Below are 57671 nucleotides of genomic sequence, written 5' to 3'. Positions count from 1 at the left end.
AGTCTGACATCGCCTTCAAGAGGATGACTTGCGGTTGGGGTCTGCCCCAGGATCGGTTGACCTGAGGCAGGTCATGACCGGGTCGGTCGCACTGGCTGCCCAGCCGGGGCGCGAATTGCAGTTACTCGAGGACAAGCGTGTGCACGGCCTAGCCATCGCGAGGTTGACCGATTTGGGAGCGAGCGGGCCCTGCGGGAGCGGCGGCCGTGGTTCAGTCTGCGCGCTTGAAGTCGTGTTGCCGTGCCCCGCTGCGGCGCGTCTGGTGTTTGAGAGCGCGCTCCCAGGTGTGGTTCGGCGGCATCTGCTCCGCACGCCCCGGCGATTGCCAAAGTCGAGCGGCGACTTTGCTGAACTAGGGTCAGATTGCCAAGTTGGAGCGACAACTGACAGTCCTACAGCTCGCCGTGGCGCTCCAGGTACTTCATGGCGAAGTACCCGAGGGGGATCCTGAGCCAGTAGGTGAGGAGTCGGTAGACCAGCACCGCCGACAGCGCGACCGCGTAGGGCAGCCCCGCACCGGTGAGGCCGGTGGTGAGCGCGATCTCGACCGCACCCAGACCGCCGGGGGTCGGCACGGCGGCACCCACCGCGTTGCCGACGAAGAACAGCACGGCGACGTCGATGATCGCGAGGTTCTGCCCGAACGCGAGCAGCGAGGACTGGAACGCGCCGACGAAGCCGACGGTGAGGAGCAGGTTGCCCGCGAGGCCGAGCGCGAGGCGCCACGGCTGGCCCAGCACCTGCGCGAGGCGCGGCCAGGTCTGGCGCAGCGTCGGCAGCACCCGCTTGATGGCCCAGGTGCGCACGCGCGGCACCAGCATGGCCGCGGCGATGACGAGCACGACCACGCCGAACGCGATCACCACGGCAGTCGACGGCAGCGCCGCCAGCGCGCCCTTCGAGCCGGACGCGAGCGTCAGCCCGACGAGGCCGAGCACGGTCACGACGACGGAGCTCACCTGGACGAGCGCGACGGTCGCGACGGCCAGCGGGGTGGGGACCTTGCGCTTGGTGAGGAGCCGCAGGTTGAGCGCGGCCGGGCCCACGCCGGCCGGCACCGCGACGGAGATGTACGCGGCCGCCACCTGGGTGAGCAGCACCCGGGTGAACGGCAGCTTGACCGGGCTGAAGGCCGCGAGGGCGAGCGCCGCGCCGACGAACGTCAGCAGCGCCCACCCGAAGCCGACGACCAGCCACCAGGGGTTCGCCTCCTGGACGGCGTCGAGGAACTGCTGGGTGTTGAAGCTCGCGAGGATCACCACCGCGGCGACGAGCCCGAGCGCGATCGTGATGATGGTGCGCCCGCCGAAGCGGACGATGTTCTCGCTCGCGACCTCGGCCTCGGGGGAGCGGGCGAGGATCTCCTCGCGCACCGCCTCGAGCACCTTCTCGTGCTCGCTCTCCTTGAGGGACGCGCGGGTGGGCGGCGGCAGCGCGATCGACTGCAGCAGCGGCGCGGCCTGCTCGACCTGCGGCGCCCCGAGCGATCGGAAGGCGGAGTCGACCGCGCGCTGCGGGCCCACGCGCGCGGCGGTGAGCGCGAGCACCTGGGCGACGTCGATGCGCTGCGCGAACGCGCTGGTCGCGGCCTCGCCCATCTCCCAGGAGGTCAGCCACACGGCCGGGTCGGTGTCGACGTCGTCGCCCACGAGGATCGTGTCCGCCTCGAGCCGACGGTGCGAGATCCCCGCGCGGTGCGCGGAGGCCACCTCGGCCCACAGCGCGTCGAGCAGCGCGTCCGTCATGTCCTCGGCCGGCACGTCCGTGAGGGGACGCGAGACGGGCGGGCGCTGGTAGACGAGCAGCATCGTGTCGCGGATCTGCCCCATGCCGAGCACGCGGCCGGTGCGCACGCCCGCCACGCGTGCCGCGTGCGAGACGAGCGCGGTCGCCTCGGCGCTCTGGCGCAGCGAGACGTCCGGCCGGGTGTCGATGCCGCGCAGCCGCAGCGAGGTCCACAGCTTCGACACGAAGCCCGCGGCCTGCTGGTCGCCGTCGAGCGCGACCACGAGGAGGTGATGCCCCTCGAGCGTCGTCATCGCGTAGACGCGCCCCTGCCGGGTCCGGGCGAGGGCGTCGGTGACGGCGTCGAGCTCGGGCAGGTCCTCGTCGTGCTCGAGGTCGGCCCGGATGAGCGAGCGCGGATGGAAGCCCGCGCGGCGGAGCCCCTCGACGAGGGTGTCGCCGTACGCGCGGTCCGCGGTCGAACCGACCCAGTAGCGCAGCCCGAGACCGGCGGCGCGGCCGAGCAGCACGGTGAGGAGCGTCGACGGGATGGTGACGACGCCGAAGATCACGGCGATCGCGAGCCCGAACCACAGCATGTTCCACGACAGCGACAGGCTGCGCCGTGTCGACCTCCGGCCCGCGGCGGTGAGCAGCGCGGACAGGGCCGCGACGTACGCGGGGAGCTGCATCGTGTCGGCGCCGCGCGGCGTGAGGCTCGCCTGGATCTCGTCGGTGCCCCACGCGAGCAGCATGGCCGCCGCGATGAGGACGACGATGACGCCGAGGATGCCCGCGCCGAGCGCCTCGACGATGCGCCGGGGCTCGCGGCGCACGAGCATGTCCACGATCATCAGGGCCGGGATGATCACCGCGAGGATCGCCGTGAAGAGGTTGACCGGCGCGACGAGGAGGCGCTGCAGGAACGGCGAGATCGAGGAGATGTCCTGCGTGAGGCCTTCGGTGGTGCCGAGCGCGAACTCGCCGATGAACAGCACCGCGACGATGCCGAGCACCGTGCCGAGGAGGCCCAGGACGTCCGTGAAGCGGCGCACCCGGATCTCGGGCTCGTCGAGGATGCGCACGGCCGGCAGCTCCTCGCGCGTCACGGATGGGTCGGCGGCCATGGCGCGAGTCTACGGCTGAGGCGCGGATGCGGGCATTAGGAGGGCGATCACGCCACGCCGAGGGCCTCGAGCCACGCGTGGGGGACCACCTCGGGCCCGATGAACGCGACCGCGTCGAGCGTCCAATGCGCCAGCACGAGCGGCGCCAGCCGGCCCCGTCTCACGTAGACCCAGCCGAACACGAGCCCCATCACCACGTTGCCGAGCGCCATCGGCCAGCCCTGGTAGAGGTGGTACGCGCCGCGCAGCAGCGCCGCGAGCACGATCGCGGTCCACGGCGACCGTCCCATGTCGCGCAGGCGAGTCAGCACGAAGCCGACGACGACGAACTCCTCGAGCACACCCGCGGCCGCCGCGGACAGCAGCAGGATGGTCGCCGACCACCACATGTCCGGCAGCCCGGACGTGTCGATGCGCACGGTCTGGCCCAGCGCCCGCGAGATCGCGTACAGCGCGAGCCCGGGCAGGCCGATGCTCGCCGCGAGGATGACGCCCCAGCCCACGTCGCCCCACCACCGGCGCGCGGGACCCACGAGCCCGAGGCGCACGCGGGACGATGCGCCGTGCTGGCTGAGCAGGTACAGCGCGAGGGCGACCGGGACGAGCGCGAATCCGATGCCCAGCACCTGGCGGATCAGGTCGATCCAGTCGATGCTCGACCGGCTCGGGTTGAGCGTGGTCGACTGCGACGCGATCGGCGCCGTGTCCACGTACCGCTCGATGAGCCGGATCGCCGCGTAGATCGCCGTCTGGCCCAGCGACAGGCCCAGCACGATGAGCACCTCCGCACGCATGCGGGAGCGCGAGGGCAGGGTGACCGGTGCGGGGGCCGCGGCGGGCGCGGGGGCTGCGATGTCCATCGTCACGTCACTCTAACGACCGGGGGTTCCCCGCCCTACGCTGGCGACATGGCGCGCGTGACGGCGATCCGGCGGTACCCGGTCAAGGCGATGGAGGGCGAGTCGCTCGCGTCCGTCGCCGTCGACCGGCGCGGCCTCGTCGGCGACCGCGGCCTCGCGGTGCTCGATGCGGACGGCATGTTCGCGGCGGGCAAGCGCGGCAGCCGCTGGATGCCGCACGAGGAGGTCCTCGCGTACGCGGCCCGCACGGTGGACGATGCGGTGGTGGTCTCGCGCGGGGACCGCGCCTGGAGCGCGGGCGACCCCGCGCTCGACGCGGAGCTCTCCGCCGCGGCGGGGGAGCCGCTGCGGGTGGTGGCCGAGCCCGCGGACGCGGAGCGGCCGTTCTTCGACTCGTCGCCCGTGTCCGTGGTGGGGACGGCGACCCTCGACTGGTGCCGCACCGAGCTGGGCGTCGACGCGGACCCGCGCCGCCTGCGCGTCAACCTCGTGATCGAGACCGACGAGCCGTTCGTCGAGGAGACGTGGATCGGCTCCGCGCTGGTCGCGGGCGCCGCGCGGCTGCGCGCGACCAAGCGCAACGCGCGCTGCCGGGTGATCGACCTGGCCCAGAACGGCGTGACGGAGACCGCCCGGTTCCTCAAGCCGCTGGGCGAGCGGCGCGACGCGTGCGTGGCGGTCTACTGCGAGGTCGTCGAGCCGGGCGAGATCCGCCTCGGGGACCCGGTCCTGCCGCCGCGACGGCCCGTGCGGGGCTGAGCGCGACCCGCCGAGGCGCGCCGCGCCTCGTGCCCCGAGAGAGGCGCGTCGTCCCGAGCACCGTGCGCGCGGTCACGGCTGGCGGGGGCGGGCCCGGCAGAGCGCCTGCGGCTGCGCCCACACCGCCGCGCCGCTCCGCGTGCCCGGGACCTCCGGGTACGAGGCCTCGAGGCCCAGCTCCGCGGCTCCCGTCGTCTTGAGCGCCACCACCGCCGACGAGCCGGCCGCCACCGAGGCGCCGGTGAGCACCTCCTCGCCGTCGAGCGACATCGCGAACTCGGCGACGAAGCCCGGGTCGGACGCATCGGCCACGCCGATGACGACGACGATGCCGTCGCACCGGCCCGTGAGGGCGAGCGTGCCCCGGTCCGGGCGGCCGCCGTCGACGCCCCGGGCGCGGAGCACGCGGTCGTGGTGCAGCCCCGCGACGTTGGCTCCGCCGACCGTGAGGTTGCCGCCGGTCACGTACGGCACCAGGGAGATCCATCTCCAGACGGTGACCTCGCGGATCCTCCGCGACGGCGCCTTGGAGGAGGTGCCCGAGAAGCGCACGCGGTAGCGCGCGTCGCCCATGCCGCGGGCGGTGAACCGGATCCGGTAGGTGCCGTCCGCGCGGACCTTGGCGCCGGCACCCGTGCCGACCCACCGGCCGCCCTTCTCGCGTTGGAGGACGAGCCTCTCGCCCGCGAGGTTGGCGGAGGTCGTGCCCCTCACCACGGCGGTCTCGCCGGCCACCAGCAGGTCGCCGGACGCCGGGCGGACCGAGGCGATCCTCACGGTGGTCGACGCGCGGGCGGCGGCGTCCGCACCCGGCGCGGCGGCGACCACCACGGCGCAGGCCAGCGCGAGGATCGCCGCCACCGCGGTGAGGCGGGCGATCGCGGGCCGCGCGGGTCCGGCATCGGTCATGAGACCCCCTCAGGTGCTCCCGTCGAACCTAGCAATACCGGATGAACCGGACAACGAGGCGCGGCGTGCCATCGCTTGCTCCGGCGCCCCGCGAGGTGCTGGGTGCCCAGAATCGGCCGGCGTTCTCGAGCACTCACCACCTCCCGGGGCGACGGGAGGCGTCGCGACGGGGGCGTCGCGGAAGGGGTGGAGCTCAGGCGAGGAAGTCGTCGACCAGCTTCTCCGCGAGGCCCACGTAGGTGCCGGGGGTGAGCGAGGCCAGCCGCGACGCGGTCTCCGCGGGCAGCTCGAGGCCGCCGACGAACTCCTGGATCGCGGTCGCGTCGATCTGCTGGCCGCGCGTGAGGTCCTTGAGGCGCTCGTAGGGGTTGTCCATGCCGGGCACGCCGGCGACGGCGGCCGCGCGCATCGCCGACTGGATCGGCTCCGCGAGCACCTCCCACGACGCGTCGAGGTCCGCGGCCAGCGCCGCCTCGTTCACCGAGAGGGTCTTCAAGCCTCGGCGGACGTTGTCGATCGCGAGCATCGAGTGGCCGAAGGCGACGCCGATGTTGCGCTGGGAGCTCGAGTCCGTGAGGTCGCGCTGGAGGCGCGAGGTCACGAGCGTCGCGCCCAGCGTGTCGAACAGCGCGGCCGAGATCTCGAGGTTCGCCTCGGCGTTCTCGAAGCGGATCGGGTTGATCTTGTGCGGCATCGCCGACGAGCCGATCGAGCCCTTCGTGGTGGCCTGCGCGAAGTAGCCGAGCGACACGTAGGTCCACACGTCGGTCGCGAGGTTGTGCAGGATGCGGCCGAAGCGGGCCACGTCGGCGTAGAGCTCGGCCTGCCAGTCGTGCGACTCGATCTGCGTGGTGAGCGGGTTCCAGGTGAGCCCCAGGCCCTCGACGAAGGTGCGCGACACCTCGATCCAGTCCGTCGCGGGCACCGCGGCGGTGTGCGCCCCGTACGTGCCGGTCGCGCCGTTGATCTTGCCCAGGTACTCCTGGTGCTCGATGCGGCGCAGCTGACGGCCCAGGCGGTGCGCGAGCACCGCGAACTCCTTGCCCAGCGTCGTGGGCGTCGCGGTCTGGCCGTGGGTGCGGGACAGCATCGGCGTCGCCTTGGCGGCACGCGCGAGGTCCGCGACCTGCTCCACGAGCGACGATGCAGCCGGCAGCCACACGTCCTGGACGGCGCCCTTGACCATGAGCGCGTACGAGAGGTTGTTGATGTCCTCGGACGTGCACGCGAAGTGCACGAGCTCGGCCAGCGGCTCGAGGCTCGTGCCCTTGATGCGGGCCTTGATGACGTACTCGACGGCCTTGACGTCGTGGACGGTCACCTTCTCGAAGTCGGCGTGCTCGCGGATGCCGTCCGCGTCGAAGCCGGCGGGGATGCCGCGCAGCAGCGCCACCTCGTCGGCGGTGAGCGCGCGGGCGCCGGGCACGGCGCCGGTCTCGCACAGGTGGATGAACCACTCGACCTCGACGTGGAGGCGCATGCGGTTGAGCGCGGGCTCGGACAGGTGGTCCACGAGCGGGGCGACGGCGCCGCGGTAGCGGCCGTCGAGGGGGCCGAGGGCGATCGCGGGCTCGAGGGAGGCGAGGGAGGTCCAGTCGGTCACGCGCGCCATTCTCCCACGCACGGGCGGGACGGGCCGCGGTCCCCGGACGGAGGGACGATGCGGGCCCTCCCCAGCGTGGGCGCGTGGGCCCCGGCGGGGCGCGGGGTGCCGCCTACCGTCGCCGCATGGACGACGTCACGGCGCTGGTCGAGCGCGCGCGGTTCGCGGTGGACGTCGCGCACGCCCGGCTCGAGGCGGCCCGGCGCGCCCGGTGGGAGGGCGTGAACGGCCGCGCGTACGCGGCGCGGCTCGAGGAGGCCGCGGCGCGCGTGCGGGGCCTCGCGGGCGAGGTGTCGGCCGCGGCGCCCCCGGTGCCGCCGTGGCCGGCGCCGTGACGGAGCCGATCTGGTCCTCCGGCGGCGCGGGCGGGGTGCGCGCCGTCCTCGACGACCTCGAGGAGGCCGCCGGCTCCCTCGCGGCCGCGGCGGGCGAGCTCGACGATGCGGCCCGGTCGCTCGGCGTCGCGGCGCAGGTGGCGGCGTGGGACCCGGCCCGGGCGCCGCGGGCGGCGGCGCTGCTCGACGCGGCCGCCGCATCGTCCGCCGAGGCCTCCCGGCTGCGCGCGCTGGGGGACGCGCTGCGCAGCGCCGCGCTCGCGTACCTCGAGGCCGAGTCCGAGGCCCGCCGGTCGATCACCCTGGCGGGGCGGCTGGGGGAGGCCGCGGCGGACTGGTGGGGCTCGGTCGCATGGGTTCACCGGACGGCCGCGCTCGCGATCGGCGGGCGCGCCGCGATGCGGCTCCTCGGGGGGCCGGGCCTGCCGCCGACGACGGGCCTCGTGGGCCGCGACGAGGCGTCCGGCCTGCTCGCGCTCGCGGGGGAGGACTACGCGCGGATCGTGGCCGTGCTCGCGCTCGTCGTGCACCAGGCGGAGGCGGGGGAGCCCGCCTACCGGACGGTCGAGCCGCTGCCGGAGCTGGTCGACGGCTCGCCGGGCAGCCTCGAGGACCTCGTGGGGCGGCTCGCGTGGGTGCATGCCGAGGGGGAGGGGACGGTCGCCGTCGAGACGGTGCGGGGCGACGGCGGCGCGCGGCACCTCGTCTACGTGCCGGGCACCGAGGACTGGTGGGTGACGTCGGGCAACCCGGCCGACGTGGAGGCGGACCTGGTCTCGGTGCTGGGGGCGATGTCGGACGCGGCGCGCGCCGTCGTCGACGCGGTGGCCGCGCACGGCATCGGCCCCGACGAGCCGATCCTGCTCGCGGGCCACAGCCAGGGCGGCATGGTCGCGATGATCGCCGCGGCCGCCCTCGCGGACCGCTACCGGGTCGAGCGGGTGGTGACGGCGGGGGCGCCCACGGGGCGGATCCGGCTGCCGCCCACGGTCGCGGCGCTGCATCTCGAGAACACGCGCGACCTCGTGCCGGGCCTGGACGGGCGGGCGAACCCGGACACCCCGCGCCGGGTGACGGTGTCGCACGACCGGCGACGCTCGCATCGTGCCGACGCGCCCGACGGGTCCCGCACGATCGCGGAGGCGCACGGCTTCGCGGGCTACGCCGCGACGGCGCGGCTGGTCGACGAGGGCGTGTCCGCGTCGACGCAGGCGTGGCTCGACGGCGCGCGGCCGCTGCTCACCGAGGCGCGCTCGACCGTGACGGCCTACCGGCCGGTGACGGGATGAGGATCAGCGCTTCGAGGCGCCGGGCACCACCGCGGTGAGGATCGCGGTGATGAGGCTGATGAGCAGCGCGGCGAGGAGGGTCTCCCAGAAGGCGCCGATGGTGAGCTCGGCCCACGGCACGAGCGTGGTGAGCCACGCGGTCAGCCACAGCATGAACCACGCGGTGACCAGCGCGAACAGGCCGAGCGTGAGGATCTTGATGGGCAGCGACAGCACGTCGACGATGGGCTTGATGAGCAGGTTCGCGGCCGCCATCACGGCGCCGACGAGCAGGAAGACGCCGATGCGGGCCCACGTCCCGCCGTCGCCCCCCTCGACCTGCACATCCAGGGGGAGCAGGGTCACGAGCCACACCGCGACAGCCGTGATCGCGGACACGAGGACGAAGCGCATGGCCGCCATTGTTCCACGGGCGTGACAGCGGGTGTCATCCTTGTGTGCATGCCCGACGCGCACACCACCGACCTGCCCCAGCCCCGCCCGGCCATCGGCAAGCTGCCGCCGTACGTGCCCGGCGCGCGCGGCGCCGCCGACGCCCCGCCGCCCGTCAAGCTCTCCTCGAACGAGAGCCCGCACGGCCCGCTGCCGTCGGTCGTCGACGTGCTCGAGACCGCCGCCACGGGCGTCCACCGGTACCCCGACATGGCCGCGACCGGGCTCACCGAGCGCATCGCGCAGGAGATCGGCCGCGACGCGTCCGAGGTGGTCGTGGGCGGCGGCTCGGTCGCGGTGCTCGCGCACATCCTGCAGGCCTACACCGGCCCGGGCGACGAGGTGATGTTCGCGTGGCGCAGCTTCGAGGCCTACCCGATCCTCGCGCGCATCGCGGGCGCCGAGCCCGTCATGGTCCCGCTCACCGACGAGGCGCGTCACGACCTCCCCGCGATGATCGCGGCGGTCACGGACAGCACCCGCGTGGTGATGCTGTGCTCGCCCAACAACCCCACCGGCCCGATCCTCACGCAGGCCGAGGTCGACGCGTTCATGGCTGCCGTGCCGTCGCGCGTCCTCGTCGTGCTGGACGAGGCGTACCTCGAGTACGTGCGCGACCCCGAGGTCGCGGACGGCCCCGCGTCGCTCGACCGCTACCCGAACCTGCTGCTCCTGCGCACCTTCTCGAAGGCCTACGGCCTCGCGGGCCTGCGCGTGGGCTACGCAGTCGGTCCCGCCGCGCTGCTCGCGCCGGTGCGCGCGTGCGTCACCCCGTTCTCCGTCTCGGGCCCGGCGCAGGCCGCCGCGATCGCGTCGCTCGACGCGCGCGACGAGCTGCTCGAGCGCGCCGCCGGCGTGGTCGCCGAGCGCGACCGCGTGCTGACGGCGCTGCGGGCCGACGGCTGGTCGATCCCCGAGTCCCAGGGCAACTTCGTGTGGCTCGGCGTGGGCGACGCGACCGCGGACCTCGTGGCGCACCTCGGCGCCGTGCAGCCCGCGATCCTCGTGCGCCCGTTCATGGGCGAGGGCGTGCGCGTCACCATCGGCGCGCCCGACGAGAACGACGCGCTGCTCGCGCGCCTCGCGACCTGGGACGGCCCGCGCTGAACGGGAACGAGAAGAGCGACGCGCCGCTGCGCGCGTCGTTCGTCATGCCCGTCCTCAACGAGGAGCACTACATCGCGGCCGCGGTCGCGAGCGTGCTCGCCCAGGACGGCCTCGACGAGCGGGAGATCCTCCTCGTGCTGGGCGCGTCGACCGACCGCACCGACGAGGTGGTCGCGGGGCTCGCGGCGCTGCACCCCGAGATCCGCGTACTGCACAACCCCCACAACGCGATCAGCCAGTCGATGAACATCGGCATCGCGGAGGCGCGCTTCCCCGTGGTGGTCCGCGTGGACGCCCACTCGGTGCTGCCCGACGGCTACGCCGCGACCGCGCTGCGCTCGCTGCGCGCGGCCGGGGCCGTCAACCTCGGCGGGCGCATGCACGCCGAGGGCCGCACGCCGTACGAGCAGGCCGTCGCGTGGGGCTACAACTCGCCCGGCGGGCTCGGCGGCGCCGTCTACCACACGGGTGGTGAGGCCGGCCCGGCCGAGTCCGCGTACCTGGGCGTGTTCGACCGTGCCGCGGTGCTCGCGATCGGCGGCTTCGACGAGTCTCTCTCGCGCGGCGAGGACTGGGACCTCAACCGCCGGCTCATGGCGCGCGGCGGCCTCGTGTGGTTCGAGCCCGCGCTCGACGTGGTCTACCGCCCGCGCTCGTCGGTGAAGGCGCTCGCGAAGCAGTTCCACGCCTCCGGGCGCTGGCGCGGCGAGATCATCCGCCGCCTGGGCGGACGAGTGCCGCTCCGCTACTACGTGCCGCCCGCGCTCGTCGTCGCGCTCGCGGCCGGCCTGCTGCTCGCGCTCGCGGGCGCCGTCGTGCAGGGCGGCGCGGGAGCCGCGATGGCCGTCGCCGGCGCGCTCCCGTACGCCGTCTATCTCGCATGGGTGGGGCTCACCGCCGCGCGTGCCGACGTCCCCGCGGGCGTCAAGCTGCGCCTCCTGGGGGTGCTGCCCACCATGCACCTGCCTTGGGGCGTCGGATGCCTCTTCGGTATCCTCATCCCCAGCAGGGGGCACAACGCCTTCGCAGGACGTTGACGCACCCACCCCGAGGAGACGAGTGACCGAGATCGACTACGGCGCCATCGCGCGCGACGCGGGCCTCGCGCGCGTCGGTGCGCGTCCGCCGCTCCCGAGCTACATCAAGGAGATGTGGCAGCGCCGTCACTTCGCCGTGAAGATGGCCCGGTACCGCATCGAGGCGAGCCTCGCGCAGAACCGCCTGGGCCTCGCGTGGGTGGTGCTCAACCCGCTGCTCCAGGCCGCCGTGTACGGCTTCGTCTTCGGGCTGATCATGGACCGCGGCTCGCGCGCGGGCCTCAACTTCATCCCGTTCCTCGTCACCGGCTTCTTCGTCTTCCAGTTCTTCGCCCAGTCGTTCAGCCAGGGCGCGAAGTCGATCACCGGCAACACGTCGCTCGTGCGCAGCCTCGGCTTCCCCCGCATGCTGCTGCCCGTGTCCGCGGTCATCCGCCAGATCTACGAGCTCGTCCCCATGATGATCGTGCTCGCGTTCATCCTGGTCGGCTTCGGCGAGATGCCGTCGTGGAAGTGGCTGCTGGTGCCGCCGATCCTCGCGCTCATGACGCTGTTCAACACCGGCGTCGCGCTCATCGCGGCGCGGCTCACGGTGCACCTGCGCGACATGACGCAGATCATCCCCGTGATCACGCGCCTCATCATGTACATGACCGGCATCTTCTACTCGCTCGAGGAGGTGCTGGCCGACAACCCGCCGTGGATGCTCACCGTCGCGCAGCTCAACCCCGTGCACGACTACATCCAGATGGTGCGCGCGTGCGTCCTCGAGGGCCAGGAGGTCAACACGCTGATCCTGGTGACGGCGTTCGTCGCCGCCTTCGGCTTCTTCGGTGCGGGCATCTACTTCTTCTGGAGTGCCGAGGAGAGGTACGGCCGTGACTGACGAGCGCAAGCCCACGGTGGTGGTCGACAACCTCCACGTCGAGTACAAGACGTTCGCCTCCGGCAAGGCCGCGGCCGACCGCCGCTCGCTGCTGAGCAAGCAGCGCGGCGTGCGCGTGGTCCACGCGCTCAAGGGCGTGTCCTTCGTCGCGCACGAGGGCGAGTCGATCGGCGTCATCGGCCACAACGGCTCCGGCAAGTCCACGCTCATGCGGACCATCGCCGGCCTGCTGCAGCCCGCCAAGGGCGCGGTCTACGGCGCCTCGCGCCCCGCGCTGCTCGGCGTCAACGCGGCCCTCATCAACGACCTCACCGGCGAGAAGAACGTGATGCTCGGCGGCCTCGCGCTCGGCATGTCGCCGGCGGAGGTCGAGCAGCGCCGTGAGCAGATCATCGACTTCTCGGGCGTCCGGGAGTTCATGGACCTGCCCATGAAGGCGTACTCGTCCGGCATGGCCGCGCGCCTGCGCTTCTCGATCGCCATCTCGCGCGACCACCAGATCCTGCTGGTCGACGAGGCCCTCGCGGTCGGCGACAAGGCGTTCCGCGAGAAGAGCGAGCAGCGCATCCGCGACCTGCGTGAGCAGGCCGGAACCGTGTTCCTAGTGAGCCACTCGATGCGCTCGATCATGGACACGTGCACGCGCGTGCTGTGGATCGACCACGGCACGCTCAAGATGGACGGCGACCCCAAGACGGTGGTCTCCGCGTACAAGAAGTCGAAGTGAGCCCCGCCGCCCGCCGCGTCGGCTGGGTCGAGTCGCCGCTGCAGCTCATCAACGCGGTCGAGGCGGCGACCCACCTCGACGAGCCGTCGCTGCTGCTCCTGCGGACCGGCGTCGCGCAGCTCGCGGACACGGCGCGCTGGCTCGAGCCGCACCTGCCCGCGGGGGTCGAGCTTGCCGAGGCGGCCTCCGCCACGGACCCGCGCTTCCGCGGGGCCGCCCGCCGGCTCGTGGGCGACGCGTTCTCGGGCCAGTTCCGGGCCGTGGTCGCCGCCACCGGCGTGCGCGACCTGGTCGTGGTCGACGACGGCTCCGCCGCGCTCCACCTCGCCGCGGTCCTCGCCGGCACCGAGCAGTTCTCCCGCATGGGCCAGCGCGAGCCGCTCGCGCAGCGGACGCTGGGCCGGGTGACCGGCTCGCGCCTGCGCGCGGCCTCGGCCGCGGGACGCGTCACGCTCTTCACCGCGTACGCCGACCACCGCGCGATGCCCGTCGTGCCCGGCGCCAGCATCGTCCCCAACCGCTACGGGTGGCTGCGCGCCCTCGACGGCGGGTCGCCCGTCGCCCTGCGCCCGGTCGTCGTGCTCGGCTCGGCGCTCGCCGTCGACGGCTACATCGCGACCGAGGACTACGAGGCGTGGGCCGCCGCCCACGGTCCGGCCACCTACCTGCCGCACCGCCGCGAGGACCGCGCGTCGCTCGAGCGGCTGCGCGCCGCGGGCCTCGACGTGGTCGAGCCGGGGCTGCCCGCCGAGATCGTGCTCGGCAGCGCCCGCGGCCTCGAGGAGGTCCGCTCGCTGCCGTCCAGCACCGGCGCGACCCTCGCCCGCGTACTTCCGGTGGGCGCGGTGCTCGACGTCACCGCCGTGCCCGACGCGTGGTGGACCGACCGCGCCGACGAGACGTTCCGCGCCACGCTCGCGTACCTTGCGAGTGCGGACGATGCTGCAACCGAGGAGGACTGACATGCGTGCCGTCGCGATCATCCCCGCCCGAGGCGGGTCCAAGGGGGTGCCCGGCAAGAACGTCGCGCGCGTGGGCGGCGTCCCGCTCGTCGCGCGTGCCGTGCGGGCCGCCCTCGCCGCCCCGTCGATCGACGGCGTCTTCGTGTCGACGGACGATGCGACGATCGCCGCCGCCGCCCGCGAGGCCGGCGCCGAGATCATCGACCGCCCCGCGGACATCGCGGGCGACCTCGCGACCTCCGAGGCGGCGCTCCTGCACGGCCTCGACTCGCTCGCCGCGCGCGGCATCGAGCCCCAGGTCCTCGCGTTCCTCCAGGCGACGTCGCCGTTCATCCACGCCGAGGCGCTCGACGGCGCGGTCGCGTCGGTGCTGGCCGGCGAGCACGACTCGATGCTCGCGGCCTTCGAGACCTATGCGTTCCTGTGGCAGCGCGGCGAGGCCGGTGCCACGGGCGTGAACCACGACCACTCGTTCCGCCCCCGCCGCCAGGACCGCGAGCCTCACTACCAGGAGTCCGGCGCGTTCTACGTCATGGATGTCGCGGGCTTCCGCGCCTCCGGCTTCCGCTTCTTCGGCCGGGTCGGCGTCGCCGAGGTGCCCGCCGCGACCGGCATCGAGATCGACGACGTGCACGAGCTCGAGTCGGCGCGCGCGCTCGCGTCGCTCCTCGACACCCCCGCCCCGGTCGACGTCGATGCGCTCGTCATGGACTTCGACGGCGTCCACACCGAGGACACCGCGATCGTCGACCAGAACGGGGTCGAGTCGGTCACCGTGAGCCGCTCCGACGGCATGGGCATCTCGATGCTGCGCAAGGCGGGCCTGCCGATGATGATCCTGTCGCGCGAGGAGAACCCCGTGGTCGCCGCCCGCGCACGCAAGCTCGGCATCGAGGTCTCGCACGACGTCCAGGACAAGCTGCCCTACCTCGAGCAGTGGTGCGCGGAGAAGGGCGTCCCGCTCGACCGCGTCGCGTACGTGGGCAACGACCTCCCCGACCTCCCGTGCCTCGAGGCCGTCGGCTGGCCCGTCGTGCCCGCGGACGCGCACCCCCGCGCGGCCGCCGTCGCGCGCGTCGTGCTCACCCGCCCCGGCGGTCGCGGCGCGGTGCGCGAGCTCGCCGAGGCGATCATCGCGGCGCGTGGCTGAGCCGACCGCGACCCCGCGTCCGCGCGCCCTCGTGGTCGCGGACTCCGACTCCTACCTCAAGTGGGCCGTCCGGCGCGCGGAGGACCTGCGGGACGCGTACGACGTCGAGGTCGTCGTCGTGCGCAACGCGGTGACGCCCAGCACCGCCCAGCGTGCCGCGGCGATCGACGGCCGTCTCGACACCGATCCGGGCGAGATCGGCCTGCGGGCGCTCGCCGCGCGCCTGCGCGCCGAGCGCCCCGCCCTGCTCCTGCTCGCGTGCCGCGGACCCCTCATCGAGCTGCTGCTCCTCGAGGAGCTGCGCGGCGAGCGCGCGGCCGACGTGGTGGTCGCAGGCATCCCCGGGATCTGGTTCCCGCCGACGGCGCTGGGCCTCCGGCTCCGGGCCGCGTGCGACGTCATGGTGGTCCACTCGGAGCGGGAGCGCGAGGCCGTCACGGCGATGCTCGCGGACCTGCCGGCCGACGCCCGCCTCGCGCACCTCGGGCTCGCCTCGCTGCTCGAGGACCAGGAGGTGGGAGGCGCGGACCGCCCGCGCATCGTGTTCGCGCCGCAGGCGCTCGTGCCGGCCCGTCGGGAGGACCGCGTCGCGCTGCTCGACGCCCTGGTCGACGTGGCGCGCGCGCATCCCGAGCTCGACGTGGTGATCAAGCTGCGGGGCACCGCCGGCGAGGCGCAGACCCACGAGGAGGCGGACGGCTTCGAGCAGCTCGCCGCGGGCCGCGAGGTCCCGGGCAACCTCGTGTTCGCGCACGGCGCGCTGCGCGAGTACCTGGGGGACTGCGCCGGCTTCGTCACGGTGAGCTCCACCGCCGCGCTCGAGGCGATCGCCGCGGACGTGCCCGTGCTCGTCGTGGACGAGTTCGGCGTCAGCGCGCAGATGATCAACCTGGTGTTCGAGGGCTCCGGCCTCTTCGGCGGCCTCGACGACCTCCGGGCGCTGCGCTTCCGCGCGCCCGCGACGGCGTGGATGGACGCGAACTACTTCCAGGCCGAGGGCGACTGGGTGGCGGTGGCTCAGGAGGCGGCGGGCGCCTCGGCCCCCGGCGCGACGATGCGCGACCCGCACGCCGGCCTCATGCGCTCGCCGCAGCGCCTCAGGCGTCGCAGCGTCGCGCTGGGCGCGGGCGACGACTCGTGGCACGGCCCCGCGCTCGCGCCCCTGCGTGCCGCGCTCGCGGCGTACGACCGCCTGCAGAGGCGCCGGCGCGGCAGTCAGGGCAATCGCGGTTAGACTTTCGGGGACAGTGGGCGGAGACGCCCGGCCTGGCTTTGGCAGTACCACTACGAATCAGAGGTGTTGAAGTGACGGATGCGGTGCAGATCGGCGACATTCTCGTCGGTGACGGTCACCCGACCTACGTGATCGCGGAGATCGGCCTGAACCACAACGGTTCGGTCGAGATCGCGAAAAAGCTCATCGACGTCGCCGTCGAGGCGGGCGCCCAGGCGGTGAAGTTCCAGAAGCGCACGCCGGACATCGCGACGCCGGAGCACATGAAGTCGACCCCGCGCGAGACGCCCTGGGGCACGATGACGTACCTCGAGTACCGCTACAAGGTGGAGTTCGAGCAGGCCGAGTACGCCGAGATCGACGCGTACTGCAAGGAGAAGGGCGTCGTCTGGTACGCCTCCCCGTGGGACGAGCCCAGCGTCGACTTCCTCGAGTCCATGGACACCGTCGCGTACAAGATCGCCTCGGCGTCCGTGACGGACCTCGGCATGCTGCGCAAGATCAAGGAGACCGGCAAGCCCGTCATCCTGTCGACCGGCATGTCGACCATCGAGCAGATCGACACCGCGGTGGAGACCCTGGGCAAGGACAAGCTCATCATCCTCCACGCCACCTCGACCTACCCGCTGCCCCCGGAGGAGGCCAACCTCCGCATGATCCAGACCCTCAAGGACCGCTACGGCGTGCCGGTGGGCTACTCGGGTCACGAGCCGGGCCTGCAGATCTCGATCGCCGCCGTCGCGCTCGGCGCCGTGGCCGTGGAGCGTCACATCACGCTCGACCGCACCATGTGGGGCTCGGACCACGCCGCGTCGCTGGAGCCCAAGGGCTTCATCAACCTGTGCCGCGACATCCGCATCATCGAGCAGGCCATGGGCGACGGCGTCAAGAAGGTGTTCCCGGGCGAGCTCGCCCCGCTGAGCAAGCTCCGCCGCGTCGACGGCTGACAACCGAAAGGACCGCGCGCGCATGACGAGCGGACCGCGCTCGCTCGTCAAGAGCGCGCTGTCACGCATCCGGCCTGCCCGGGTGCAGGAGGACCAGGAGGTCGGCGGCCGCCACCGCGAGGACAACTCGCAGTGGTGGGCCGCCGCCTCGCTCGCCTCCGACGTGGCCGCCGAGCACACGTACTCGCGCGGGCTGGCCTCACGCCGGCTCGTGCGCTCGGCCAACGCCTTCGCGGGGGCCCTCGCGAGCCGCATGGACAGCGCGGCGGTCGTCGCCGGCGACGCGCCCCTCGTGCGCACGGGAGGCGCGCGCGAGAAGCGCGCCGCCCTCGACCTCGTCCGCGACGCCCGCGTCGCCCGCGAGCCCGACCTCGCGCTCGCGCTCGCCGAGCGCGTCACCGCCGCGGACCCCGGCTCCCGGCTCGCATGGATGTACCTCGCCGGCGTGCAGCGCTCGCGCGACGAGCTCGTCGCCGCCGCCCGCGCGGAGGAGCGCGGCACCGGTCGGGACGGCCTCGCCGCCGCCACCGCCGCCGGCCTCGACTCGCTGGCCGCCGCGATCGGCGCGGCCGGCGTGCCGGTCGACGACCACGCCTCCGAGGGTGCCGTGGTGCGCCTCGCGGAGACCCTCGAGCGGCGCGCCCTCGTGACCGGCGGCCTCCCCGCCGCCGGCGCGCTGGACGTGGCGCGCGCGCATCGTGACCTCGCCCAGGCGTCGTGGGACAGCCGGTGGACCGCCGCGCAGGTGCTCGCGGTGCGACCCGCCGAGCTCCCCGAGCTGCGCGAGCTGGCCACCGGCCGACGCCTTCTCGTCGTGCTCGACGGCGCCGATCCGGCCGCCGTCGCCGACGCGCTGCCCGCCGCCGGCATCGTCGTGCGCTTCCGCGACGTGGAGCCCGCCGCCGACGTCGCGGTGATCCACGTGGCCGAGCCCGGGGACGAGACCGGCTGGGACGTGCCCGTCGAGGTCCGCTGGGTCGTCTCAGCCGACGAGGACGCGTGGCACGACGCCCTCATCCACCGCATCGATCCGGCCGCGCAGCCCACCCTCGTGGGTGCGGGCCTGCGCGACCCCCTCGCCACCGTCGCCGGGCGCCGCCACGGCGCCTCGACGCCCGCCGCCATCGTCCGCACGCTCGACGCGCTCGGGCTGGGCGCCGGCCTCGACGTGCTGCTCCCGGCGGCCATCGACACGCTTCCCGAGGACCTGGCGGCATGGCTCGCCGAGCGGGGCATCACCCCGGCACCGGGCCTCGTCCGCCTCGGAGGAGGGGCATGACGGGCACGACCATCGTCCTCATCGGCAGCCGTGAGTACCGTGAGGGCCTCGAGGTCGCGCTCGCGTCCCTCGCGCGCTCCAACCCGGGCCTCGACGCCGACGTCCTCGTCCTGCACGAGGACCTCGAGCCGGGCGACGCCGACCGGCTCGCCCTGTGGCACCCGCGCGTGACCGCGCGGACGCTGCCCGCCGAGGACCTCACCAGGCTCGCGCGCCACGCCTCGACGCCTCACCGTGCGGCGCACGTCATGGGTGCGCTGCGCGCCGCGGATCTCGAGGGCTCGGAGCGCGTGATCGTGCTCGACGCGGACGTCGTCGTGCTCGGCGGGCTCGGCGCGCTGCTCGAGACCACCGCGCCCTACGCGACGGTGATGCGTCCGAAGGCGCCGGGACGCCCGCTCCGCGGCGTCGCGGTGCTGCGCCCGGACCTCATCGACGCCGCCGAGCGCGCGAGGCTGCAGGAGGTCCGCGCGAACGGCGACTACGTCCATCAGGACGAGGAGGCCGGCGTGCTCGCCGCGGTGCTCGGGACCCCCGACGCGCCGCTGCCGGAGATCTACAACCTCGACAAGCGGCGCGCCGCCGGCCTCGACCTCGCGGCCGACGACGTGCGGATCCTCCACTTCTCGGGGCGGTTCAAGCCGTGGCACGGCGGCGAGCACGGCTTCGAGGCCGTCGAGGACCTGTGGTCGCGCGAGGTGTGGCATCCGATCGCGCACTGGCGGGCCCTGGCCGCTGATGCGCGCGCGTCCGACGAGATGCTCGCGTTCGCGGAGGACCACGCGGCGCCGTACGCGCTGCTCGCCGACGCGGACCTCGAGGACCTCGAGGGCGCGCTGCGCACCGCACGCGCGGACGGCGACTTCGAGCGGGCCTATCAGGCCGCACGCGCCCGCGCGCTCGAGGCCGGGACGGTCGTGGGCCAGGTCGCGCTCGACCTCGGCACCACCGCGGTCGCGACGTCGCGCGCGGACGATGCGCGGGTCGCGCTCGCCCTGGCGGCGGCGGACCCCGAGCTCGCGCCGCGGGCGTGGACCGTCCTCGCGCAGCTCGAGTGGACGTATCGCGACTACGACGCGGCCGCCGCGGCCGCCGTCGCGGCGATGCGCCTGCGTCCTGCCGACCTGCACGCCCGCCGCCGCCTCGAGCGCGTCGAGCGCACCCGCGCCGAGGACGGGGTGGTCCCCGCCGGCGACGGGCCCGCGATCGGGCACGTGGCCTTCTACGTGGACGGCGACGGCAACTACGGCGACGTGCTCCTGCCCGTCGCCGTGCGCGCCAGCCTCGCGCACGAGCTCGGCGACGTGCGGTGGACCACGATGCACGCGCACCAGGTGTTCGACGTCGAGCGCGCGCGGTGGGCCAACGAGCACCTCGACGCGATCGTCGTCGGCGGCGGCGGACTGTTCCTGCCCGACACGTCGCCCAACGGCAACAGCGGCTGGCAGTGGAACGTCACCGACGAGGCGCTCGAGGCGCTCGAGATCCCGCTGGTCGTCTACACGGTGGGCTACAACATCTTCCCCGGCCAGCGCTTCCACGGCACGCGCTTCGCGGAGTCCGTGCGCACGCTCGTGTCCGCGGCCGCGTTCGTCGGCCTGCGCAACCACGGCTCCGTCAACGCTGTGCGCGAGATCGTGGGTCCCGAGCTGGCGGACAAGGTCACGTTCCTGCCCTGCGTCACCACGGTGTACGGCCAGCTCGCCGGGCCCGCCCCGGCCGCACCCCGCAGCGAGCCGCTGCCGATCGTGCTGCTCAACATCGCCTACGACCGTCAGTCGCGCCGCTTCGGCGAGGGCTACGGCAGGTTCGTCGCCGAGCTCGCGGCCTTCATCCGCGCGCTCGAGGGGCGCGCCGAGGTGCGCTGCCTCGCCCACACGCGCGAGGACGAGCGGATCGTCGGCGACCTGCGCCGCTCGCACGGCGTCGAGATCGCGACCGACGCGGTCTACGGGCCCGGCAGCGAGGACGCCCTCGCGACCATCGGCCGCGCGACCGTCGTCGTCGGCATGCGCGGCCACGCCTCGATGATCCCGTTCGGGATCGGCGTGCCGATCGTCAGCCTCATCTCCCACGCGAAGCTCCGCTACTTCCTCGAGGACATCGGCCACCTGGAGTGGGGCGTCGAGGTCGACGACGAGCGCCTGGGCGACCGCCTCACCGAGGTGGTCGGGGCGATCCTCGACGAGCCCGCGCGCTACCGCGCCGAGGTCGCGGACGCCCAGGAGCGTCTGCGCGAGGTGGTCGACGGCGCCAACGGCCGGATCGCCGCGGCGATCGACGCGAAGCGGGTCGCGGAGTGACCGCGGTGCAGCCGCGCGTCGTCATCGGGCGCTTCCACGACGGTTCGGCGACGCCCAACTGGGGCGGCCGTGCGACCAGCATGGCGCTCGCCGGCCTCGTGGCGCGCGCGGCCGGCGCGGGGGAGGTCCGCCCGCTCAACGGCACGTTCAACACGCAGCCCTTCGAGCACGGCGCGGTCCCCGAGGGCGCGGCCACGGACGATCCGTCGATCCGCTTCCGCGTGATCCGCGAGACGGCGGCGGCGATCATCGCCGACCCGCAGCCCGGCGAGCAGTCCGCGCTCCTCGAGACGCTGACCGGCGCCGACGAGCTCTGGATGAACGGCGAGGGGGACCCGATCCTCGCGCGCAAGCGCACCACGCTCGCCCGCACGCTGCTCATCATGGAGGTCGCGCTCCAGCTCGGGCTCACCGTCCGGATGGTCAACTCGATCCTCAGCATCCCGCCGGGCGTCGAGCGCGTCCACCCGGTCGTGACGCGCGCGCTCGGCGACGTCCTCCGGCGCTGCAGCTCGGTCGTCTACCGCGACCCGGAGAGCCTCGAGCTCCACGGCACGATGTTCCCCGACGTCGACGCGGACTGGGTGCCGGACGCGCTGTTCGCGTGGGCGGACCTGCCGATCCACCGCTCGGGCGACTTCGGGCCCTTCTCCGAGGGGCTGGCGCCGGCGACCGCGCAGTTCCTCGCGGACCGCACGCCGTACGTCGCCATCTCCGGCGCGTCCGGGCCGCGTGCGTCCGAGGACGACAGGGTCGCGGCGCTCCGCGAGCTCGTGAGCGGCCTGCGCGAGGCCGGCTACCGGGTCCTCCTCGTCGCGACGGACCGCGGCGACGCGTGGCTGCGCGCCGCGCTCGACATCGAGGGGACCGCGTACATGGGACCGGGGAACCCGCTCGCCACGGGGCGCGCCGCGCTCGCCGGCGCCGCGGCCTTCGTGTCCGGCCGCTACCACCCGTCGATCCTCGCGTACGGCGTCGGGGTGCCCTGCGTGCTGATGAGCTCCAACTCGCACAAGACCCGGAGCCTCCAGCGCGTCATGGGCGTCGACGCGCGCGAGCACCCCGGCTTCGGCCAGGGCGACACGGCGGAGCTCCTCGCGGACGCGCTCGCGGCGGCGCGGGTCTCGACACGGGCCCGGAAGGCGCTCCAGCGGCGGGCGCGCCGAAACGCGGCCGGCGTCACCGCACGCTTCGCCGCGCTCGGACGGGATGCCGAGCTCGCCGCCCTCGCCGGTCGGCGCGAGGATGTGGCGCCGCTCACCCTGCACGACACACCGGTCTGACGGCGGCGGCGCGAGGGGCGGCCGCCCTTACGCTTGTCCGGTGCCGACCCCCCGCATCCCCGCCCTCGCGACCGTGGTGATCACCGTCGCGGGCGCGCTCACGCTCGCCGCCTGCACGGGCTCCGACGACGTGACGCCCACGCCCTCGACGTCCGCGGTCGCCACCGCGACGCCGACGGCCTCCCCGACCTCCTCGCCGACCGCGACCGCGACCGCGGACGCCACGCCCGAGCCGACCGCGACCGCCACCGAGCCCGACGTCATCGAGACCATCACGGTCGACGACCTCGACATGGTGGTCGGATCGACGGCCAACTCCTTCGGCACCACCGACCCCGAGTCCGTGTTCGAGGCCACCTACGGCGGGCTCGGCGAGGGCGACGGCGTCACGGTCACGCACTCGACCGGCACCACGTCCTCGGGGGCGCCCCTCCTCATCGTCGAGATGAGCCCCGCGGAGGGCAACGGCGGCGACGTCACCCTGACCTTCTACGCGCTCTGGGACGATGCGGTGGTCGAGGGCTCGTACTCGAGCCCGGACAGCATCGGCGACGAGGCGCGCGTGGCCTTCGAGGCCCGCGCCGCCGCGGCGGTGCACCCGTGACCGCCGCCCGGACCGTTCGCGCGGGCCTCGTGCTCGCGATCGGCCTGCTCGTCGCGGCCGTCTCCCTCGTGGCCGCGCCGCGCGCCGAGGCGCTGTCGGGCGACGAGTTCACGCCCGGCATGATCATCACGGACTCGCTGTTCTTCGACGGCAGCGCGCTCAGCGCCTCCGCCATCGACGAGTTCATCGCGAAGAAGAACCCCGGCTGCGCCGTGGGACGCACGTGCCTCGAGAACTACGTCGAGGACATCACGTCCCGCGCGGCCGACGCGCGCTGCTCGGCCATCGCCGCCAAGAAGAACCAGACCGCGGGCGAGATCATCGCCGCCGTCGGCAAGGCCTGCGGCATCTCGCCCAAGGCCATCCTCGTGATCCTCCAGAAGGAGCAGTCGCTCGTCACGTCGACGGCCCCCTCGTCGCACGCCTTCGCCTACGCGATGGGTGCGGGCTGCCCGGACACCCCGCAGGGATGCGACACCCCCTACCAGGGCCTCTTCGCGCAGGTCTATTACGGCGCGTGGCTGCTCAAGGGCTACACGATCCCCGGCTCGTGGGTCTACAACCACTATCCCGCGGGCGCGACCTCCGCCATCCAGTACCACCCGAGCTCGAGCTGCGGCACGCTCGACGTCTACGTCGAGAACCAGGCGACCCACGCGCTGTACGTGTACACCCCGTACACGCCCAACCAGGCGGCGCTCGACAACCTCTACGGCACGGGCAACTCCTGCTCGGCCTACGGCAACCGCAACTTCTGGCGCATGTACAACGACTGGTTCGGGTCGACGCGCGCCGGCCAGTCGCTCGTCCGCGCCGCGGGCTCGAGCAACGTGTACCTGCTCACACCGGAGGGCCGCTGGGCCTTCGACGGCGATGTCGCGGTCTCCGAGTACTCCGACCTGGGCAAGGTCGGCGTCGTGAGCTCGAGCTACGTGAAGTCGTTCCCGCTGCGCGGCACCGTCTCGAACTACTTCTACGACACCGGCGTCGACGAGGTGTGGGCGATCTACGGGGGCGAGCGCCACCGCATCGGCGGGTGCGCGAGCGACCTCGTCACGAGCCTGCAGGTCGACTGCGACGCGATCCCGCACATGGACCGCGCGGAGGCCCTGCGCATCGACCGCGGCGACCGCATCCGCCCGCTGGTCTCCACCGAGTCCGGCGCGATGTACTACCTCGAGCGCGCCGGCAGGCATGCGGTCTCCGGCCCGGACGCCCCCGCCGACAGCGGCACCGGCTACACCGGCGACGTCACCGCGATCCCCGCGAAGCTGATCGCGGACACCCCGGTGCTCGAGGTGATGGTCGCGGACGGCGAGGCCGTCACCAACGGCGCCCACGTGCTCTACCGCGGCGGCGACGCGCTCGGCCGCGTCGGCATGCGCCTGTGGGAGCAGGCGCACCTGTCCACCTACATCGCCGAGCCCGTCGGCATCGCGGTCGCCGACTGGGTGGTCCCCGAGGGCTACGAGCAGGTGTCCGGCTTCTTCCGCGCGGCCGACGCCGGCACCACCTACATGTTCCGGCTCTACGGCCTCACCGAGGTCGGCGATGCCGCCCCCGAGGACAAGGTCTCGGTGATCTCCGACAGCCTCGTGCCGGAGGCCCCGATCAACGTCGGCATGCCGCTGTTCATCGCCGCGGTGGACGATGACGACACCTACATGGTGGACGCGTACGGCGCACGCCTGATCCCGCCGAGCGCCAAGCGCTACGAGGTCGCCAACGCGCTCGGCGTCGACGTCACGGCGGCGACCGTGCCGACGGTCGTGTTCCAGAGCCTCGGCCGCGGGCCCGACATGCTCGACTTCGGCGTCGTCGTGAGCATCGACGGCACCAACGAGAAGTGGTTCATCGACGGCGGCGCCACGCGCTGGCGCGTGTACAGCCGTCAGGCGGCGGAGCTCTCGGGCGGCACGATCACCCCGGTCGACGCCGCGGTGGTGGAGCCGTACGAGGTGGCGGACGGCTACGCGACGATGGGTCTGCGCTGCCTCCGCTCGGCGTGGCTGGTCGCCGGCGGCGAGCGCTACGAGCTCACCGACGAGGAGGCCGCGCACCTCGAGGCGGCGTTCCCGTTCCGGACCGTGCAGTGGGCGTCCTGCCGCGCGCTGCCCGAGGCGGACCAGGACGGCGGCCGGGTGCTCGAGAAGCCCGCTGGCGCGCAGTTCCTCGTCACGGACGGCGTCGCGAGCCGCGTCACCCGCGGCCAGGACGTGTCCGAGTTCGGCGAGCCCGTGCCCGTGCTGCGGTCGACGGTCAACCTCTTCGGAAGCTGACCGGGACCGCGGCCGGGCCGTGGCCCCTGGTGCGGCCGCGGGACCCGGTCGGGATCAGCCGGCGACCTGCTTCTCGCGGCGCTTGGCGGCCGCCCGCGCGGCGAGGATGATGCCGCGCGCCGCCGCCACCGCATCGGTCGCGGACACCGTATCGGCGTCATCCGGGTCCTGGGTCTCGGCGGTGGTGCCGGCGGCGCCACCGAAGGTCTCGTCCGCGGCGGTCCCGAGGTGTGCCAGCAGCGCTCGCGTGCGCTCGTCGTAGCGCTCCGCGGACTCCTGGAGGTGCTCCGGGAGGGGCAGCGCGGACGCGTGGCGGTCACCGGTGGCCAGGAGCGACGACACGAGCCCGTGGCGCACGAGCCGCTCGTAGTGGACGCCGCGGGTCGGGCGCCACGTGCGCTCGTTGAAGGCGCGCAGGAGCGCCAGCTGGGCGGGCGACAGCAGCGCGGCCTCGGGATCGAGCAGCGCGGGCGCGGCGAGCGTGCCGTCCGGTGCGTCGATCGAGGACTCGAGGCGAGCGCAGGCGGACGCGAGCGAGGCGTCGTCCTCCACGGTGACGACCTCGACGCCGCGTGCGCCCTCCGCCCACGCGAGGAGCGTGCGGTCGGAGCGCTGCCATGCCGCCTCGTCCGCCAGCGCGTCGAGGTCGATGCCCGCCGCGAACTCGTGCCACGTGTCCTTGCCGCCGGCGACGAGATGCGCCTGGTACAGCCGCTGCAGCAGGAGCGCGGCGGACGTCGCCTCGACCACGAGGCCGCCGTCGGACGCGAGATCCTGTCCGGGCTCGCCGAGCAGCTCGACCGCGGTCAGCGCCGCGCCGGTCGGCTCCTCGCCCGGGGCGGTCACGCCCGCGCGGGCGAGGCGGCCGGAGGCGCCGGCGATCGCGGCCGCGAGGGCGGAGCCGCCGTGGGGCGCGAGGGCCGCCACGGTCACGTCGCCGGAGGCGGGGGTCACGGGGCGGTCCAGGGGGGCCGGACGGTCGACGTCGCGCCCGGCGTCGTCGACATCGAACGGGGCCTGCCGTGCGCGGTCGAACGCGCCGCCGAGGGCGTCGGTCACCATGCTGATCGGGAAGGACGTGGGCGCCTCGTAGCGCGTGTCCGAGCTCGTGCGGCCCGTCAGCTCGAGGTCCGCGAGGTCGCCGATCACGGTGACGCCGGCCTTGGTGATCGCTCCCGCGAGGGCGCGTGCCGCGCGCTGCGACGCGTCGACGGCCCAGTCGGGCAGCGACGCCGGCGTGCCGCGGTCGCCCGAGCCGCGCTTCATGCCGTTGCCCATGCCGAGCTGGATGAGCTGGACCCGCGTGAAGCTCGTGAGGCGGTCCTTGGTCGCGTCCCCCGTGAGGCGGGTGAGCTCGCTCTGGGTGAAGGACAGCGACGTGTTGCTCGAGAACTGCGGCAGCGTGCCCGGCGCGATGCCCAGCAGCGTCTCGGCCTCGACGAACACGCTGGTGCGGTCCGCCGGGTCCGGGATGAGGATGGTGATGTTGCGCGCACCGACGAGCGAGGCCCAGCGCGTGATGAGGTTGTGGCCGTCGTCGCCGCGCATCGACTGCAGCGGCCGCAGGTCGAGGCGCTCGGGTGCGCGCAGCACCTCGTGGAGCCAGTCCTCGAACGGGATCTGCGATCCCGCGGACGCGCCCTGCTGCCACGACGAGGGCAGCAGCTGGGGGATCGAGCGCAGCGTGATGAGCACGTGGACGTCGCGGCCGAGCTGCGAGAGCACGCGGCGCGCGTCGCGGTGGTCGCCCTCGGCGAGGAGCTCCGAGCTCAGCACCACGCGCTCGATGCCGGGCGCCGAGGCCTCCTCGATGAGGCGGTCGAGATGCTCGCGGGACTCCCCGGAGGGGTTCCACGCGGCGTGGCGCCGGCCGAGCAGCTGCATCGCCAGCTGGTGATGGTTGATACGGCCGTCGAGGTCGGGGTACAGGATCCCGGCCTCCTGCAGCTGCTCGCGGGCGCCGGCGAGGCCGTTCTGGAGCGCGGTCGTGGCCGACTTCGGGATGCCGATGTGGAGCAGCACGGGGACGGGGAAGTCCTCGGTCCTCCCGCGGCCCCGGACGCGGTCCAGGAGGCGCCTCACGACTGGGCCTTGCCGCGCCCGCCGCGGATCTTCCGGAGGTAGGTGTACGTGGGCTGCGAGACCTGGGGCGGCACGCGGTCGAGCGCGGCCTTCGCGGCGCGCACGGCCGCCGGCGGCACCGCGGCGCCCGGCAGCGCGAGCTTGTTGAGGCGGCCCTGCGTGAAGTAGCGCGAGCGGATCGCGGCGGGCGCCTGCTCGAGGTACGCGACCGCGTCGTCGCGCCGGTGCGCCAGCGACTCGGGCTGCATCGTGTACGCGACGGCGACGGTCAGGCGTCGCAGCTCCGCCACGGCGTCCCCGTTGCCGCGGTTGCGGTCGAGGAGGTCGATGATCGTCAGCGGGATGCGGTTGCTGTTCTGGTAGGGCGTGAGCGCCTTGAACATGAGGTCCGTCCCGACGCAGCGGGTCGGCAGGCCGAAGATGCGCTGCGCGGTAGCGAGCGCGGTCGAGAACCCGGCGACGACGCCGACGAGGTCGTGCGTGACCATCATCGCCTCGGCGGACAGGCGCGGGTCGACGAGCTCGATCGCGAGGCCGGCCTTCGCGGCGGCCTCGACGAGCGCGGCGGTGTTGGTGGACGGCGCAGAGGGGTGCGGCTTGAACAGCACCTTCTCGGCGCCGAGGCTCTTCGCGGCCTCGAGCATCCGCACCTGCATGGCGGACTCCTCGGCCGGCGTGATGAGCCGCAGCGCCGCGAGGTACTGGCCCAGCACGAGCGCGGCCGGGGCCTCGTCGGTGACGCGCGGGAGGCCCGCGCCGTCGCACACCTCCTCCATGAGGCCGCGGAAGTGCTCGGGCGCGACCGGGTGGTAGGTGATGCCGTGCTCGGACAGCAGCAGCGGGTCGAGGCCCTCGACCAGGTCGAGGTAGACCATCCCGTCGAGACGCTGGCCGAAGGAGTGGGGCTGCGGGTCGCGCGTGGGCCCGTAGCTCATCAGCCCCTCGGACAGGATGCGGATGCGCGCGTTCGCGAACACCCGGGCGATGGTCGCCGCGGGCGGGACGTGCACGGACTCGAGCACCAGCTCGACGGGCTCGTCGCCGAGATCCCAGTACTGCCGGAGCAGCTTCTCCTGCATCGGCACGTCGATAGCGAAGACCTTCCAGCGCGACGGCTGCTGCGGGCTCAGCAGCTCGCCGAGGTCGACCACGCGGTCGAAGCGCGACAGGATCGCCTGGGCGCCCGGCGTCTCCGCGAGCGACGGCACCACCTCGGGGATGGGCGCGTTGTTGGAGATGACGAGCACGCGCTCGTCCGGCTCCCCCATGAGCCCCGCGTCGATCGCGGCGGCGGCGGAGGCGGCGCCGAAGAGGGTCGTGACGGCGGTGAGCTGGATCATGCGGAGGCCTTCTCCTTGAGCGCGGGCAGGATGGCGGAGCCGAGCTGGGCGCGGCGCGTCATGCCGATCGCCTCCCACTGGTCGCGCAAAGGCTCGACGTCGAGCGTCCTCGCGAAGTCGGTGATGGCGCTCCGGAGCTGCCGGCGGGTGGCGATGTGCATGCCGTGCTGGCGCGAGACGTGGTGCGCGGCGATCGCGAGGAACTGCCGGATCATCTTGGGCTCGAACAGGAGGCGGTCGTCGTCGGCGCGAACGAGGTCGCGGACGAGGCCGAAGCCCGCGATGAACGCGAGCTGGCGGTCGTCGAACACCTGCGTGAGGGAGGTGGTCACCTCGCGGCGGTAGACGATCCACGGGGCGTCCACGACCGCGAACGTCGAGTCCGTCAGCGCGAGGCGCCAGATCGCGACGCGGTCCTCGAAGCTGTGGAGGCCCTCGTCGTACGCGAGCCTGCCGTCGTCGACGAGGCGGCGGTGGAAGATGCCGGCCCACGGGAACGGGTAGTCGACCATGGACGCCGAGCTTGCGGGCAGGATCGCGTCGCGGGTGCGGATGGGCATGTCGCGGCGCCCGTCCGGCGCGCGGTGCAGCTCGCGCGGCTGGCCGTTCTCGAACGCGCGCACGTGGTCCGTGCGCAGGAAGTCGACGTCGAGCTCCTCGCAGCGGCGCATGAGGTGCTCGAGGCGGCCCGGGGCCATCCAGTCGTCCGCGTCGAGGAAGGCGATGTAGTCGCGGTTCGCCGCCTCGAGCCCCTGGATGCGAGCCGAGCCGACGCTCCGCGCGTCCTCGTTGCGCACCACCGTCAGCTCGCCCAGCCGGTCGGCGTGCTCGCGGACGATGTCGCCCGTGCCGTCGGTCGAGCCGTCGTCGATGACGACGACCTGCATCCGCTCGCGGTCCTCGACCTGGCGCTCGAGCGACTGCAGGGCGGTGCCGATGAAGTCGGCGCCGTTGTGGACAGGGATGATGACCGAAACTGACCGGTCCTGCGACATGGGTCCTCCTGGGGTGGGCGACAAGGTCGATCGGCCCGGAACCTCCGGCAGGTGGTGACCGAGCCGTGCGACCGCTGCATCGGCGCGCCCCCGTGGCGCCGCGGCCCGCGGCCACGAGGGCGCGGGCGGGTCGCCCCAACTCTAACGCACGGGCCCCGTGCGCACGGCGAGGCGGCGGCGCGCCTTTACCATGGTCCGGATGACGAGCACCGTGACCCGAGCCCCGGAGGTCGAGCCCGCCGCCCCCAGGCGTGCGCGCGGGATGCGCGCCGACATCCAGGGGCTGCGCGCGATCGCGGTCGCGCTCGTGGTGCTCTACCACCTGTGGCCCTGGCACATCGGCGGCGGCTTCATCGGCGTCGACGTCTTCTTCGTCATCTCGGGCTTCCTCATCACGTCCCACCTGCTGCGCGAGGTCGACCTCACCGGCACCGTGAGCCTGCCGAGGTTCTGGGCGCGGCGCGCCCGGCGCCTGCTGCCGGCCTCGCTGCTCGTGCTCGCCGCCGTCCTCGTCGCGATCGCGTGGTGGGTGCCGCGCGCGCTGTGGGGGCAGTTCGCGCGCGAGGTCATCGGGGCGGCGGCCTACGTGGAGAACCTGCTGCTGGCCGCCGACTCCGTCGACTACCTCGCGGCCTCCAACGCGGCCTCGCCGGTGCAGCACTACTGGTCGCTGTCCGCGGAGGAGCAGTTCTACCTGCTGTGGCCGCTGCTCGTCGTGCTGGCGGTGTGGCTGGGCCGGCGCTGGGGCGCCCGCCGCCGCGCGATCGCGGCCATGCTCGCCCTCGTCACCGCGGGCTCCTTCGCGACGTCCATCGCGTGGACCGCATCGTCGCCCGCGCAGGCGTACTTCGTCACCCCCACGCGCGCGTGGGAGTTCGGCGCGGGCGCGCTGCTCGCGGTGCTGCCCGCCGTCGTCGGGCGGGCGCGGCTCCGCGCCGTCGCGGCCTGGGCCGGCCTCGCGCTCATCGGCCTGAGCGCCTGGGTGATCGACGGCGCGACGCCGTTCCCCGGCGCCTGGGCGCTGCTGCCCGTGGCGGGCACCGTGCTCGTGCTCTGGGCGGACGGCGACCACGTGCGCGGCGCGCCGTCGGGCCTGCTGCGGCTGTCCCCGGTCCAGACGGTCGGCGAGCTGTCCTACTCCATCTACCTCTGGCACTGGGCGGCGATCGTGATCGCGCCCTACGCGCTCCACCGCGACCTGCAGGCGACCGACAAGCTCCTCCTGCTCGTCGGCATCGGCCTCGCCTCGTACGCGACCTGGCGGTGGGTCGAGAACCCCGCGCGCGGCGCGCGCGTCCTCATCGAGGGGAGGCCCCGGCTCACGTTCGCGTTCGCGGGGGCCGGCATGGCCGTCGTGATCGGCGCCGCGGCATGGATGTCGAGCACGGTCGAGCGCGAGGTCGAGTCGAGCCTCGAGCTGTCGCAGCGGCTCGCGCAGGCGGCCAGCGACATCGCCCCCGGCTCGGCGGTGCAGCCGCCCATCACGGCCGACCCGTCCGGCGTCGGCAGCTCGGTGGAGGCCCCGGCGATCCAGGTGGTGTGCATCGGCGCCGCGACCGTGGACCCGGCCGGAGGCTGCACCTCGACGCTCGCCGCGGGCGAGGTGGTGCCGGTGCCGGCCGCCGCGAAGCTCGACTCGCCCGAGGACTGCCTCGGCAGCAAGGGCAGCCGGGACTTCGACGTCTGCGAGTTCGGCGTGCCGCGCGCCGACTCGCGCGGGACGGTGGCGCTCGTGGGCGACTCGCACGCCTACCACTGGCTGCCGGCGATGGACGACCTCGCCAAGGCGCACGGCTGGCACGGCGTGGTGATGGCGCGCGCCTCGTGCCCGTTCACGCCCGCCGACCGCACCCTCGACCGCCGCGTGGTCGAGACGTGCGCGACGTTCAACGAGCGCGTCGCGGAGGAGATCGCGCGCCGGGACGACATCACCATGGTGGTGATGGGGGCGTACCAGGAGACCCGGTTCGCGGCCCCCGCGGGCGCGGACGAGCGCGCCTACGCGCAGGACTCGTTCCGCGCCGCGATCGACGCCCTGCCGGCCCGCGTCTCCGACGTCTACGTGATCCGGGACGCGCCCGTGCCGCTCGCGGACAACGTCGAGTGCGTCGAGCGCGAGCTGCGCGGCGGCTCGACCGATCCGGGCGCCGGCTGCGCCGTCCCGCGCGGGGAGGGCCTCCAGCTCGACGTGCTCGCGGCGGCCGCGGAGCAGGTGCAGCGCGCAACCGCGATCGACCTGTCCGACCTGTACTGCGACGCGGATGCGTGCGTGCCCGTCGTGGGCAACGTCATGGTCTACGCCGACCAGGGCCACCTCACGCGCACCTGGGTGCACAGCGCGGTGCCGCAGCTCGAGCGGCTCATGCCCGCCTTCTCGGCGCGGACGTGACGCAGGCGGGCGGGCGGCCCGTCAGATGACGTAGCTGGACTCGGGCTGGATCGCGGCCCGGAGGATCGCCTCGGCCGCGTCCTCGACGGACTCGTCGCTGTCGCCGACCACGACGTCCGCGTCGAGCGGCGTCTCGTACGGGTCGGAGATGCCGGTGAACTCCTTGATCTCGCCGGCGCGGGCCTTCGCGTAGAGGCCCTTGCGGTCGCGCGCCTCGCACACCTCGAGGGGGGTGGCGACGTGGACCAGCATGAAGCGGCCGTGCTCCTCGGCCATCGCGCGCATCTCGGCGCGTATGGACGTGTACGGCGCGATCGGGGCGCACACGGCGATGCCGCCGTGCGCGGCGAGCTGGGCGGCGACCCAGCCGATGCGGCGCACGTTGAGCTCGCGGTCGGCGCGGGAGAAGCCCAGACCCGAGGACAGCATCGCGCGGACCTCGTCGCCGTCGAGCAGCGTGACGCGCTGGTGGCTCTCGGCCCGCAGGCGGCGGGTGAGCTGGCGGGCGATGGTCGACTTGCCCGAGCCGGACAGGCCCGACAGCAGGATCACCATGCCGGCGCCGCGGGCGCGGCCGGCGTGGCGGCGCGTGGCGACGGTGGAGGCGAAGACGACCTCGGTGAGGTGGGTGAGGAGCTCGTCCGTCGCGGCGGCGTCCAGGTGGGCGGCCGCGGGGCGGGGCAGGACGCGGACCTCGCGGTCGGCTCGGCGGGCGGCCGTGACGGCGCGGCTGAGCGCCTCGACGTCGCCGTGGTCGACGAGGACGATGTCGTCGTCGCGGTCGGAGACGTCGTTGCCCAGGGCGAGGGTCGCGTGGTCGAGCATCGGCAGCGAGGCGCGCGGGCGGATCTCCGCGAACGCGGCGGACGCGGGCTCGCGCAGCATCGTGACGTCTCCCGCGACCCAGGTGCCGGCGCCGGTGGTGTGGGAGCCGGCGACGTCGACGCGGGCGACGGGGGTGGCCTCGGTGTCGAGGAGCTCGATCGCGGCCGGGACGGCGATGTCGCCCACGAGGAGTGTCGCGACGTGGGCGTCGCCCGTCGGCAGCTCGTAGCGCAGCTCCGCTCCGTACGCGCCGGCGCGCATGAGCTCGAGCTCGTTCAGCTGGCGGGGGGTGAGGCGGAGCTCGAGCACGTCAGCTCTCCTTGTCGTGGGCGGGGTCCTTGGGGGGTGCGACCTGGGGGGACTCCTTCGCGGCCTGCGCGGCGGCCTTGGCGCGCTTGTCCTGCCAGATGAAGAAGCGGAAGCCGAGCTGGTGGCGGATGAGGCCCCAGGCGAGGGTGCCGCCGATGAGGGCGGCGCCGAGGGCGGCGAGGGTGAGCTCGTTGGACACGCCGAGCATCTTGAGGCCGGAGATGAGCAGCACCATCGCGAGGGCGCGGCGGACGAGCCCGCCGGACACGCGCGAGGAGAGGTGGGCGCCGAGGTAGGTGCCGGGGATGGAGCCGATGATGACGGGGATGGTGACGGTCCAGTCGACGTCGCCGAACATGAGGTGGGCGATGGCGGCGGACACGACGAGGGGGACGGCCTGGACGAGGTCGGTGCCGACGAGCTGGGAGGCCTTGAGCGCCGGGTAGAGGGCCATCAGGGCGATGATGATGAGCGAGCCCGAGCCCACCGAGGTGAGGCCGACCATGACGCCGCCGATGACGCCGACGATGATGGTGGGGACGGGGCGGGGGACGACGTCGGGGCGTTCCTTGGGCAGGGGCGGGGCGGAGCCGTCGCGGGAGCGGGCGCGTTCGCGCAGGCGCAGGTAGGCGCGCAGCAGCAGGCCGGCGGAGGCGATGATGAGGGCCACGCCCAGGGCGCCCTTGGTGAACTTCTCGATGGTCTCGACATCGCCGATGGCGTGCTGGACGAGGACGCCGAGGAAGGCGGCGGGGACCGAGCCGTAGACCAGCAGGCGGACGAGCTGCCAGTTGACGGTCTTGTTGCGGATGTGGACCCAGGAGCCGAAGGGCTTCATCGCGGCCGCCGCGACGATGTCGGATGACACCGCGACGGGGGCGGGGATGCCGAAGAACAGCACGAGGGTGGGCGTCATGAGGGCGCCGCCGCCCATGCCGGTCAGGCCGACCACCACGCCGATGGCAGCGGCGGCCGCGATGAGTCCTACGTCCATCTAGTGCTCGCGGACCACGCCTGCGCCGACGGTGCGGTTGGTCGCCTCGTCGATGAGGATGAACGATCCGGTGGTGCGGTTGTCGGCGTAGTCGTCGACCAGCAGGGGGCTGGTGACGCGCAGCTTGACCCGGCCCAGGGAGTTCAGGTTCAGCTCGGTGGCGTCGGTGTTGCGGTGCAGCGTGTTGACGTCGAGCTCGTAGGCGATGTCCTTGACCATGGCGCGGGCCATGCGGGTGGTGTGCAGGATCCCGAGCTTGCGGCCGATGGTCAGCGCGTCGGAGTCCATCCAGCAGATGGTCGCGTCGAGGTCCTGGGTGGGCTCGGGGTGGTTGCCCACGCGGCAGATCACGTCGCCGCGGGAGACGTCGATCTCGTCCTCGAGGCGCAGCGTGACCGACATCGGCGGCATGGCCTGCTCGAGGGGGCCGCCCGGGCCGTCGATCGCGGCGACCTTGGACGTCATGCCCGAGGGCAGCGCCATGACCTCGTCGCCGACCTTGATGATGCCCGAGGCGACCTGTCCGGCGAAGCCGCGGTAGTCGTGGACCTCGTTGCGCATGGGACGGATGACGTACTGGACGGGGAAGCGCACGTCCTGAAGGTTGCGGTCCGAGGCGATGTGGACGTGCTCGAGGTGGTGCATCAGGGAGGCGCCGCCGTACCAGGGCATGTTCACGGACCGCTCGACGACGTTGTCGCCCAGCAGCGCCGACAGCGGGATCGCGGTCAGGTCGGGCACGTCGAGCTTGGCCGAGAACGTGGTGAACTCGTCGTAGATCTCGTTGAAGCGCTCCTCGGACCAGCCCACCAGGTCCATCTTGTTGACCGCGAGGACCACGTGGGGCACCCGCAGCAGCGACGCGATGGTGGCGTGACGACGCGACTGCTCCGTCATGCCCTTGCGGGCGTCGACCAGGATGATCGCGAGGTCCGCGGTGGAGGCACCGGTGACCATGTTGCGCGTGTACTGCTGGTGGCCGGGCGTGTCCGCGATGATGAACTTGCGCTTGGGGGTCGCGAAGTAGCGGTAGGCGACATCGATGGTGATGCCCTGCTCACGCTCGGCACGAAGACCATCGGTCAGCAGCGCCAGGTCGGTGTACTCGGTGCCGCGCGCCTTGGAGGCCATCTCGACCGCGTCGAGCTGGTCCTCGAAGATCGACTTGCTGTCGTACAGCAGACGGCCGATGAGGGTGGACTTGCCGTCGTCGACCGAACCCGCGGTCGCGAAACGGAGAAGATCCATCAGAAGTACCCTTCCTTCTTGCGGTCCTCCATCGCGGCCTCCGACACCCGGTCGTCGCCGCGCGTGGCACCGCGCTCAGTCAGTCGTGTCGCCGCGGTCTCCGCGATGATCTTGTCGATCGTGTCCGCGTCCGACAGCACCGCCGCCGTCAGCGTCGCGTCGCCGACGGTGCGGTAGCGCACCGTGCGCCGCTCGATCATCTCGCCCTCACGAGGCGTGCAGAACTCGTTGGCCGCCATCCACATGCCGTCACGGTGGAACACGTCACGCTCGTGCGCCATGTAGATCGACGGCACCTCGATGCCGCGGGAGTTGATGTAGTCCCAGATGTCCAGCTCGGTCCAGTTGGACAGCGGGAACACACGGATCGACTCGCCCATGTGCACCCGGCCGTTGTACAGGCTCCACAGCTCGGGACGCTGGTTGCGCGGATCCCACTGGCCGAACTCGTCACGGAACGAGAACACGCGCTCCTTCGCACGGGCCTTCTCCTCGTCGCGACGCGCACCACCCATGGCCGCGTCGAAACGGTTCTTCTCGATCGTGTCGAGCAGCACCGGCGTCTGGATACGGTTGCGCGAGCCGTTGGGCTCCTCCCGCACCGTGCCCTTGTCGATGGCCTCCTGCACCGACCCCACCACCAGGTTCAGGCCGTGCTCGGCCACGATCCGGTCGCGATAGTCGATCACCTCAGGGAAGTTGTGGCCCGTGTCGATGTGCACCACCGGCATCGGCAGCCGCGCCGGCGCGAACGCCTTCAAAGCAATGTGCAGCAGGACGATCGAGTCCTTGCCACCCGAGAACAGCAGGGCCGGACGCTCCATCTGCGCGACAACCTCGCGCACGATGTGAATAGCCTCCGCCTCCAGCGCATCCAGCTGGCTGAACGAGGTCGCCGTCATCAAGAGTCTCCGTCGGTGTAGTCCGAGATCGCCGCGAGGATCCGCGGCGCGAGGTCCGGACGGCACACGACCAGGTCCGGAAGGTAAGGGTCCGAGTCATTGTAGACGAGGGGGGTGCCGTCGACCCGCGAGGTGTGCAGGCCCGCGGCACGGGCGAACGCGACCGGAGCCGCGGAGTCCCACTCGTACTGGCCTCCCGCGTGGACGTACGCGTCCACCTGGCCACGGGCCACGGCGGCGATCTTCACGCCCGCCGAGCCCATCGGCATGAGCTCCGCGTCCAGCGCGGCGCGCACCGGCTCGGTCACGGCCGGCGGGCGCGAGCGCGACACGGCCAGGCGCAGCGGCGCCGACTCGTCGCGCGCGGGCACCGCGGGGGCGTCCGCCGACGACAGCACGAGGTCCTCGCCCGGGATCGCGACGACGCCCAGCGTCAGCTCGCCCCTCTCCCACAGCGCGACGTGGACCGCCCAGTCCGCGCGGCCCTCGGAGAACTCCCGGGTGCCGTCGAGCGGGTCGATGATCCACACGCGGTCCGCGCTCAGACGCGCCGCGGAGTCCTTGGCCTCCTCGGACAGCACCGCGTCGTCCGGGCGGTGCTCGGCCAGCAGCGCCGCCAGCACCTCCTGGGCCGCGGCATCGCCGGCGTTGCCCAGCTCCTTGCCCTCCAGGCCCGACTCGCGGCGCACCCGCAGCAGCTCCTCGCCCGCGGCCCGCGCGAGCATCGCGGCGAGCGTCGCGTCGGCGACGTCCTGGTCTGCCATGCCTTGCCTCCTGATCGTGCGCGTCCCACACGGGGCGCGCGTCGGCCCCACGCTACAGGCTGGCGCCTGAGGGGTGCGTGCGAGCCAACGTCGACGGCCCGCCCGGCGTTCCCGGGGCGCTGTGGGAGGCGGCGCGCCGCGCATCGTCCGACCCCTCGGTTGATAACCTACGGTTCCGTAGCCTACGCTGGCGTAGGTTACGGCGCGGGCGCCCCCAGCGTCCCGCCCGCGGAACGGAAGGAGCACCCGTGGAAGCACACGGTCCGCACACCGACGACGACCTCGTCACGATGCTCACGCGCACCGGGGAGCGCATCCCGCACCCCGACTTCGATCGCTACGCCGAGGACCTCGACGCGGCGACCCTGCGCCGGATGTGGCACGACATGACCGTGGTGCGCGCGTTCGACAACGAGGCCACGAGCCTGCAGCGTCAGGGCGAGCTCGGCCTGTGGGTCCAGTCGCTGGGCCAGGAGGCCGCGCAGATCGGCTCCGGCCACGCGCTCAACGGCAACGACTTCGTCTTCCCCTCGTACCGCGAGCACGGCGTCGCGCTCACGCGCGGCGTCGACCTGCCGGAGATCCTGCGCATCTTCCGCGGCCTCCAGCACGGCGCGTGGGACCCGGAGGCGCACCGCTTCCACCTCTACACCCTCGTGATCGGCGCGCACTCGCTGCACGCGACCGGCTACGCCATGGCGATGGACCGCGACGGTCTCGTCGGCACGGGCGACCCGGCGCGCGACGGCGCCGTGGTCTGCTACTTCGGCGACGGCGCGACCAGCCAGGGCGACGTCAGCGAGGCGATGGTCTTCGCCGCGGTGCACGATGCGCCGGTCGTCTTCTTCGTGCAGAACAACCAGTTCGCGATCTCCGAGCCCGTGACGCGCCAGAGCCGCGTCCCGCTCGCCCAGCGCGGCGCGGGCTTCGGGATCCCGTCCGTCCGGGTCGACGGCAACGACGTCGTCGCCTGCTACGCCGTGACGCGGTGGGCGCTCGAGCGCGCCCGCTCGGGCGGCGGGCCGGTGCTCATCGAGGCCTTCACCTACCGCATGGGCGCGCACACGACGTCCGACGACCCCACCCGGTACCGCACCCGCGCCGACGAGTCCTACTGGGCCGAGCGCGACCCGATCGCGCGCCTCGACACCTATCTGTCCTCGCTGGGCGAGCTCGGGGACGATGCGCGGGAGGCCGTCGCGGCCGAGGTCAAGGAGCTCGGCCGCCGCACCCGCGAGACCGTCCGGTCGTGGGAGGTCCCCGCGGTCGGGAGCATGTTCGAGCACGTCTACGCCGAGCCCCACGCGACCGTCGACGCCGAGCGCGCCTGGTTCGAGCGCTACGAGCGCTCGTTCGCGGACCAGGGGGTGCACGCGTGACCCAGATGACGATGGCGGGCGCGATCAACCGCGGCCTGCGCGCCGCGATGGACCGCGACGAGAAGGTCCTCCTCATGGGCGAGGACATCGGCCAGCTCGGCGGCGTCTTCCGCGTGACCGACGGGCTGTGGAAGGACTTCGGCCCGGACCGCGTCATGGACACCCCGCTCGCGGAGTCCGGCATCGTCGGCACCGCGATCGGCATGGCGATGCGCGGCTACCGGCCGGTCATCGAGATCCAGTTCGACGGCTTCATCTTCCCGGCCTACGACCAGATCACGACCCAGCTCGCGAAGATGCACTACCGCTCGCAGGGCCGCATCCAGCTGCCCGTGGTGATCCGCGTGCCGTTCGCCGGCGGCATCGGCGCCGTCGAGCACCACTCGGAGAGCCCCGAGGCGCTGTTCGCGCACACCGCGGGCCTGCGCGCGATCTCGCCCGCGACGCCGCAGGACGCGTACGACATGATCCAGCAGGCGATCGCGTCGCCCGACCCGGTCCTCTTCTTCGAGCCCAAGGCCCGCTACTGGGACAAGGGAGAGGTCGACGAGGGTCGCGTGGACGCGCAGCTGTCCGCCGAGGACGGCGCCTCCGCCGGCACCGCCGAGATGTCCCGCGGCCGCGTGGCCCGCTCCGGCACCGACGTCACGCTCGTCGCGTACGGGCCCACCGTGCGCCTCGCGCTGCAGGCGGCGGAGGTCGCCGGCGCGGACGGCACGAGCGTCGAGGTCGTCGACCTGCGGTCGATCTCCCCGCTCGACTCCGCCACCGTGGTCCGGTCCGCCAAGCGCACGGGGCGCGTCGTCATCGTGCACGAGGCCCCCACCGCGTACGGCCCGGGCGCGGAGCTGTCGGCCCGCATCGCCGAGGAGGCCTTCTTCCACCTCCACGCGCCGGTGCTCCGGGTGGGCGGCTTCCACGCGCCCTACCCTGGCAGCAAGCTGGAGCACGACTACCTGCCCAACCTTGATCGCGTGCTCGACGCCGTCGACCGCGTGATGACGCACTGAGAGGCCGCGCATGCCCACCATCGAGACCTTCCACATGCCGGACGCCGGCGAGGGCCTGACCGAGGCGGACATCGTCACGTGGCGCGTCGCGCCCGGCGACACGGTCGAGGTCAACCAGCCGCTCGTCGAGATCGAGACCGCCAAGTCGCTCGTCGAGCTGCCGTGCCCGTTCGACGGCGTCGTGGTCCGCCTTCTCGCGCAGGAGGGCGACACGGTCGAGGTCGGCGTCGCGATCGCCGAGTTCGACGTCGACCCCGACGGCGAGGCGCCCGCGGACGATGCGCCGGTCGCGCAGGACGCGGTCGCCGCGGAGGCCGTCGTGGAGGAGTCCGCCGCCCCGGCGCCGGCGCCTGCGCCCGCCGCCGCCCCCGAGGCCCCGGCTGCCCCGGCGCCCGCCGCATCGTCCCCCGCCGCATCGTCCCCCGCGCAGGACGGCTCCGGCGCGGTGCTCGTCGGCTACGGCGTCAAGGCGGGCTCCGCGCAGCGCCGCCCGCGCCGCGACGGTGCGCTCGACCCGATCGGCGGCGCCGACGAGGCGAGCGAGTACCCCGTGCTCGCCAAGCCCCCCGTGCGCAAGCTCGCGCGCGAGCTCGGCGTGGACCTCACCACCGTCACCCCGTCGGGCCCCGGCGGCCTGGTCACGCGCGAGGACGTCGAGCAGGCGGCGCAGGCGATGTCGGCGCGCAGCCTCGCGACGTACGCGGGCGACGACCAGCCGTGGCTCGAGTCCGGCTACTCGAAGGACGGCGGCCGCTCGACCCGCGTGCCCGTGCGCTCGGTGCGCAAGCGCACCGCGGAGGCCATGGTGAAGTCGGCGTTCACCGCGCCTCACGTCACGGTCTTCCACACGGCCGACGTCACCGAGACGATGCACCTGGTCGCGCGGCTCAAGGCGGACCGCGAGTTCCAGGACGTGCGCGTGACGCCGCTGCTCATCGTCGCGAAGGCGCTGCTGCTCGCGGTGCGCCGCCACCCCGAGATCAACGCCTCGTGGGACGACGAGGCGCAGGAGATCGTCTACAAGCACTTCGTCAACCTCGGCATCGCGGCCTCGACGCCGCGCGGCCTGCTCGTGCCCAACATCAAGGACGCGCACCGGCTCCCGCTGCACGAGCTCGCGGCCGAGATCGGCGAGCTCACGGCCCTCGCGCGCGAGAACCGCACCCCTCCCGCGGCGCTCTCCGGCGGCACGATCTCCATCACCAACGTCGGCCCGCTCGGGATCGACACCGGCACGCCGATCCTCAACCCCGGCGAGTCCGCGATCCTCGCGTTCGGCGCGATCCGCGAGCAGCCGTGGGTCCACGAGGGCGAGATCAAGGTGCGCTGGGTCACGCAGCTCGCGCTCAGCTTCGACCACCGGCTGGTCGACGGCGAGCTCGGCGCCCGCGTGCTCGCGGACGTGGGCCGGGTGATGAGCGACCCGTCGCAGGGTCTCGTCTGGGGCTAGGCCCGGCGCCCGCCGCGCTGCGGGCGCGAGGTACAGTCGCGTACGCGGCCGCAGCGGCGGCGCGCGCAGGAACGGATGGGGAGAAGCATGGCGGTCGAGTTCGAGAAGCTGGTCTACCTGGACCCCCAGAAGACCGGATCCACCTTCGTCGAGGAGGTGCTCATCGACGTCCTCGGGCACGAGCCGACCGTCCGCCAGCGCCACACCCCGCTCCAGGCGCGTGACCCGCACCGCCTCCACTGCATCTCGGTGCGCGACCCGTGGGACCAGTACCTGTCGCTGTACCGCTACGGCAGCGACCGCAAGGGCGGCGTCTACCTCACCCTCAAGAACGCGGGCCAGGCGTCGGCCTACCGCGACTTCGGCTCGTGGCTCGACGTGGTCCTCGACCCCGCGAACGCGGCGGCGGTCGCCCCGCGCTGGGGCGACACCGGCATCGCGCGCCTGGTCGGCCTGCAGTCGTTCCGCTACATGCGCATGGCCATCCCGCGCTCGCTCCAGCTCATGCCGTCGATGAAGACGGTCGAGGACGTGCGCGAGCAGCACGCGCGGCTCAAGGCGTGGGACGTCGTGCTGCGCACCGAGACGCTGCTCGACGACGTGGTCGAGATGCTCGACACCCACCGCGACCGGCTCGGGATCACCATGAGCCGCGACGAGATCGCGAGCCGGGCGGCGTCGCACGCCGGCGCGAACGCGTCGAAGTCCAAGCGCGTCGAGATGGCCGACGAGCACCGCGCCCGCATCGCCGAGCGCGAGTGGCTGCTCCTCGAGGAGTTCGGCTACCAGGCCTGACGGGCGACGTCGGGTCCGGTGCGGTAGCGTCGGGGACGGTCAAGAGACCGTCAAGACGTCGCCAAGGAGGATCCCGTGGAACGCTGGCTCGCCGGTGACGGCCTCCCCCTCGCGGAGATCGCCGCGTCCGTCCGCGCGTGGACCCCGTTCGCCGCGGACTCGCCGCTGTACGAGCTGTTCGCGCAGCGCCTCGCCGACGACCCCGACATCCTCGCGGTCCTCGCCCGCATCCGCACCTCCCCGCCCATCAACGTCCTCTTCGCCGCGGTCCAGCACCTCCTGACGGCGGACGATGCGCTGGCGGCCTGGTACCCGCGCCTCGCCGGGGAGGCGCGCACCCCCGACGACGCGGCCTACGCGGAGTTCCGCGCCTTCGTGCTCGCCCGTCGCGACGAGCTCCTCGAGCTCGCCGCCACCCGCCGGACCCAGACCAACGAGGTGCGCCGCTGCGCGGTCCTCATGCCGGTGATCGCCGCCGCGCTCGCGGAGCGGGGCTGGGACGGGCCCGTGCACGCGATCGACATGGGGGCGTCCGCGGGCCTCGGCCTGCTCATGGACCGCGTCGCCTACCGCTACGGCGACACCCGCATCGGCTCCTCGCCCCTCACGCTCGACAGCGAGAACCGGGGCGGGTTCGCGCTGCCCGACGCCCCGCCCGCCTTCGCCACCCGCACGGGGCTCGATCTCGCGCCCGTCGACGCGACGGATCCCGCGCAGGCGGCCTGGCTCGAGGCCCTCGTGTGGCCCGAGCAGGCGGACCGCCTCGAGCGCCTGCGCGCCGCGATCGCGCTGCGGCGCGACGTCGACATCGCGATGGTGGCCGGCGACGCGGCCGTCACGCTTCCGCAGGTCGCGGGCGCGCTGCCGGCGGGGCCCATCGTGCTGTGGCACTCGATCGCGCTCTACCAGCTGCCCGACGAGGCGCTCGACGCGATCGACGAGGCCGTGGCCCGGGTGGCGGCGGAGCGGCCGCTCGTGCGGGTGGCCTTCGAGCCCCAGCCCGGCGGCGGCGCCGACATCCGCGTCGCGCTACGGCCGCGCGAGGCCGCGCCGGTGGCGACCGCGCACACGCACGGCGCCTGGCTCGACCTGCCCTGAGCGGGCGGCGCGGCGCCTAGGGAGGCCCCGCGTCGTCCGGGGGCCGGCCGTCCTGGGTGCCCGTGTCGGCGGCGGCGCGCGCCGGGGTGCCGTCCTCGGTCGCACGGGGGTCCGTCCCCGCCAGCTCGTGGTCGCCGTCGCGCAGCGTCTCGAGGCCCGACTTCTCGCGCAGGGGCAGCTGCGGGAGCGCGAGCGCGAGCCCCAGCCCCAGCACCGAGAACATCGAGGAGAACAGCAGGACGCCGGTGATCGCATCCGAGAAGCCGACGCGGAACGGCTCCGCGAGCACGGGATCGATCTGCTGGAGGAACGAGGTGTCGTCGAGCGACAGCCCCGAGTCCGCTGCGGGGCTCCCGGACCCGATCGCGTCGGCGACGGCCCGCTCGGCCGGGTTTCCCGTCGTCGCGGCGTCCGCGACCACCTGCTGGAAGGCGGGATCCTTGGCCGCGCTCGCGAACGCGGAGCCGATGTCCCCCGGCGCAGCCGAGAAGAGCATCGACAGGAAGACCGCCGTGCCGAGCGAGCCGCCGATCTGCCGGAAGAACATGACGGAGGCCGAGCCGGCGCCCATGTCCCGCGGCTCGACGGCGTTCTGCACCGCGAGCATGACCGGTTGCATGATGCCGCCCAGCCCGAGGCCGAAGAGGAAGCCGCCCAGGCCCACATGCCACAGCGAGCTGCCCGCCTCGAGCCGTGACAGGACGAGCCCGGCGATCACGATGAGCGTCGCGCCCGTGACCGGGAACGGCTTGTACCTGCCCGTGGCGCGGATGATCTGCGCCGACGACCCCGCCATCACGAGGATGCCGAGCGTGAACGGCAGCATCGCGAGGCCCGCCTCGGTGGGGTTCATGCCCTTGGCGATCTGCAGGTACAGGGGGATGCCGGCGAGCCCGCCGAACATCGCGAAGCCCATGACGAAGTTGAGCCCGGTCGACACGCCCACCGTGCGGTTGCGCAGCATGCGCAGGGGGAGCAGCGCATCGTCCCCGGCCGCCCGCTCCGCCACGATGAACGCGACGATGCCCGCGACGCTCGCCGCCGACAGCGCGAGCACCGCGGTCGAGGTCCACCCCCACTCGCGCCCCTGCTCGACCACCACCAGCATCGGCACGATGGCGAGGACGAGCGCCGCGGCGCCCCAGTAGTCGACGCGCACCGCGTGCGCGTGGTGCGGCACGTGCAGGACCCGCAGGACGATGACGAGCGCGATGAGCCCCAGCGGCACGTTCTGGAGGAAGATCCACCTCCAGCCGGCCAGCCCCAGCAGCTGGTCCGCATCGGCGTAGAAGCCGCCGAGCACCGGCCCGAGGACGGAGGCGACGCCCCATACCCCGAAGAACGCCGCCTGGTACTTCGTGCGCTCGCGGGGGCTCAGGATGTCGCCGACGATGATGAGCGCGAGCGCCATGAGTCCGCCCGCGCCCAGGCCCTGGAGCCCGCGGTAGGCGGCGAGCTGGTACATGTCGGTCGCGGTGCCGCACAGCAGCGAGCCCACGATGAACAGGCTGAGCGACACGAGGTACAGCGGCTTGCGGCCGAAGATGTCGGAGAGCTTGCCGTACAGGGGCGTGGAGATGGTCGCCGCCACCAGGTAGGCGGTGGTGACCCAGGCCTGCAGCGTGAGGCCGTCGAGATCGTCGCCGATGGTGCGGATCGCGGTCGCGACGATCATCTGATCGAGGGCCGCGAGGAACATCCCGACCACGAGGCCGCCCACGATGAGGTTGATCTGGCGGCGTTCCAGGAGCGGGGACTGGTCGGTCATCGTGCACCCTTCGGGGAGGTGAGGGCGGGGCGCGGGGCGCCTCCCTCGTCAACCTTGCGCCGGTCCGGTCGATTCCGCCAGACCCCGGTGAGGGGAAGCCGCGCCGTCGCCCTACCCTTGAGGCATGTCTGTCGAGGTCCTGGTGACGCTGTTCGCCGCCGTGAGGGACCTCTCCATCGCGGCGACCGCGGGCGCGCTGCTCGTCATCGCGGCGGTGCTGCCGCGCGGGCACGCGGCCGTGGGCCGGGCCGCGCTCGTCGCCCGCCTCGGCTCGATCGGCTGGGTGGTCGGCGCCTTCGGCCACTCGCTCGCCACGTACGCGAGCATCCGCGGCTCGCTGCCCGACGCCTCCCGCTTCGTCGAGGAGTGGTGGAGCTACTCGACCTCGGTGGACCTGCTCATCGCCTACCTGCAGGTGCTCGCGGCCGGGCTGGTCGCGTCGGTGCTGTGCACGCTGGTCCGCACCCCGGCCGTGGCGGCATGGTCGCTCGTGCCCGTGGCGTGGGCGCTCGGCTGGCTCGCGGAGACCGGGCACGCCGCCGGTGCCGCCGACCACCACCTCGCGACCTCCGCGATGTTCCTTCACCTCGCCGGCGCCGTGGTGTGGACCGGCGTGATCGGGGCGATGCTCCTCCTGCGCGGGGTGCTGGGCGACCGGACGAAGGACGCGATCGGGCGCGCCTCGAAGATCGCGATCTGGGCGGCCGCCGCCGTCGTCGTCTCGGGTGCCGCCAACGGCTGGATCCGGCTGTCCGCGCCGTCCGAGCTGTGGACCAGCGCGTACGGGCGCCTGCTGCTGCTGAAGATCGGCCTCATGTCCGTCGCGGTGGCGCTCGCGGCGCTGCACCGCCGGGCGTCGCTGCCGCGTCTCGACGAGGCGCAGGCGAGGGAGCGCTTCTGGCGCCTCATGGCGGTCGACGTGGGCGCGCTCGTCGCGGTCATGGGCGTCGCCGCCGTGCTCGCGTCGACCGCGCCGCCGATCCCGATCGTGCCGGTCGAGGAGCCCAGCCCGGCGTACTACCTCACGGGCTACGAGCTGCCGCCGGCGCCCACCGCGTGGGAGTGGATCGCGCAGTGGCGCCTCGAGATCGTCACGGCGTTCGTGCTCGGCGCGGCCGCGCTCACGTACGTGCGTTGGGTGCTGCGGCTGCGCCGCCGCGGCGACGCGTGGCCCTGGTACCGGACCGCATCGTTCCTCACCGGGATCGCGCTGCTCGTGTGGCTCACGCAGGGCGCGCCCACCGTCTACGGCATGGTGACGTTCAGCGGCCACATGCTCGAGCACATGCTGCTCGTCATGGCCGTGCCCGTGCCGCTCACGTTCGGCGCCCCGGTCACGCTCGCGCTGCGCGCGCTGCCGCCGCGCCGCGACGGCTCGGTGGGTCCGCGCGAGTGGATCCGCACCGTGGTCGAGTCGCGCTGGATGCGCTTCTGGGCCCACCCGGTTGTGGCGGCCGTGAGCTTCGCGGGCTTCCTCATCGTCTTCTACTACTCGCCGCTGTTCGAGTTCGCGCTGCGCAACCACGTGGGCCACCTGTGGATGATCCTGCACTTCACGATCGTGGGCTACCTCTTCGTCAACGCGCTCGTCGGCATCGACCCCGGGCCCACGCGCCCCGGCTACCCCATGCGCATCGTGCTGCTGTTCGCGACCATGGCGTTCCACGCGTTCTTCGGCGTCGCGATCATGATGTCGACGGTGCTCATCGCGCCCACGTGGTTCGGGCTGATGGGGCGCACGTGGGGCCCGGACGCGATCACCGACCAGCAGTACGGCGGCCAGATCGCGTGGGGCATCGGGGAGTTCCCGGTGGTGCTGCTCGCGATCGGCATCGTCGTCGCGTGGCGCCGCGCCGACGCGAAGGAGACCCGCCGCCTCGACCGCAAGGCGGAGCGGGACGACGACGCGGAGCTGCGCGCCTACAACGCGATGCTTGCGCGCACCGCCGAGGAGGACGCGCGCCAAGAGCGGTGACCCCGCCCGTCGATTCCCAATGACGGATGTGGCACGCGTGCTCTCGCGTGAAGGCTGGGGCGGTCCCAGCCTTCACGTGGGTCAGCGGCCGTCACTTCCGTCATTGGGAGTCGACGATGCGCGCCGGAGGGGGGTCAGCCCTCGAGGACCGTCCCGTCCGGGATGGTCTCGGCCTGGCCGGTGTCCTCGAGCACGACCTCGCCGCGGCACACCACGCCGGCGCCGAACGTCCAGTCGCCCTTGACCGTGAGCGACACGGCCTCCTTGAGCGACGGGACCCCGTGCGGGAAGCGCGCCTCGAACTTGGACATCGTCTTGTAGTGCTTCGAGTCGAGGTCCACGAGCGGGGCGGCGCCCACCGCGAGGCGCAGCGCGCCGTCCGACTCGAGCGTGTACGCGTCCGAGCGCAGCAGCAGGAGGTCGTTGGTGGTCTTGACCGGCAGGAAGCGGTCGCGGCCCACGACGATCGACGTCGCGCCCTCGAACACCTCGATCGCGGCGCCCATGGCGGTCTCGATCTGGAAGACCTCGGGCGAGGTCGAGTCGGTCGGGTCGACGTTCTTGACGTTGCGGATGAGCGGCAGGCCCAGCACCGCGCCACGCTCCTTGAGCGCCGCGAAGAGCTTCTCGAGGTCGAACCACAGGTTGTTCGTGTGGAAGAACGGGTGGTGGTGCTCGTCCGTGAAGTAGTGCATCTCCTCGGGCGCCGTCTGCGCCGTGTCGCGGAGGATGAGGCGGCCGTCGGCCTTGCGGACCGCAAGGTGGCCGCCCTTGCGGTCGGCCGCGGTGCGGCGGCACAGCTCGGCGGCGTACGGCGCGCCCGAGGCGGCGAACCAGCCGGCGATCGTGGGGCTCGGCACCGCGCCGAGGTTGTCCGAGTTCCCGGTCGACGCGTAGCGGAAGCCCTCGTCGAGCAGCTTCTCGAGGATCCCCGAGCCGAGCAGCGCGGTGTAGATGTCGCCGTGTCCGGGCGGGCACCACTCGAGCGTGGGGTCCTTGGGCCACTCGACCGGCATGAGGCCGTCGACAAGCAGCTTCGGCTCGGCGTTCTGGAGGAAGTCGAGCGGGAGCCCGTCGACCTTGAGGTCGATGTACGGCGCGAGCGCCTCCAGCGTGTCGTCCTGCGTGCGGAAGCTGTTCATCAGCACGAGCGGCAGGCGGGCGCCCGTCGCGGCGCGGGCCTGCTTGACCTGGTCCACGATGAGGTCGAGGAAGCTCTTGCCGTCCCGCACCGGGAGCAGGGACTTCGCGCGGTCCATGCCCATCGAGGTGCCGAGCCCGCCGTTGAGGCGGATGATCGCGGTCCGCGCGAACGCCTCGTTCGCCGCGTCCTCGTCGATGTCGACGCCCTCGAGGAAGGGCGGGTCGAGCAGCGGCTCGATGGTGTCCTCGCGGATCAGGCCGGTGGCGCCGGCCTCCAGCTCCGCGAAGTAGTGGGAGAAGACGTCGATGGCGGTCTGGTCGACCCCGGCGGCGGCCATCTTGGCCTGGGCGGCGATGAGTCCAGGAGCGGTCATGACCCCGAGCCTAGGGGCTGTGCACGCGCCCGGGCCAGGGCTCACGGCCGGGGTGCGGACCGGCCGCGACGCATGACAGTGTTTCCACAGATTTCCTCCACAGGTGTGGGTAAAACCCCGAGGCCCCGCACGGGACATGTGGATGACCATGTGGGCGCGCGGTGGACGGGAACTCTGTGCGGGTGAGGCCTTGCGTCACCCGGGGGACACGAGTAGAAACGCCTCTAGCGAAAAGGTGCGACACGCGCTGAAGGGCGAGGGTGAGAACGCTCTCCTGAGGTTGTCGGACCCGCCGCTGCGCCGGAAACGGCACGGGACGGGGGCGACGACGAGCGTGTGCGCGCGCCGGATCGGACTCCTCGGACAACGGCGGTCCGCGTTCGCCGTCTCGTGAGCGAGGCGGGCGGACCTGTGGGTGACGGCACAGGGCACGACGGGCCCGGGGAGTCGGCCGAGAGGTCGTCGCCGCGTTTCGGGCGCCGCCCACCGTGGTCTCTCGAGCTGCAGGGAAGGCCCCCCGGACCCGAATTCCGGGGGGCCTTCGCCATGTCTGGAGCCTGTGGATGAACCGCCGCGGCCGCGTCGTCCAGGCGTGCGCCCCGACCGTGCGACACTTTCCCGAACGCGAGCAGCGAGGGAGGACGCGATGGTCGACACGCTCGAGGTCGAGGCGGGCGACGACGTCGCCGTCTCGGGCGGCAACGGCGTGGGCATCGCCTCCTTTGTCACCGGCTGCCTCGGGCTCGGACCCGTCGCGATCCTGCTCGGCGGCATCGGGCTCGCGCGCTGGCGCCGCGGCGCCGCCGCGAGGCGCAGCTGGCCGCTCGCCGGCCTCGTGCTCGGCATCGTGGGGACCCTCGGGGCCGCCGCGCTCGCGGCCGTCGTGCTCACCTCGGGCACCGACGAGGCCGAGCAGGACCTGCGCGCCCAGGCCGACGTCGTGACGCTCGGCAACGCCGTGGTGGACGCCTACGTCGCGGATCCGGACGGGACCGTGGAGGTCGGCGTCGACGCGTCGGGCTATGTCGTCGACGGGACGGCGATCGCCGCGGAGCTGTCGCTCGACGAGGACCGCGCCGTCAGCCTCGAGGGCACGGACGCGTTCGACTGGTGCCTCACGCTCACGTACGGCGGCGGCGACAGCGGCGCCGTGGCCTTCGCCGCGACCGAGGGCCTGGTCGTGTCCTGCCCCGTCCGCTGACGCGGCTTTTGCGTCCCGGTGTGATGGTCGTCACACCCCGAATAGATGCTGGTGTGGCGACGATTGTTGCGCAAGAATGAGCCACGGCTGGGTGGTCCAGCCGGAAACCAGGCAGGACGATGTCATGGTCGGGCCTCATCACCCTTCAGCGAGACCCGGGCATAGGCGGGGGCGACCCTGCTGGGGGCGGAGTCCTCAAAGCAGAGGGAGAGCACGATGGACAAGTGGAACCTCATGAAGAACAACACCGTCGTCCGCATCTCGGCGAGCGCTGGCACGCTCGTCGCGGTGGCGGTGATCGCGGGCGCTGGGTTCAAGTGGGCGTGAGCCCCACCAGGCACGGAGGCGGCGCGGGGGATCGACTTCCCGCGCCGCCTTCGCGCATCACCGCGTACGTGGCGACGATCGGCGGCCTCGGCCTCGTCGCCATCGTGCTGGTGCTTCTCGGAGGGCCCTGGCCGGTGACACTGGCGGAGACGCCGGTCTGGCCGATCATCTTCCTCGCCGCGGCGGCGATCGCGGGAGAGGTCAAGCCCATCCGACTGCTGCGCGAGGACGGCGAGGAGCGGACGCTGTCGACATCGGCGCCGTTCGTGCTCGCCCTGGTACCGATCGCCGGCATCGGCGTCGCAGTGGCCGTGCAGATCACCGCGAGCATCGCGGATGATGTCCTGCATCGCCGCGCTCCTCGGAAGTCCCTTTTCAACACGGCTCAGTACACGCTGAGCGTGGTGACGGCACGGCTGATCTTCTCCTGGCTTGCGGGCGTCCCCTTCTTCGGCGGCCCCATGCCGGTCGAAGGTGCGGAGCTCATCCCGCTGCTCCTGGCCGGCGTCGGCATGATCGTCGTGAACTGGCTCCTCGTGGCGGGCGTGGTCTCGCTCTCGACCGGTCAGACCGTCTGGCGCGTCTTCCGCGACGACATCAAGGATCTCGCCCTCACGAACATCGTTCTTCTCAGCGTCGGCGGGATCGCCGCCGTGACCTCGGCTGATGGCGCGGCCGCGCTCGCGCTCCTCTTGGCGCCCGTGCTCGCGGCGCACCTCTTCACGGCAGCGGCCGCGCGCCACGCGCATGACGCGACGCACGACTCGCTCACGGGCCTCGGCAACCGCGGCCAGCTCCACCACGAGCTCGACCGCGGGTTCGCGCAAGCGGCGCCGCTGCGCACAGGCGGTCCGGGCCTCGTGCTCATCGACCTCGACCACTTCAAGGACTTCAACGACACGCTCGGCCACCCCGTGGGAGACGAGATCCTCCGCCAGGTGGCGGTCCGGCTGCGCGAGGTCGCCCCCGACGGCGCCTCCGTGCACCGGCTCGGCGGCGACGAGTTCGCCGTCGTGGTCCGCGGCGACCTCGCCGCGTCCCGACAGGTCGCCCGCGACATCCTCGCGTCGCTCGACGAGCCGGTGAGGGTCGAGACGCTCGAGCTGCTCGTCCGCGCGAGCGCGGGCCTCGCCGTCGCTCCGCTCCACGGCGAGGACGGCGAGACGCTCATGAAGAACGCGGACATCGCGCTGTACCACGCCAAGCTCGAGCGCGACCGGATCAGCACCTTCTCGCCCGAGTTCGACATCAACACCGTCGAGCGGCTCCAGCTCCTGACCGACCTGCGCACCGCGCTCGACACCGGCCAGCTCCACGTCGTCTACCAGCCGCAGACCGACCTCACCGACGGCCGCGTGGTCGCGGTCGAGGCACTCGTGCGGTGGCGGCACCCGGAGCGCGGCCTCGTGCGGGCCGACGAGTTCATCCCGCTCGCGGAGAACTCGGGACTGATCTTCCCGGTGACGGCCTTCGTGCTCGACACGGCCCTCGCCCAGGTCGCCCGCTGGCACGCGGCCGGCCTCGACGTCCGCATGGCGGTCAACCTGTCCGCGCGCCACCTCTCCGACCAGGGCCTGCCGCAGCAGGTCGGGGCGGCGCTCACGCGCCACCAGGTGCCCGCATCGTCCCTCGTGCTCGAGGTGACCGAGACCGCGATCCTGTCGGACCCGGCCCGCGCGGACCTGGTCCTGCACGCGCTCCGCCGCCTCGGCGTCTCGATCGCTATCGACGACTACGGCACCGGCAACGCGTCGCTCAGCTACCTCAAGCGCCTCGAGATCGACGAGCTCAAGATCGACCGCTCGTTCGTCAGCAACATCGGCGCCGACCACCACGACCTCATCATCGTCCGCTCGACCATCTCGCTCGCGCTCGCGCTCGACCTGCGGGTGGTCGCGGAGGGCATCGAGGACGCGGAGACGGTGACGGCGCTGCGCGGCCTCGGCCACGTTATCGGCCAGGGCTACCACCTGGGGCGTCCGGTCGAGGCGGCCGAGCTCGAGCGCGTGCTCGGGATCGAGCCTCCCGCCGAGGCCGACGCCGCGCCTGCAAGTATCGTCTGACCATGCTGGTCCTCGCCGCGGGCGTGCTCGCCCTCCTGTCCCCGCTCGTCGCGCTGCGGTGGCCCGCCGGGCTGCTGCTGCGCCGCTGGCGGTGGGCATGGCTCATCTGGGCGGCGCTGCTGCTGCAGATCGTCATCATCGACGTGCACCTGCCCGCAGGGTTCGCCGAGGCGCTGCACCTCGCGACCTACGCCGCGGCGCTCGCGTTCGTGTGGCTCAACCGCGAGGTCTGGGGGCTGCTCGTCGTGGGCGCCGGCGCGCTCTCCAACGGCGTCACCATCGCGCTCAACGGCGGCGTGCTGCCGGCGAGCGCCGGGGCGACGGCCGCGGCGGGCATCGACCCCGACCACGCGTTCGCCAACACCGCGGTGCTGGCGGATCCGGTGCTGCCGTGGCTCGGCGACGTGTTCGCGTGGCCCGACCCGCTGCCGCTGGCGAACACGTTCAGCGTCGGCGACGTCCTCATCGTCCTCGGCGTCGGCATCGTCGCCTGGAGCGGCTCGCGCCGGCTGGGCTCCCCCGTGCGGGAGGCGCCGGCCGACGACGCGGCCACGACCGCCGCGGAGCGGTGACCCGCCGGGCGCGCGGTCCGCTCGCCGCCGCGCTGGCGGTCTACCTCGTCGCGCTGACGCTGCGCCCGGCGCAGACGGCGGTCGGCCCGGTCCTCGGGGACATCGGCGCCGACCTCGGGCTCGGCGAGGGCGCCCTCGGCCTGCTCGGCACGCTGCCCCTGCTCGGCTTCGCCGCGGTGTCGCCGCTCGTGCACCGCTTCTCCGCGCGCTGGGGCGCCGAGGGCACGCTCCTCGCCGCGTTGGCGGGCCTGGTGCTCGGGATCGTCGTGCGGTCCTGGACCGGCGCCGCGGGGCTGTGGCTCGGGACCGCCGTGATCGGCGCGACCGTCGCGATCGGCAACGTGCTGGTGCCGGTCATCGTCAAGCGCGACTTCCCCGACCGCATCGCCGTCGCGACGGGCGCGTACTCCGCCGTCATCGCGGGCTCGGCCGCCGTCGGCGCGGCGGTCGCGGTGCCGCTCGCGGAGGTCGGCACGTGGCGGCTGTCGCTCGGCGTCTGGGCGGTGCCGTTCGCGGTCGTCGTGGTCGCGTGGTGGCTGCGCACCCGGGTGCGGCACGATGCGGCGGCCGAGGTCGCGGAGGCCGACCTCGCGCACGCGAGCACGTGGCGGTCCGGCACCGCCTGGCTCGTCACCGGCTTCATGGGGCTCCAGGCGACGAGCTTCTACGTGTTCGTCACGTGGCTGCCGACCATCGAGGGCTCGTTCGGGGTGTCCGCGCACACCGCGGGCATCCACCTGTTCGTCTACCAGATGGTCGGCATCGCCGGCGGCCTGCTCATCCCCTTCGCGATGCGGCCGGACAGCCAGGTGGGGGCCGCGGTGCTCGCGACCGTGCTCATCGGGGCGGGAACCGCGGGGCTCATGGTCGCCCCGGATGCAGTGCTGCTGTGGATCGTCATCGCGGGCGTCGGCTCGGGGGCCTCGCTCGTGATGTCGCTGTCGCTCATGAGCCTGCGCGGACGGACGCCGTCCGAGACCACGCAGCTGTCGGGGATGGCGCAGTCGATCGGCTACCTGCTCGCCGCGATCGGCCCCGTCGCCGCGGGCGTCCTCGCGGAGGCGACGGGCTCGTGGACGCCCACCCTGGTGCTGCTGCTGGCCTTCGCGGCCGGCCAGCTCGCGGTGGGCATCGCGGTCGGCGTCGACCGTCGCGCGCCCCTCCGCAGACCGGCCTGAAGCGAGCCCGGACCTGCCGCGACGGGTGGGCCCGGCGTAGGATGGAAGACGGCTGATAGCAAGGACGATGCCCCTCCTCCGCGGACCCGGACGCCTCCGGACCGGCACCGGGAGAGGGGACGTCATGAACGGGCGGATGGCGCCGGTCGCCATAGCCGCGGCCGTCGTCGCGCTGGCGGCGGGGTGCAGCACCGGAGGCTCGACGGAGGATCTCGAGGCGCAGCTCGCGGAGGTCACGGAACAGCGCGACGCGCTGCAGATCGAGCTCGATGCGATCGACGCGAGATACGACAAGGTCGACGCGACGAGGACCGCGATCGAGGAGATCCTGGCCGACCCCGAGTCCTTCGGCACGCCCGACGAGGTCGCCGACCTGATCGCGTCGTACGCGACGGACGATGCGGTCATGGACGACGACGTCTTCGGCGCCGTCGGCTACCGGCAGGCCTGGTACAACACGCTGTACGGCGGCGGGGGCGCCGAGATCGAGACGGTCCAGTCCTGGGTCGACGCGGACGGCTCCGAGTCGGGCAACCTCTGGGTGTGGCGCGGCGTGAACTTCGCCGGGAACCCGTTCGAGCTCATCGGCATCAGCATCATGACGTACGACGACGAGGGCAGCATCACGAACGAGTGGGTCGCGTACCCGTATCCCGACGAGTACGTGCGGGTCGCGTTCATCGGGGGCGGCACGCCCACGACAGCGACGGGCGAGTCCTGGGAGGACGTCGACGAGCAACCCTGACGGCACGGGGCCGCCGGGGCGGAGCAAGCTACCGGGAGGAGGCCCGGCGGTGGAAGGGAGGCGCCATGCGGCGCATCACCAGAAGGAGCGGAGCGCTCGGAGCGGCGGCGGGAGCGGCGATCGTGCTCGCGCTGTCCGGCTGCGGCGGCGACTCCGGCGACTACCCGGTCGAGGTGACCGGACAGACCGAGTGCGACAGCCTCGGCACCTTGCCGACCTGCCAGGACGACATGTCGGACGCGCGGGTCACCGGCGAGAACGAGATCATCCTCAACATCGACTCCCTGGGCGCGGAGACCGCCTCCAGCGGCTCTGCGGTGCTCACCAACGACGGCGGCACCTGGGAGGGGGCCATCGAAGGGACCCGGACGGAGTCCGACGAGGCCGAGGACGGCTACTGCTACGACTTCACCGCCGAGCTGGTCGGCACCGGCGACTACGACGGGCTCGCCTACTCGGCGACGTACACGGGCTGCGACTTCCCCTGGGAGGTGACGGGCACCATCGACGAGGTCGAGGAGTAGTCCCGACCACACGAAGGCCCCTCGTCGGAGGGGCCTTCCACGGGCGGGGCCTCAGGCGTCCTGGCTCGGGGAGCCGCCCGCGGGGGCGGCGGGTGCCGGGGCCTCCTCGGCCTCGGACGATGCCGCGCGGGCCCTCCGCGAGCGCACGGTGCGCACGGCCGCGAGGGCGACGGCGCCGATGAGCGCGAGCGCGATCACCCACGGCAGCAGCACCCCCGTGATCACCAGCGCGCCGGAGACGAAGGCCACCAGCCCGTTCCAGCCCGACTCGAGGCCGCCCCAGAAGCTGCGCGGCGCATCGTCCACGATGACGATCGGCTCGGTCGTGAGCGACAGGTCGATCGTCGACATGGAGACCTGGTCGTCGAGGCCGCGCTGGCGGGCCTCGAGGCTCTCGAGGCGGGCCTGCCGCCCGTCGAGCTCGTCCTCGAGCGTGATGATGTCCTTGATGTCCTCCGCGTCGGCCAGCAGGGACTCGATCCGCGCGGTGGACGCGCGGAGCGTAGAGATCTGGGCGTCGAGGTCACGGACCTCGGTGGTGACGTCGGCGGAGTCGGTCGTGAACTCGTCGACGGTGCCGAGCGCGCGGAGCTCGTCGACCGCGGAGTCGAGCGCCGCCGCAGGGATCCGCAGCGTCAGGCGCGCGGAGCCGCCGTCGTAGGCGCCCGGCGCGGTCTCGGAGCGCGAGTCGATGCGGCCGCCCGCGCTCGTGACGATGTCCTCGGCGCGGTCGGCGGCGGCGATGGGATCCTCGACCGTCATGTACATCGCACCCGTGACGATGAGGGCGCGGTCGTCCGCCGCCTCCGCGGAGTCCGCCGCGCCGCCCGTGGCGCCGTCGGCCTCCTCGGCCTGCTCGTACGCCTCCTCCACCCCCGCGAAGGACGAGTCCGACGCGCCGGAGCTGCAACCCGCCAGCAGCCAGACGGTGGCGAGGAGCGCGGCGATCACCGCGCCCCGGCGGACGGGGGACGATGTCGCGTCGACGCGTGTGCTCATGCCGCTCATGCTAGGGAGACGCACGGCGGCGCGGAAGCGTTGGATGCGAACCCGTGACCATGCTGTGACCAGGCGTGATGCAAGCGCGGCGGGGGAAGGACGAAGGCCCGCTCCTGACGGAACGGGCCTTGCGCGAGAGAGCGGGTGACGGTGTCTGGTGTCACGACATCGTTCACTGATGTGTCGCGACATCGTTCACAGGCCTGGTGCTTCGACGATGGGCCATGGCGGATGCAGACAAGAACCGGGTCATCGTGCTGGCGGTCGTCGAGGGCGGCCTGTCCGTCGCCGAGGCGGCGCAGCGGTTCAAGGTCTCCAGACGGTGGATCTACGCCCTCCTGACGCGCTACCGAGCGGAGGGCGTTGCGGGTCTGGAGCCGCGCTCACGCGCCCCACGCACGTCGCCGCAGACCACGCCCGCACCGGTGCGGGCCAGGATCGTGGAGCTGCGCGACGAACTGACGGGCGAAGGACTCGATGCGGGGGCGGAGTCCATCGCGGACCGGCTCGCCCGCGAGGACCTGACGGTGCCGGCGACGTCGACGATCTGGCGGATCCTGCGCGAAGGCGAACGCGTCACGGCGCAGCCACGCAAACGTCCCCGCTCGTCGTGGACCCGCTTCGAAGCCGCCACCCCCAACGGCTGCTGGCAGTCCGACATGACCCACTGGCACCTGGCCGACGCCACCGAGGTCGAGATCATCTCCTGGCTCGACGACCACTCCCGGTTCCTGCTGCACATCTCCGTCCATGCGGTCGTGACCGCGCCGATCGTGACCACCACGTTCCTGACCACCGCACGTGAGCACGGTCTACCAGCGTCGACGCTGACGGACAACGGGCTGATCTACACCACCCGGTTCGCCAACTACAAAGGCGGCCCCAACCACTTCGAGCACGTCATCGCATCCCTAGGCGTCAAGCAGAAGAACGGCCACCCCGGCCACCCCCAGACCCAGGGCAAGATCGAACGCTTCCACCAGACCCTGAAGAAGTGGCTCGCGGCCAGGCCCGACACCGACACGATCGACGCGATGCAACACGTGTTGCACACCTTCCAGCACGTCTACAACCACGAACGCCCCCACCGGTCGCTCGCCCGGCGCACCCCCGCCGAGGCCTACACCGCGCTACCCAAGGACCAGCCCTCGATCGAGCTCCTCGAACGCCACTGGCGCGTCCGCCACGACATCGTCGACCCCGGCGGCACCATCACCGTGCGCTGGGCCGGCAAGCTACGCCACCTCGGCATCGGACGCGCCCACCGCGGAACCGACATCGTGCTCCTCATGGCCGGCCGCGACACCCTCGTCATCGACCGCACCACCGGCGAGATCATCGCCGAACACCACCTCGACGAAACCCGCGACTACCAACCCAAGAAACACCAAAGGCCCCTCCCGAAGGAGGGGCCTTTGTGAACGATGACCCGAGACATCTGTGAACGATGTCCCGACACATCACAAGAGAGCGGGTGACGGTGTCTGGTGTCACGACATCGTTCACTGATGTGTCGCGACATCGTTCACAGGCCTGGTGCTTCGACGATGGGCCATGGCGGATGCAGACAAGAACCGGGTCATCGTGCTGGCGGTCGTCGAGGGCGGCCTGTCCGTCGCCGAGGCGGCGCAGCGGTTCAAGGTCTCCAGACGGTGGATCTACGCCCTCCTGACGCGCTACCGAGCGGAGGGCGTTGCGGGTCTGGAGCCACGCTCACGCGCCCCACGCACGTCGCCGCAGACCACGCCCGCACCGGTGCGGGCCAGGATCGTGGAGCTGCGCGACGCGCTGACGGGCGAAGGACTCGATGCGGGGGCGGAGTCCATCGCGGACCGGCTCGCCCGCGAGGACCTGACGGTGCCGGCGACGTCGACGATCTGGCGGATCCTGCGTGAAGGCGAACGCGTCACGGCGCAGCCACGCAAACGTCCCCGCTCGTCGTGGACCCGCTTCGAAGCCGCCACCCCCAACGGCTGCTGGCAGTCCGACATGACCCACTGGCACCTGGCCGACGCCACCGAGGTCGAGATCATCTCCTGGCTCGACGACCACTCCCGGTTCCTGCTGCACATCTCCGTCCATGCGGTCGTGACCGCGCCGATCGTGACCACCACGTTCCTGACCACCGCACGTGAGCACGGTCTACCAGCGTCGACGCTGACGGACAACGGGCTGATCTACACCACCCGGTTCGCCAACTACAAAGGCGGCCCCAACCACTTCGAGCACGTCATCGCATCCCTAGGCGTCAAGCAGAAGAACGGCCACCCGGGCCACCCCCAGACCCAGGGCAAGATCGAACGCTTTCACCAGACCCTGAAGAAGTGGCTCGCGGCCAGGCCCGACGCCGACACGATCGACGCGATGCAACACGTGTTGCACACC

Annotated in this window: 47 protein-coding genes; 31 read left to right on the top strand and 16 right to left on the bottom strand. The window is 73.0% G+C overall.

Going from position 1 to position 57671, the window contains the following annotated elements; all coding sequences use genetic code 11:
• Positions 1-392: 392 nt before the first annotated feature.
• Both AOM07_RS12155 and AOM07_RS12150 read right to left on the bottom strand, forming a co-directional pair.
• Positions 393-2852, bottom strand: coding sequence for a lysylphosphatidylglycerol synthase transmembrane domain-containing protein (locus tag AOM07_RS12155; protein WP_062314187.1), 2460 nt, complete (start codon positions 2850-2852; stop codon positions 393-395).
• 47 nt (positions 2853-2899) lie between these two features.
• Positions 2900-3712, bottom strand: coding sequence for a CPBP family intramembrane glutamic endopeptidase (locus AOM07_RS12150; protein WP_062314185.1), 813 nt, complete (start codon positions 3710-3712; stop codon positions 2900-2902).
• Positions 3713-3760: 48 nt separating this feature from the next.
• Here AOM07_RS12150 and AOM07_RS12145 point away from each other — a divergent pair, with 48 nt between their 5' ends.
• Positions 3761-4471, top strand: coding sequence for an MOSC domain-containing protein (locus AOM07_RS12145; protein ID WP_062314183.1), 711 nt, complete (start codon positions 3761-3763; stop codon positions 4469-4471).
• 72 nt (positions 4472-4543) lie between these two features.
• On the opposite strand, the gene AOM07_RS12140 is transcribed toward AOM07_RS12145, so the two are convergent.
• Positions 4544-5380, bottom strand: coding sequence for a hypothetical protein (locus AOM07_RS12140; RefSeq protein ID WP_062314181.1), 837 nt, complete (start codon positions 5378-5380; stop codon positions 4544-4546).
• Between the two features lie 193 nt (positions 5381-5573).
• Entirely contained in the window at positions 5574-6992 is a 1419-nt protein-coding gene (gene purB, locus AOM07_RS12135; RefSeq protein WP_062314179.1) for an adenylosuccinate lyase, read from the bottom strand.
• Positions 6993-7108: 116 nt separating this feature from the next.
• On the opposite strand from purB, the gene AOM07_RS12130 reads away from it, so the two are divergent.
• Together AOM07_RS12130 and AOM07_RS12125 are read left to right on the top strand one after the other, a co-directional pair.
• Complete coding sequence (locus AOM07_RS12130; protein ID WP_062314177.1) at positions 7109-7318, top strand: hypothetical protein; 210 nt, start codon at positions 7109-7111, stop codon at positions 7316-7318.
• Positions 7315-8607 carry a hypothetical protein gene (locus AOM07_RS12125; protein ID WP_156171926.1) on the top strand — a complete coding sequence of 431 codons (1293 nt, stop codon included), beginning with the start codon at positions 7315-7317 and terminating at the stop codon, positions 8605-8607. The genes AOM07_RS12130 and AOM07_RS12125 overlap by 4 nt, the downstream gene beginning before the upstream one ends.
• A gap of 3 nt (positions 8608-8610) precedes the next feature.
• Here AOM07_RS12125 and AOM07_RS12120 read toward each other — a convergent pair whose 3' ends face one another.
• The gene (locus AOM07_RS12120) at positions 8611-9000 is read right to left on the bottom strand and encodes a phage holin family protein (protein WP_169748161.1); all 390 of its coding nucleotides are present in this window, start codon (positions 8998-9000) and stop codon (positions 8611-8613) included.
• A gap of 48 nt (positions 9001-9048) precedes the next feature.
• On the opposite strand from AOM07_RS12120, the gene hisC reads away from it, so the two are divergent.
• The 13 genes from hisC (at position 9049) to AOM07_RS12055 (ending at position 24837) form a co-directional block, all read left to right on the top strand.
• Positions 9049-10146 (top strand): histidinol-phosphate transaminase, encoded by a 1098-nt coding sequence (gene hisC / locus AOM07_RS12115; protein ID WP_062314171.1) that lies wholly within the window; start codon positions 9049-9051, stop codon positions 10144-10146.
• Positions 10147-10190: 44 nt separating this feature from the next.
• Complete coding sequence (locus AOM07_RS12110) at positions 10191-11183, top strand: glycosyltransferase family 2 protein (protein WP_062314169.1); 993 nt, start codon at positions 10191-10193, stop codon at positions 11181-11183.
• 22 nt (positions 11184-11205) lie between these two features.
• Complete coding sequence (locus AOM07_RS12105) at positions 11206-12069, top strand: ABC transporter permease (protein WP_062314167.1); 864 nt, start codon at positions 11206-11208, stop codon at positions 12067-12069.
• The gene (locus AOM07_RS12100; protein ID WP_062314165.1) at positions 12062-12796 is read left to right on the top strand and encodes an ABC transporter ATP-binding protein; all 735 of its coding nucleotides are present in this window, start codon (positions 12062-12064) and stop codon (positions 12794-12796) included. Before AOM07_RS12105 ends, AOM07_RS12100 begins: the two co-directional genes overlap by 8 nt.
• Positions 12793-13758: a hypothetical protein gene (locus AOM07_RS12095; RefSeq protein WP_062314163.1), complete on the top strand. Its 966-nt coding sequence runs from the start codon at positions 12793-12795 to the stop codon at positions 13756-13758. The genes AOM07_RS12100 and AOM07_RS12095 overlap by 4 nt, the downstream gene beginning before the upstream one ends.
• 1 nt (position 13759) lies before the next feature.
• Positions 13760-14908 carry an acylneuraminate cytidylyltransferase gene (locus tag AOM07_RS12090; protein ID WP_062314160.1) on the top strand — a complete coding sequence of 383 codons (1149 nt, stop codon included), beginning with the start codon at positions 13760-13762 and terminating at the stop codon, positions 14906-14908.
• Complete coding sequence (locus AOM07_RS12085; protein WP_062314158.1) at positions 14901-16142, top strand: DUF6716 putative glycosyltransferase; 1242 nt, start codon at positions 14901-14903, stop codon at positions 16140-16142. Before AOM07_RS12090 ends, AOM07_RS12085 begins: the two co-directional genes overlap by 8 nt.
• A gap of 71 nt (positions 16143-16213) precedes the next feature.
• Positions 16214-17089, top strand: coding sequence for an N-acetylneuraminate synthase family protein (locus AOM07_RS12080; protein ID WP_156165219.1), 876 nt, complete (start codon positions 16214-16216; stop codon positions 17087-17089).
• Positions 17090-17111: 22 nt separating this feature from the next.
• Positions 17112-18368, top strand: a complete 1257-nt coding sequence (locus AOM07_RS12075; protein WP_062314156.1) for a hypothetical protein — start codon at positions 17112-17114, stop codon at positions 18366-18368.
• A complete protein-coding gene (locus AOM07_RS12070; RefSeq protein ID WP_062314154.1) occupies positions 18365-20671 on the top strand; it encodes a polysaccharide pyruvyl transferase family protein in 2307 nt (768 codons plus the stop codon). The genes AOM07_RS12075 and AOM07_RS12070 overlap by 4 nt, the downstream gene beginning before the upstream one ends.
• Positions 20668-21954, top strand: a complete 1287-nt coding sequence (locus AOM07_RS12065) for a polysaccharide pyruvyl transferase family protein (RefSeq protein ID WP_062314152.1) — start codon at positions 20668-20670, stop codon at positions 21952-21954. The genes AOM07_RS12070 and AOM07_RS12065 overlap by 4 nt, the downstream gene beginning before the upstream one ends.
• A gap of 40 nt (positions 21955-21994) precedes the next feature.
• Positions 21995-22558: a hypothetical protein gene (locus tag AOM07_RS12060; protein ID WP_062314149.1), complete on the top strand. Its 564-nt coding sequence runs from the start codon at positions 21995-21997 to the stop codon at positions 22556-22558.
• The gene (locus AOM07_RS12055) at positions 22555-24837 is read left to right on the top strand and encodes a hypothetical protein (RefSeq protein ID WP_062314147.1); all 2283 of its coding nucleotides are present in this window, start codon (positions 22555-22557) and stop codon (positions 24835-24837) included. The genes AOM07_RS12060 and AOM07_RS12055 overlap by 4 nt, the downstream gene beginning before the upstream one ends.
• 54 nt (positions 24838-24891) lie before the next feature.
• Here the strand turns inward: AOM07_RS12055 and AOM07_RS12050 are convergent, their stop codons facing one another.
• The 3 genes from AOM07_RS12050 to AOM07_RS12040 are packed head-to-tail and all read right to left on the bottom strand — an operon-like array spanning position 24892 to position 29254.
• Positions 24892-26919, bottom strand: coding sequence for a hypothetical protein (locus AOM07_RS12050; protein ID WP_156171925.1), 2028 nt, complete (start codon positions 26917-26919; stop codon positions 24892-24894).
• A complete protein-coding gene (locus AOM07_RS12045; protein WP_062314143.1) occupies positions 26916-28259 on the bottom strand; it encodes a polysialyltransferase family glycosyltransferase in 1344 nt (447 codons plus the stop codon). The genes AOM07_RS12050 and AOM07_RS12045 overlap by 4 nt, the downstream gene beginning before the upstream one ends.
• Entirely contained in the window at positions 28256-29254 is a 999-nt protein-coding gene (locus AOM07_RS12040) for a glycosyltransferase family 2 protein (protein ID WP_062314141.1), read from the bottom strand. Before AOM07_RS12040 ends, AOM07_RS12045 begins: the two co-directional genes overlap by 4 nt.
• A gap of 199 nt (positions 29255-29453) precedes the next feature.
• Here AOM07_RS12040 and AOM07_RS12035 point away from each other — a divergent pair, with 199 nt between their 5' ends.
• Positions 29454-31643 (top strand): acyltransferase family protein, encoded by a 2190-nt coding sequence (locus AOM07_RS12035; RefSeq protein ID WP_169748160.1) that lies wholly within the window; start codon positions 29454-29456, stop codon positions 31641-31643.
• Positions 31644-31664: 21 nt separating this feature from the next.
• On the opposite strand, the gene cysC is transcribed toward AOM07_RS12035, so the two are convergent.
• The 5 genes from cysC to AOM07_RS12010 are packed head-to-tail and all read right to left on the bottom strand — an operon-like array spanning position 31665 to position 36685.
• Complete coding sequence (gene cysC, locus AOM07_RS12030; RefSeq protein ID WP_062314137.1) at positions 31665-32777, bottom strand: adenylyl-sulfate kinase; 1113 nt, start codon at positions 32775-32777, stop codon at positions 31665-31667.
• A 1-nt stretch (position 32778) separates the two neighbouring features.
• The gene (locus AOM07_RS12025; RefSeq protein WP_062314136.1) at positions 32779-33771 is read right to left on the bottom strand and encodes a sulfite exporter TauE/SafE family protein; all 993 of its coding nucleotides are present in this window, start codon (positions 33769-33771) and stop codon (positions 32779-32781) included.
• Complete coding sequence (locus tag AOM07_RS12020; protein WP_062314134.1) at positions 33772-35019, bottom strand: sulfate adenylyltransferase subunit 1; 1248 nt, start codon at positions 35017-35019, stop codon at positions 33772-33774. It abuts the gene before it with no gap.
• A complete protein-coding gene (gene cysD, locus AOM07_RS12015) occupies positions 35019-35921 on the bottom strand; it encodes a sulfate adenylyltransferase subunit CysD (RefSeq protein ID WP_062314132.1) in 903 nt (300 codons plus the stop codon). Before cysD ends, AOM07_RS12020 begins: the two co-directional genes overlap by 1 nt.
• Positions 35921-36685, bottom strand: coding sequence for a 3'(2'),5'-bisphosphate nucleotidase CysQ (locus tag AOM07_RS12010; protein WP_062314130.1), 765 nt, complete (start codon positions 36683-36685; stop codon positions 35921-35923). Before AOM07_RS12010 ends, cysD begins: the two co-directional genes overlap by 1 nt.
• Before the next feature lie 248 nt (positions 36686-36933).
• Between AOM07_RS12010 and pdhA the strand changes: the two genes are divergently transcribed.
• The 5 genes from pdhA (at position 36934) to AOM07_RS11985 (ending at position 42417) form a co-directional block, all read left to right on the top strand.
• Positions 36934-38064 (top strand): pyruvate dehydrogenase (acetyl-transferring) E1 component subunit alpha, encoded by a 1131-nt coding sequence (gene pdhA / locus AOM07_RS12005; RefSeq protein ID WP_228374457.1) that lies wholly within the window; start codon positions 36934-36936, stop codon positions 38062-38064.
• 5 nt (positions 38065-38069) lie between these two features.
• Positions 38070-39074, top strand: a complete 1005-nt coding sequence (locus AOM07_RS12000) for an alpha-ketoacid dehydrogenase subunit beta (RefSeq protein ID WP_062314373.1) — start codon at positions 38070-38072, stop codon at positions 39072-39074.
• Between the two features lie 10 nt (positions 39075-39084).
• Entirely contained in the window at positions 39085-40524 is a 1440-nt protein-coding gene (locus tag AOM07_RS11995) for a dihydrolipoamide acetyltransferase family protein (protein ID WP_062314128.1), read from the top strand.
• Between the two features lie 87 nt (positions 40525-40611).
• Entirely contained in the window at positions 40612-41319 is a 708-nt protein-coding gene (locus AOM07_RS11990) for a hypothetical protein (RefSeq protein WP_062314126.1), read from the top strand.
• Between the two features lie 75 nt (positions 41320-41394).
• Positions 41395-42417 (top strand): DUF2332 domain-containing protein, encoded by a 1023-nt coding sequence (locus tag AOM07_RS11985; protein ID WP_062314124.1) that lies wholly within the window; start codon positions 41395-41397, stop codon positions 42415-42417.
• A gap of 16 nt (positions 42418-42433) precedes the next feature.
• Here AOM07_RS11985 and AOM07_RS11980 read toward each other — a convergent pair whose 3' ends face one another.
• On the bottom strand, positions 42434-44185 hold the full coding sequence (locus AOM07_RS11980) for an MDR family MFS transporter (protein ID WP_062314121.1): 1752 nt from the start codon (positions 44183-44185) through the stop codon (positions 42434-42436).
• 124 nt (positions 44186-44309) lie between these two features.
• On the opposite strand from AOM07_RS11980, the gene AOM07_RS11975 reads away from it, so the two are divergent.
• On the top strand, positions 44310-46160 hold the full coding sequence (locus tag AOM07_RS11975; RefSeq protein ID WP_062314120.1) for a bifunctional copper resistance protein CopD/cytochrome c oxidase assembly protein: 1851 nt from the start codon (positions 44310-44312) through the stop codon (positions 46158-46160).
• 134 nt (positions 46161-46294) lie between these two features.
• On the opposite strand, the gene AOM07_RS11970 is transcribed toward AOM07_RS11975, so the two are convergent.
• The gene (locus AOM07_RS11970; protein WP_062314117.1) at positions 46295-47677 is read right to left on the bottom strand and encodes a UTP--glucose-1-phosphate uridylyltransferase; all 1383 of its coding nucleotides are present in this window, start codon (positions 47675-47677) and stop codon (positions 46295-46297) included.
• Positions 47678-48323: 646 nt separating this feature from the next.
• Between AOM07_RS11970 and AOM07_RS15020 the strand changes: the two genes are divergently transcribed.
• The 6 genes from AOM07_RS15020 (at position 48324) to AOM07_RS11940 (ending at position 54287) form a co-directional block, all read left to right on the top strand.
• Entirely contained in the window at positions 48324-48878 is a 555-nt protein-coding gene (locus AOM07_RS15020) for a hypothetical protein (protein WP_062314115.1), read from the top strand.
• Positions 48879-49273: 395 nt separating this feature from the next.
• Positions 49274-51268: a putative bifunctional diguanylate cyclase/phosphodiesterase gene (locus tag AOM07_RS11960; RefSeq protein ID WP_062314112.1), complete on the top strand. Its 1995-nt coding sequence runs from the start codon at positions 49274-49276 to the stop codon at positions 51266-51268.
• A gap of 2 nt (positions 51269-51270) precedes the next feature.
• The gene (locus tag AOM07_RS14990) at positions 51271-51840 is read left to right on the top strand and encodes a DUF5317 family protein (protein WP_062314109.1); all 570 of its coding nucleotides are present in this window, start codon (positions 51271-51273) and stop codon (positions 51838-51840) included.
• Positions 51837-53018: an MFS transporter gene (locus AOM07_RS11950; protein ID WP_062314107.1), complete on the top strand. Its 1182-nt coding sequence runs from the start codon at positions 51837-51839 to the stop codon at positions 53016-53018. Before AOM07_RS14990 ends, AOM07_RS11950 begins: the two co-directional genes overlap by 4 nt.
• A 124-nt stretch (positions 53019-53142) precedes the next feature.
• Positions 53143-53763 carry a hypothetical protein gene (locus AOM07_RS11945; protein ID WP_156171924.1) on the top strand — a complete coding sequence of 207 codons (621 nt, stop codon included), beginning with the start codon at positions 53143-53145 and terminating at the stop codon, positions 53761-53763.
• A 65-nt stretch (positions 53764-53828) separates the two neighbouring features.
• The gene (locus tag AOM07_RS11940; RefSeq protein ID WP_156171923.1) at positions 53829-54287 is read left to right on the top strand and encodes a hypothetical protein; all 459 of its coding nucleotides are present in this window, start codon (positions 53829-53831) and stop codon (positions 54285-54287) included.
• Positions 54288-54338: 51 nt separating this feature from the next.
• Here AOM07_RS11940 and AOM07_RS11935 read toward each other — a convergent pair whose 3' ends face one another.
• On the bottom strand, positions 54339-55286 hold the full coding sequence (locus tag AOM07_RS11935) for a DUF4349 domain-containing protein (protein ID WP_062314100.1): 948 nt from the start codon (positions 55284-55286) through the stop codon (positions 54339-54341).
• 224 nt (positions 55287-55510) lie between these two features.
• Between AOM07_RS11935 and AOM07_RS11930 the strand changes: the two genes are divergently transcribed.
• A complete protein-coding gene (locus AOM07_RS11930) occupies positions 55511-56707 on the top strand; it encodes an IS481 family transposase (protein ID WP_062314098.1) in 1197 nt (398 codons plus the stop codon).
• Between the two features lie 133 nt (positions 56708-56840).
• Positions 56841-57671, top strand: an 831-nt coding sequence (locus tag AOM07_RS11925; RefSeq protein WP_062314095.1) for a helix-turn-helix domain-containing protein, incomplete at its 3' end; no start/stop codon positions are given.

The sequence above is a fragment of the Demequina rhizosphaerae genome (genome assembly GCF_000971255.1).
Taxonomy (GTDB): domain Bacteria; phylum Actinomycetota; class Actinomycetes; order Actinomycetales; family Demequinaceae; genus Demequina; species Demequina rhizosphaerae.
Note: the sequence above shows the minus strand (reverse complement) of the source record. Positions and strands in the feature narration are given on the sequence as shown.

Coding starts and splice junctions, on each gene's coding strand:
- AOM07_RS12155 (WP_062314187.1), bottom strand. CDS start 2,852: ATGGCCGCCGACCCATCCGTGACGCGCGAGGAGCTGCCGGCCGTGCGC.
- AOM07_RS12150 (WP_062314185.1), bottom strand. CDS start 3,712: ATGGACATCGCAGCCCCCGCGCCCGCCGCGGCCCCCGCACCGGTCACC.
- AOM07_RS12145 (WP_062314183.1), top strand. CDS start 3,761: ATGGCGCGCGTGACGGCGATCCGGCGGTACCCGGTCAAGGCGATGGAG.
- AOM07_RS12140 (WP_062314181.1), bottom strand. CDS start 5,380: ATGACCGATGCCGGACCCGCGCGGCCCGCGATCGCCCGCCTCACCGCG.
- purB (WP_062314179.1), bottom strand. CDS start 6,992: ATGGCGCGCGTGACCGACTGGACCTCCCTCGCCTCCCTCGAGCCCGCG.
- AOM07_RS12130 (WP_062314177.1), top strand. CDS start 7,109: ATGGACGACGTCACGGCGCTGGTCGAGCGCGCGCGGTTCGCGGTGGAC.
- AOM07_RS12120 (WP_169748161.1), bottom strand. CDS start 9,000: ATGCGCTTCGTCCTCGTGTCCGCGATCACGGCTGTCGCGGTGTGGCTC.
- hisC (WP_062314171.1), top strand. CDS start 9,049: ATGCCCGACGCGCACACCACCGACCTGCCCCAGCCCCGCCCGGCCATC.
- AOM07_RS12110 (WP_062314169.1), top strand. CDS start 10,191: ATGCCCGTCCTCAACGAGGAGCACTACATCGCGGCCGCGGTCGCGAGC.
- AOM07_RS12090 (WP_062314160.1), top strand. CDS start 13,760: ATGCGTGCCGTCGCGATCATCCCCGCCCGAGGCGGGTCCAAGGGGGTG.
- AOM07_RS12075 (WP_062314156.1), top strand. CDS start 17,112: ATGACGAGCGGACCGCGCTCGCTCGTCAAGAGCGCGCTGTCACGCATC.
- AOM07_RS12070 (WP_062314154.1), top strand. CDS start 18,365: ATGACGGGCACGACCATCGTCCTCATCGGCAGCCGTGAGTACCGTGAG.
- AOM07_RS12045 (WP_062314143.1), bottom strand. CDS start 28,259: ATGATCCAGCTCACCGCCGTCACGACCCTCTTCGGCGCCGCCTCCGCC.
- AOM07_RS12040 (WP_062314141.1), bottom strand. CDS start 29,254: ATGTCGCAGGACCGGTCAGTTTCGGTCATCATCCCTGTCCACAACGGC.
- AOM07_RS12035 (WP_169748160.1), top strand. CDS start 29,454: ATGACGAGCACCGTGACCCGAGCCCCGGAGGTCGAGCCCGCCGCCCCC.
- AOM07_RS12025 (WP_062314136.1), bottom strand. CDS start 33,771: ATGGACGTAGGACTCATCGCGGCCGCCGCTGCCATCGGCGTGGTGGTC.
- AOM07_RS12020 (WP_062314134.1), bottom strand. CDS start 35,019: ATGGATCTTCTCCGTTTCGCGACCGCGGGTTCGGTCGACGACGGCAAG.
- cysD (WP_062314132.1), bottom strand. CDS start 35,921: ATGACGGCGACCTCGTTCAGCCAGCTGGATGCGCTGGAGGCGGAGGCT.
- AOM07_RS12010 (WP_062314130.1), bottom strand. CDS start 36,685: ATGGCAGACCAGGACGTCGCCGACGCGACGCTCGCCGCGATGCTCGCG.
- AOM07_RS12000 (WP_062314373.1), top strand. CDS start 38,070: ATGACGATGGCGGGCGCGATCAACCGCGGCCTGCGCGCCGCGATGGAC.
- AOM07_RS11995 (WP_062314128.1), top strand. CDS start 39,085: ATGCCCACCATCGAGACCTTCCACATGCCGGACGCCGGCGAGGGCCTG.
- AOM07_RS11990 (WP_062314126.1), top strand. CDS start 40,612: ATGGCGGTCGAGTTCGAGAAGCTGGTCTACCTGGACCCCCAGAAGACC.
- AOM07_RS11980 (WP_062314121.1), bottom strand. CDS start 44,185: ATGACCGACCAGTCCCCGCTCCTGGAACGCCGCCAGATCAACCTCATC.
- AOM07_RS11975 (WP_062314120.1), top strand. CDS start 44,310: ATGTCTGTCGAGGTCCTGGTGACGCTGTTCGCCGCCGTGAGGGACCTC.
- AOM07_RS11970 (WP_062314117.1), bottom strand. CDS start 47,677: ATGACCGCTCCTGGACTCATCGCCGCCCAGGCCAAGATGGCCGCCGCC.
- AOM07_RS15020 (WP_062314115.1), top strand. CDS start 48,324: ATGGTCGACACGCTCGAGGTCGAGGCGGGCGACGACGTCGCCGTCTCG.
- AOM07_RS14990 (WP_062314109.1), top strand. CDS start 51,271: ATGCTGGTCCTCGCCGCGGGCGTGCTCGCCCTCCTGTCCCCGCTCGTC.
- AOM07_RS11945 (WP_156171924.1), top strand. CDS start 53,143: ATGAACGGGCGGATGGCGCCGGTCGCCATAGCCGCGGCCGTCGTCGCG.
- AOM07_RS11940 (WP_156171923.1), top strand. CDS start 53,829: ATGCGGCGCATCACCAGAAGGAGCGGAGCGCTCGGAGCGGCGGCGGGA.
- AOM07_RS11935 (WP_062314100.1), bottom strand. CDS start 55,286: ATGAGCACACGCGTCGACGCGACATCGTCCCCCGTCCGCCGGGGCGCG.
- AOM07_RS11930 (WP_062314098.1), top strand. CDS start 55,511: ATGGCGGATGCAGACAAGAACCGGGTCATCGTGCTGGCGGTCGTCGAG.